Raw genomic sequence first — 56,444 nt, forward strand, 5'->3', positions numbered from 1 at the left:
TCTACATACCAAAGACCTTCTTCATGTTGCATTTCAGGTAATAAACTTAATACAGCCGGTGCATCGTATGAAGATGATCCTACATATTTAATAAAGTAACCTAGCATTTCCCTCAAATATGGATTATCTACCCGCTTATCGATTGCTTGTTGCATCGTATGAAAATAATCAAACTGCTTTAAAGCTGACAAAGGTCCATGAAACCGGATAATATCCGACAAATGATCTATACCTTTATCGAAATAACTGCGTTCAGCTTGATGGTGAATTTTATTAGCATACTCAAAAAAAGTTTTTAGTTGTGTCATATCGTTAGATGAAACATGTTTGTTCTGAATCAAAGTGTCTTCTATCGATTCATATAAATCTATAACAGTTCCATCTGGATAGACATTTCTAATTTGTAATGGTAATTTGCGAATGCTCACATAATCTTCAAGCCTTCTTCCACACTGTTCAAAAAGACGTTGAAATATTTTAGGCATCGTTAAGATAGATGGCCCTAAATCAAACCCGTAATCTCCCGTCTCTATGCGGTTTACCTTTCCCCCGATGTGGTTATTTTTTTCATATAAATCTACGTGATAACCTGCTTGAGCCATGCGGATAGCACTTGTTATACCACCTAATCCTCCGCCAATGACGACAACTTGTTTGTTAACCATTTAATCACCTTTTCTTATTAGCTTTTTCAAATATATACGTTGTAACTTAGGTCGGTTATAACGTTGCACAATGATGCAAGGAACATTAGCAATGACCACATAAACAATATTTATTACTTTTATACTTTTCTTCGACTTGATAAATACAACAATTGGCAAGATAGATAATAAATGAACCAATTCTGCTCGTTTCGTTTCTATCACAAACTTCTCTATATTCGTTATATCACTTGACTGATTATAGTGCGATTTGCTGACAATATCCGATTGTATCATTTGACCATCTGGCAAATGATCTTTCCAACATTTCACCTTTACAAGTTTTTGCCATAATTGACCATTTTGTTCCAAAGAACCACTCTTAAAATATCGAAAATCTCGTACTAACCACTTATCATGTATACGCAGTCCAATTTGTACAATAAACATTTGAGTGATAAACCAATAAAGTGCTATATAGATGAAAGTTCTTATAAGCTTAAACATTTGACTTATCTGTATATCTTGGATTGTCTTTATTTAATAACCAGTTACCAGCTGTTAAATAAGTCGCAAAAGCACTCCAAAGTGTATACGGAACCAATATCAAACCCGCTAACTTCTTCACATTAAAGAATGTTATCGTTGTCATCAAGACAGCACCTAACAATACAGCACTTTCAATCAATGCGCTGAATCTTAATTTATACTTAAAATACAATATTGACCACCCATAATTTAAACCCAATTGTGTATAATAAGCACCCTTAATCCGCTTCTTCCCTGGTTTGTGAGATACGAGTGCATAAGCAATACCCATTGACATATACAATATTGGCCACACAATAGGAAATATATAACCAGGTGGTGAAAATGGTGGTTTCACATTTTTACTATAATCCTTTCTTGCATTCTTCACTGCAAATTTCCCTATTAACCGTCCACCAACAATAGGTGTCGTAACTTTTACAATTGGTAAAATAACATTCTTCATCGGTGCTCCTCCTTCAAACATCCTTTGTTCCATAAAAGTATATTACCCTTTATTCATAATTTTATACATTTGTAATTAAATTTTCCAGTATATAATTTTCTTATTTTTCCCATTAGTCTAATTATATATATATAATGAAATAGTTTAACTTTTAATTCTTCTAACATTTTTTAGCAAAGCTAAAACAGTCTGTTAATATATAAAACTAATAATTACACAAAAAAATAGTGTGCTACGAAATAATATATACTCATCCTACCATGATTAAATCATCTAACGAATTATTTAATATACAAGAATAAACACATCACTTACCTGATTAATATCAGATTGAAGTGATGTGTTTTATATGTGCTTATTCAGTTTAATTTTATACTTCTATTCCATTTTGTTGGATAACTTTTTTATACCAATCAAAAGACTTTTTCTTTCGACGTTCGAGTGTCCCGCTTCCTACATCGTCTTTATCTACATAAATCATGCCATATCGTTTACTCATTTCTCCTGTTGATGCAGACACTAAATCGATAATACCCCAACTTATATATCCCAACAATGGAACGCCATCTTGAATACCATCGTACATAGCTTCTATATGCTGTTTCATATAATCTATTCTATAATCATCTTGAATTGTACCATCTTCTTCTATCTCATCTTTGGCACCTAATCCATTTTCAACGACAAATAGTGGCTTTTCAAATCTTTCATATATTTGATTCATCGTTATCCTTAAACCAAGCGGATCGATAACCCATCCCCAATCGCTCATTTTAAGATAAGGATTTTTGGCTGATACAATTACATTTCCTTCATTTTTTTCAACTCTTGATATATCCGCAATAGACGTTCGAGACGCATAATAACTAAATGCTACAAAATCCACCGTTTCTTTCAGAATTTCTTTATCTGACTCATCTATTTCAATGTTAATCCCTTTATTCTTAAAAAATGAATCCATATAGTATGGATATCTACCTTTCGCTTGCACATCTACAAAGAAAGTATTTGCTCTTTCATCATTCATAGACTGCCATACATCTTCTGGATTACAACTGTATGGATAGAAACTACCACCGGCAATCATACATCCAATTTTTGCTTGTGGTGTAATACGATGACAACTTCGAACAGCTTTCGCACTTGCTACTAACATATAATGTGAGGCTTGATATAATATTTCTTCCCTATTTTCACTATCATCAAAGTATAATCCTCCACCTGAAAATGGACTGTGTAACACTACATTAATTTCATTGAATGGAATCCAATAATTCACGTATTCTCCAAAATTATTAAAGCATGTATCTGCAAATTTAATATATAAATCTATCGTTTCTCTATTTTTCCACCCATTATATTTTTCAACTATACCCATTGGAATATCAAAATGCGCAAGTGTAACGAGTAATTCCATACCATGTTGTTTACATGTCTTGAATAAATCTTTGTAATAATTTATACCTGCCTGATTCGGCATTTCTTCATCACCATTTGGATAAATTCTACTCCAAGATATAGATGTTCTAAATACTTTCAAACCCATTTCAGCAAGTAAGGCAATATCCTCTTTATAATGATGATAAAAATCTATACCAGTATGACTTGGATAATATTCATTCTGATCAAGTTCGCCCTTTTTATAACCTAACTTTATATCTTGTCTCTTTGTACCATGAGGAATTAAATCAATATTACTGATTCCTCTACCATCTTTATCCCAAGCACCTTCTGTTTGATTTGCTGCTATTGCGCCACCCCAAAGAAAATTTTCCGGGAAATATTTTATTGTCATGATTTAACCACTCCTAATATAGATGTTTGTGCTTGAACCTCTGCGTGATCAAAGGATGTTATAGATTCATATTCATCTGTATTTGTAATGACAATAATCGTTGTCGGATCATAACCTGATTCAATAATTTGTGTTAAATCAAATGTTCCAAGAATATCGCCAACAGTTACATGATCACCTTGTTCAATTGTTGATGTAAATGGTTCTCCATTTAATTTCACCGTGTCAATGCCAACATGTACTAATACTTCAACACCATTATCTCCTGTTATACCTATAGCATGTTTTGTTGGAAATACAGAAGTTACCGTACCTGTTACTGGTGCATAAATTTTATTACCTGTTGGTTCAATTGCCATACTTTTTCCGATTACTTCTCTACTAAATACGTCATCTTCAACACTTTCAATTGGTTTAATATGCCCTTCAACAGGTGCTGCAACTGTTAGATGATCTTGAGTACCTAAATCTAATAATTCATCTTCAGATTCTGGAATATCTTCAAATCCAAGCACTAACGTTAAGATAAATGAAAGAACAACCGATAGAACCATTACAACAATAATCCACACTATACTCATTGGATTATCTTTTTCAATAAATTGTACACTCGTAAACAAACCTGGTGCTGCCATAGAATGACTTGCTAAACCTGCAAGCCCTGCTACAGCACCTGCAATAAATCCTGTAATAACAGATGCAATCATTGGACGTTTTAATCGAATAGCAACCCCATATAGTGCTGGCTCAGTTATACCTGCAATAATGGCTGATGATGCAGCTGCCAATGACGTTTGACGTAATTCTCTATTTTTCGTTTTAAATGCTACTGCTAATGAAACGCCCCCTAATGATAAGTTAGCGCCAATCTCAGATGGCATAACCATACCTTCCTTACCTGTTTCAGCAATTGTTTGAACAATCGTTGGTGTGAATACACGGTGCATACCTGTCATAACTAATAATGGCCATAAAGCACCTACGATAGCTACTGCTAAAAATCCTAATTTATCATGTACAAAGAAGACAATCTGAGATAGTCCTGTACCAATCAAAATGCCTGTTGGACCTACGATAATAATCGCTATTGGTGCAGCAATTAATAAGATTAACATTGGTTTCAAGAAGTTTTTCATTACAATTGGTGTAATACGATCTGCAAAATCTTCAATATATTTCAGTAACCAAGTCATGACGATTGCTGGAATAATCGTATAAGTATATTTCACTGACATAACTGGAATAAATGCGAAAGTTGCTTCTTTACCTTCTGCTGCTTTTTCCATAATTTCCATAAATACTGGATGTACCATAACACCAGCAATTGCCAGTGCTAAAAATACGTTACTGTTAAATTTCCTCGCTGCAGATACTGCAACAAGCATTGGTAAGAAGAAGAAAGGTGCATCTCCTATAGTATTTAAAATATTATACGTTGAACTGCTTTCTGACAGTACGCCCGTCATACTTAATAACATGGCCAATAATTTAATCATCGAACCACCAATAATAGCAGGAATTAATGGTGACATCGTTCCGATAATCGCATCAAGAATATTGATACCCACCTGTTTAAAAGTTAACTTTTTCTTTTCAACTGGTTCATTACTTTTAGCGCCACCACTGACACCACTTTTCATCAATGCTGTATAAGTGTGTGATACATTGTTTCCTACAATAACTTGATATTGTCCACCTTGCTTACGTAACCCCATAACGCCATCAATATTTTTTATGGCATCATCATCAGCCTTACTGTCATCTTTCAACACAAATCTTAAACGTGTCATACAATGTGTTAAGTTTTTAACATTGTTACTACCGCCAATGTGTTTAAGTATTTCATCAGCCATCCTTTGTTCATTTGTCATCTTTATATCTCTCCCGTCTTGTTTAGAACAATAAAAAAAGACCCAAATCATAAATAGATAGACTTATCCCTAGATAAATTCACCTATTAATGATTTAGGTCTCGCCTGCCGAACAGTAACAATCCTAAACAATTAATTGTTTATTTTGTTTTCGTAACATCAATATATCATATAATTATTTATTGTCAACGCTTTCATTTCTGGAAATTAATCTCTGTATATGAATCGTTAAGTACAAAGCTTCATCATGCGTCATTTCATACTGGTACTTTTTCAATAAAAATACTTCAATTTTCTCCACACATTTAAATGCATGTTTATATTTCTCTTTTACTATCTCGTAAAGTTCGATTTCATTTGTATCAAGTGGGTTACTTGAGAAAATACGTTGTGCAAGAAATTTTAAATGTGTCACAAATCTATAGTAAGTTAGACTTTCTTCATCAAAATCTAATCTAAAATGGTATTTCACTAAGCTTAAAATATTTTGCACCATTTCTGTTACTTGATTATAGTCTGCTAAATTATTATGTTCTGCATTTAACAAATGAATTGCAATAAATCCCGCTTCATCTTCAGGTAAACGAACACCAACAATTTCAGTAATCCAATCTAACGCTTGCACACCAATTTCATACTCATTTGGATAAAAACGTTTCGTTTCCCATAGCAATCCATTCTTTATAGCCATTCCCTCTTTTTGTCGCTCAATAGCAAAGTTTATATGATCCGTCAGTGCAACATAAATAGTATCGCTGAGATCTTTTTGATATTTATCTTTCGATACTTCGATTATTTTCTCAACAGCTTGAACCACTTCAATCGGCACTTCGATTAATAACGTTTTAAAGCGATCAGAAATTTCCTGGCTACTTAAATCAAATATTTTTTCAATCTTTGATTCTTCCACAATATCGCCTTCTTGCTTTTGAAAACCTATCCCTTTCCCCATCACAACACGTTCCTGGTTGTTGTGGGTGACACTAATCACATTATGATTGATGACTCTATTTATCTTCATATGACACCCCTTTAATTAATAAATACATTGTGCCACACCGTTATAATAATTATCAATCTATAAATAAAAGAGACCCAAGTTATCAAACTTGAATCTCCTTCTACAACTTATTAATTTTCTCCCTACGACCAACCGATTAACTGCGCAAAGATTAATGAAATGATTGAAATGACACCCCATACGATAAAGAGTGGGAAGAAGAATCGGATCCATTTTGTATATGATACGCCTCCGATTGCCAATGCTGCCATAAAGTACCCGCTTGTTGGATAGAAGACATGTGTAAATCCGTCTCCTAATTGGAAGGCTAAGACTGCGGTCTGTCTTGTAATACCTAGCATATCTGCTAATGGTGCCATAATTGGCATTGTCACTAACGCTTGTCCGCTTCCTGAAGAAATAATAAAATTAATCAACACTTGTACGATATACATACCGACTACTGCTACTGTTGGTGTTGCACCATCGATAACAGAACCTAATCCGTGAACGATACTGTCCATAATTTTACCGTCTTCAAGTACAACGGCTATTGAACGTGCAAGTCCTACAATAATGGCACCCATTAATACATCTTTGAAACCATCATTAAATGACTCACAAATTTCACGCGTATTCAATCCAGTGACTAAACCTACTACAATACCCATAACTATGAAAAGACCTGACATTTCTACCATAAACCAGCCTTGTGTAATAACGCCGTATACAAGAATGATAAAGAATAAGAGCACTACGGCAATACCGATTTTTTGTCGTTTAGTCGCAACGAGTGGTTCTTGATTCGTAATATCTTTGTACATATGTCGCTTCTCAGTATCATCATGATAAACTAAACTGATTGAAGGATCTTTTTTAATTTTTTTAGCGTATTTCATAATAAATAATATCGTTACAAATAGTACAATCACAAAAATAGCTAAACGTAATCCAAGTCCTGAAAATGTTGGAATACCTGATAATTTTTGTGCTAATCCTGTATTGATTGGATTTAATACACCGACCGTGAAGCCGACTACAGTACCACACAATGCAATAGATGTAGCGGTTATAGAGTCATAACCTAACGCAATAATAAGCGGAATAATAACCGGAATATAAACGAGTGACAACTCTGCTGTACCGATTAATGTTGCAATAATCGCAAATACTGTTGTTAATACTGGAATAATCAAAATACTTTTATTTATAAACTGGCGTGCAAGTTTATCCACACCAATTTCAATAATACCTGTACGTCTTAACACCATAAACATCCCACCGATGATAAGTGTAAAGAAGACAATTTCTCCTGCTTCAATTAAACCTCTTGGTATAATCGAAATAAAATCAACCAAACCAACTGGTGCTGAATCTATGTAATGAAATGAATCTGCGTCTACCATTTCTCTACCCTCAGGCCCTTTAACCCTATCAAACTCACCCGATGGAATTAAATATGTAGAAATAGTTGCAATCACACCGAAAACAAATAAAATCACATATATATGTGGCATACTAAACTTTTTCTTTGACCTATCTTCGTTCTTTGCCTTATCATTTTCCTTTACCAATGTGCACGACCCCTTTGCTTATTTTGATAAACAATTTCATGCTATCACGTTTAGAAAAATTTATAATTATACAAATCAGAAAATTTAAAAAATATTTTTGTCAGTTATTACAAAAAATCATATGCATGATTTATTTTTTCACGTTAATATATAGGGAATTCCCTATTTTTCTTCTTTTTGAGAAAAAATTCACAAACTTTCGTTATATTGTTTTAGAATAAAGATGTAGGAGGGATTGTCATGCGAAAGACGATTTTAGTTGTTCATGGTATGAGAAAGGGAAAGTTAAATGAAACGTTATTAAATTTTATTCATCAAACTTTTAATAGTGATGAGATTGATTATGAGGTAGCCTTTTTAGAAAGTGAAGAAATCTTACTGGATGAAGTGATTCAACAAACGATTGATGCTGGATATTCACGAATTCACCTTGTGCCGTTATTATTGTTTACCGCTTCTCATTATTATGAAGATATCGAAGCGTTATATGAAACATTTCAAGATAAGAACCAGAACGTACAGTTTATATTAAGTAAACCATTGGGCACACACCCGATTATGACAAACTGGGTTGCTTCTCAACTTGAAGCTTACAAAGATGACATTGATGATGAAACTGGAATTGTCGTACTTGCTCACGGTAATGCACGCTTTGATGAACCGGATGTTGCACTTACACGAATTTGTCACGAACTATCAACGGATCAAAATCCATGTTACCCGAGTATGGTCTATGGTGAACTGCGCTTTAAAGAAACGTTACCGAAAATCGCTAAAAAGCATCGTAAATTATTAATTATTCCATTTTTCTTCTATGATGGTTTCCTTGTAAACAAGTCAAAACGTCAAATAGAGTCTCTAGGTTTACCGAATCCTATCACATATACGACGGCTATTAATTTTCATCCGTTATTAAAAGACATCGTACATTTAAGAATTGCTGAATGTGAGGCGGTACCAGATGTATCCAGTACAACTTAACCTTAAAGGTAAACATGTCGTAATCATTGGTGGTGGCAAAATTGCATGGAGAAAGTTCTCTAAATTGAAATCAGAGCCTTGCTCAATTGATGTTATCGCACGCGAATTTCATGAGCACTTTGATACGATTCAACCAACGAAACATATTCGCCTTATACAAGCAGACTATCAACGAGAACATATTGCCCATGCAGATTTAATTATTATCGCAACTAACCAGCCCGAAACGAATGACCGAGTAGCCAAAGACGCCCTACCCTCTCAATGGCTCAATCATACCGGGGATCGCAAACAATCCGACTTTTATAACACCTTAGATATTGAACACAATGGCCTAACAATTAGTATTAGCTCACATGGCCAAGATATTCAACGAACACAACACTATGCAATCAAAATTAAAGCATGGTTAGATTCAACGAAGGAGGATATGCATGAGTAAAACAAAACTTTTAATGATCGGTAATGGTATGGCTGGTGTCCGTACAATTGAAGAAATTCTAGAACGTGATCCAGACAGCTTTGAAATCACAATCATCGGTAAAGAACCTTATCCAAACTATAACCGAATCATGTTATCAAACATTCTTCAAAATAAAATGACAAAAGAAGAAACGATTATGAACCCTTATGAATGGTATGAAGAACATAACATTCAATTAATAACAGGTGATAAAGTTGTAAAAATTGATCGCGAACTAAAACAAGTCGAAACAGAACATGGCGTGAAAGTATCATATGACCAAATGATTATTGCGACTGGTTCTGATTCATTCATACTACCAATTGATGGTTCTCGTCTAGAAGGTGTTGTCGGTTTCAGAACCATCGATGACACTGAAAAGATGTTAGAAACAGCTAAGACTAAAAAACGTGCCATCGTTATAGGTGGCGGTTTACTCGGTCTAGAATGCGCACGAGGTCTTGTAGATCAAGGTATGGACGTGACAGTCGTACATTTAGCAGAATGGCTGATGGAAGTACAACTGGATCGTAAAGCAGGAGAACTTTTAAAAGCAGACCTTGAAAAGCAAGGTATTAAATTTGAATTACAAGCGAATACACAAGAAATTATTGGTGAAGACTATGTTGAAGGTATACGTTTATCAGATGGACGTGTTATCGCAACAGACATGGTCGTGATGGCAGTTGGTATTCGCCCAGTAACGAAAGAAGCACGTGCCGCTGGATTAGAAATTGGACGCGGTATCGTAGTAGACGATTTCATGCGTACAAGTGACCCAGAAATTTACGCAGTTGGAGAATGTGCAGAACACCGTTCAAAAGTTTACGGACTTGTTGCCCCACTATACGACCAAGGTAAAGTCCTGGCAGATCATATTACAGGCATTCCAACTGAAGGTTACAAAGGTTCAACGACCTTTACTTCTTTAAAAGTATCAGGCTGTGATTTATTTAGTGCAGGTTGGATTACTGAAAGTGAAGGTGTCCGTGGTATTGAAACTTTTAACGGTGTCGATAACATTTATAAGAAAATATTCGTCAAAGATAAGACGATTGTCGGTGCAGTACTTTATGGTGATACAGAAGAAGGCAATCGCTTTTATAATATGATGAAAAAAGGCGATACAATCGATGAATATACACTCGTTTCAATTCTTCATAAAGCAGGAGAAGTTGATGCGATTAGCGTTGCTGAAATGGATAACGATGAAACAATCTGCGGGTGTAACGGCATTTCTAAAGGTGTCATCGTAGAAGCGATTAAAGATCAAGGTTTAACGTCCGTAGCTGATGTCACACGTGTGACGAAAGCTGGTAACTCATGTGGTAAGTGTAAAGGTCAAATCGCAGAGCTCTTAGAATATACACTTGGTGACGACTTTGTTGCTGCAGCGCCAACAGGTATTTGTGCATGTACAAGTCTTACAAGAGACCAAATCGTTACTCAAATTCGAGCTAAAGGTTTAAAAACATCTAAAGAAGTTCGACACGTATTAGACTTTAAAGATAAAGGTGGATGTCCAAAATGTCGCCCTGCTATTAACTACTATTTAAACATGGTATACCCTCATGACCATGAAGATGAAAAAGCTTCACGCTTTGCGAACGAACGTTACCATGCCAATATTCAAAAAGACGGCACATTCTCTGTTATTCCACAAATGCGTGGCGGTGTAACAGATGCAGATCAACTTATTCGTCTTGGTGAAGTAGCGAAGAAATACCATATCCCATTAGTCAAAATTACGGGTGCACAGCGCATCGGTTTATACGGTGTTAAAAAAGAAGAATTACCACAAATTTGGAAAGATTTAGATATGCGTTCAGCATCTGCATACGGTAAGAAGACACGTTCAGTTAAAAGTTGTGTTGGTAAAGAATTCTGCCGATTCGGTACACAATTCACAACAAAATTAGGTATTCGTTTAGAGAAAACATTTGAATATATCGACACACCACATAAATTCAAAATGGGTGTTTCAGGTTGTCCACGTAGCTGTGTAGAATCAGGTGTAAAAGACCTCGGTGTCATTGGTGTAGAAAATGGTTTCCAAATTTACATTGGTGGTAATGGTGGTACAGATGTCGTCGCAGGTGAGTTACTGACAACTGTTGAAACTGAAGATGAAGTTGTCAAACTATGTGGTGCATACATGCAATACTATCGTGAAACAGGCATTTATGCAGAACGTACAGCACCATGGCTCAAAAGACTTGGCTTAGACCAAGTGAAATCAGTTGTACTTGACCCTGAAAAACAAGATGAACTTTACGCGCGCATAATGGATGCGAAACGTGCATACGATACAGAGCCATGGCATGAAGTCTTGCTCAATAAAGATAAACGTCACATTTTTGAAGTGGAGAAGGTGTAAATATGACATTAACAAATGAGAAGGTAAGAGTCGCACACATTTCAGAACTCGAACCGTTAATCGGTAAGAAAGTCATCGTCGGAGATACGCAACTTGGTTTATTTTTAACTGAAGAAGGTATCATTCGTGCGATTAATAATATTTGTCCTCATAAACAAGGTCCATTATCAGAAGGTACAGTGAGTGGAGATTATGTATACTGTCCACTTCATGATCAAAAAATTGACTTATCGACTGGTCAAGTCCAAGAACCAGATGAAGGATGTGTCGCAACTTATCCTGTAGAAGTGGTCGATGGAGACATATACGTATGTCTATAATCGCACAACCTCAAGTATATTTAGTCGGTGCAGGTCCAGGAAATCCTTTATTATTATCTAAAAAAGCAGAGCGATGTATTAAGCGGGCAGATGTTATTTTATACGACCAACTAGTGAATCCATTTATATTACAATTTTCATCACCAGAATCGGAATGGATTCATGTTGGTAAACGACCTTATCACAAATCTATGAAACAAGAAGACATTAACCAATTACTTATTGAAAAATCACGCATAAATAAGACGGTCGTCCGTCTAAAAGGCGGCGATGCAGCAATATTTGGACGCCTTGCGGAAGAAGTTTCTACATTAAAATCACACAACATTACATTTGAAGTCGTACCTGGTATAACAGCCGCTTCAGCTGCCATGAGTGAACTTAATCGTGGGTTAACAGAACGTAATGTTTCAACTAATATTACATTTACAACTGGCCACTTTAAAGATAATAAAGAACAATCCATTGATATTACAACACTCAAACACTGTGGCACCCTCGCCATATATATGGGTGTTAAGAGATTACCAACTTTACTTAAAGAAATTAAAGCAGAAATCACAGACGACATACCAGTAGCCGTTATCTTTAGCGCCACACGACCAGAACAAACGGTCATATCAGGCAATGTATCTAATATCGTCGAAAAAGTGCAGTCACTCTCACATATACCAGGACCTGGTATCACAATTGTAGGTCATGTTGTTAGAGATTTAGTTGAAGATATATCAAGTAAAGAAGAAGTCGAGTACGTAAAGTTTATAGGCAATCGACAGAATATAATAGACGATGCATTAGAGGTGTATGAAGCAGGCGGATGGGCAATCATAGATGATCGCGACCATCCCAACCTACACCCAACACAACATAACATCCTCACCGAGCTCATTAATCAAACAACATTTACAAAAGTTGTAGATACAGAAGTAGTGAATATTTAGGATGATAGAGTTTGGTGAGTGAACACGGTGAGTTGAAGGCCGCGCACGAAGAATCTGAGATATCGTGCGTTATACCCTGAAATAGTGCCCTGGCGCACGAAGACTGCGAGATATCGTGCACTTTCAAATAATCTAATCAAAAAAACAGCTGTCTCTTTGAAGTTTCTAAGTGAGTTAGGCCCATTTTATAAAAAACACTTTTGTTAAATTCACATAATGTGAATTTCTACAAAAGTGTTTTTTGTGAGTACTCTCTTCCTCAATATAAACTAAAAAAGATATTTTCTTCGTCTATCTTTTCTCCAATTAAAATTAGATAATCATCTATGTCTATATCATACTTTTCAATAAGCACATTACTATTAGAAATTTGAACTAAATATTTATTAGGACTATTCTCGAATGTTATAAACCCTTTTACACGATATACCTTTTGGGGTAAATTCTGTAACCATAATTTGAATTTTTCAATTTGAACTGGCTTATCAATTGAGTAGTATTTATGGTAAATATGATTATGAAAATTTTGATTTTGATTCTTAAATGGGATGTTTTTAACTTTTTTAGATAAGTGATGATAACTTACTTTTCCATAAGTTGTTGAAAATGTTTCTGCTCTTGGATATTGTTCTTGTATAGATTTAATAACATTGATTGCCTCACACGAATCGATTAAATCAAGCTTATTTACTATAATATCCTGACAATACTTTAGTTGAACATCGATAAGTTGTTGTGTTTGTTTTGAATAGGTTGATAATTTTTGATATTCCGGTATATCTATGATGCCGATGATACTTCTTATTGTTATAAATGGCGAAAGCACAGGTGTCAAACATGCATCAAGCACTTCTAATGGGTGTGCAATACCACTACATTCAATTAAAACTATTTCTGGTTGTTGTTCAATATATAACATATGCAATTGATGTGCAACATCATCTTTCATTTCACAACATATACAGCCATTAATGATTTCATTTACTGTTACATCAGACTGAATTAATTCAGAGTCAACTGTCCTCTTACCAAACTCATTCATAATGACAGCGATACGTTTACCTTCTTCATTGACATCTTTAATTAAATGATTCAGTAAAGAAGTCTTCCCGCTCCCTAAAAATCCAGTGATGATAAAAATTTCCATACCAAATCCACCTTTAATATTTCTCAAAATCCATAAACACTTTACTACCTGTTGCGTTGAGTTGTCCTTGGTACTTTCCATTGTACCCAGAAATAGCAGGTGAATGCGTACGCGCTATTACGAGTTGACAAATTCGTTGGTTTTCTTCAATTTTTAATGAGAAATCATTCGCATTAAATAATTCTAAAGTAATATGACCTTCAAACCCCGGATCTACCCAACCAGCATTCTGTATAAATAAACCCGCTCTGCCAATTGAACTCCTCCCTTCTACAAAACCCGTCATCATATTTGAAAGTTTCACACATTCCTGTGTAGTCGCTAATACAAATGATTTACCTGGTATTGTAAAAGTTTTGGCAACAACTTCATCATACTGAATAGGATCTTTCAACGATTGCACATTATCTTTTGGTGAAATGGGTAGTAGAAAATGATTGCCTAATGTTAAATCAATAGAAGCGGGTTCTATAAGTTGTTCTCGATAAGGTGTGACACTTACTTGACCTTCACTAATAAACCGCTTAATATCTTGATCTGATAATATCAATTAAATCCCTCCAAATAAATTCATAATCAATACAGTTCCACATAAGCAAATCGTCGCTGTAATCATTTGTTTTACGACAATTCCTAGACCTTGCTTCCACCCTAAATTTTTAATTATCATAGTGATTGTTACAGAACATGCAGAAAATGTTGAACTAAATAATACTAATAAGAACACACTTTTTAACGACATCGTTTGCAATAATGAGCCCTGATTCACATTGAACAACAACATACCATCTTTTCTAATCATTGAGAATAGAATACCCGTTGACATCTCTTGAGGTGCATTCATCAACTGTAAAATTGGATTAAAGACATTTGCAGCCCGCAGTAAAATAGGTGTCATAGAAAGGATACTCGCACATACACAAATCATCATAAATATTGGTAAAGCTTGAGCTAAGAATGACAGAATAGTCTGTTTGGATTCTTTCCATACAGCTATAATTGAAGGCTTTCTAACTTTATCTAACACAAAATAATGAGTTGGTATCATGCTTTTTGAGGACCATAGTTTAATATGTATTAAACCACCGATAAATACGATTATTAAATAAGGAATAAATAACCATGGGGCTTTGATTACACTGAATAGTGAAAGTGTCGCGCCAATTTGATAACTACATGATGATCCAAAGCTAACCATACTCATACAGTTATTTTTAGTGCAAGCACTACAATCATGATTGGCACGCAATACTGCTGCGGAATTACAACCAAATCCTTCAATAACTGGTACAATATCGTAACCAGTTAATCCTACTTTTGTCATAACTGGATCGATTGACCAAACGATATAAGATTTTAAATGACTTTCACTGATAATATTCGTAGAAATACTAATGAAAACGACAACGGGTAATGCCCAAATGATTGAATATATGCCGAGTGACAATAACCCATAATCTCCAAATAGTAAGTCATTCAAAGCCTTTTCGTCGAATTGAACAGTATGTATTACATAGTCTAAAAACTGCTCTACCCAATGATTTTGAATATATTGAGATAAATAATAAGAAATATATATTGGCAACATAAACATTAATATGATTAAAGCAAAAGCTAAAAACATGTCTTTTACTTTAGGAACATGTTTCGCTTGTTCTTGTCTTAAGATATTCAATTCAGAGATAATATATTTTGATTCGTCAGGGTCATCTATCTTTTGCTTACAGTTTTCATCTAGTGTGAGCTTTAATTGCTTTTGAATGATATACCTTTTAAACTGTAATTTCTGCTCTGTTGATAGTTTTTTTAGCTGCTTAATCACAATATAATGTTCACCGTTTGGTATCGGCGAACAAGTTCCATTTTTAATATTATATTCAACTTTTAACATGAACAGTTCACATCACAACAATCATAATCATCTAAAAACATTTGATTTGATTGATAGAACTCTATAGCATCTTCATTTGCTTCAAAGCTTTCTCGGTCACATATTAATTTTGCTAGAACAGCTAAACGCGTTCTAAATTTGTAAATATAACAAAGAATAACATCTTGATGTTTAACCGTATCTCCTATCATAAAGACATTAGGATTAATTGTTGATTCATCATCGTCAGTTAGCATAAAATTTGTACCATCATTTTCAAATAATATTCGAGTTAGTCGATTATGTTGAACAGGATTAAATCCAGTAGCAAGTATCGGTTCTTCGGAAATTATTACATCGTCATGTACGCCGTTAAATTGAATAACATATTGACCATTTTTATACTCAATTTCTTTCACCACATGTTCGGTATGAATACGTATGGGATAACCAAGTTCCTTTAATTCTTCATATCGTTGGTGTGTATAAGGAGAAAGTCGAATACTTGGATCAGCATCTTCTTGTTTATAACTTGTAGAATTAGTATAAATATCGACAATTTTACCGGATAATGCTAAATTGAGCGCTGCATCAAATCCGCTTTCGTTACCACCAATTACGACAGCCAGTTCACCATTTATATCTGAAAATTTTTCAACCTCACTATAATGTCTACCATGTTTAAACGGTTTATAAGGATATGAAAAATTCCCTGTCGCAACAAAGATATATTCAGCATCAATAGTCCCATGATCTGTATACACTTTATATGTTTCATTGTCTCTATTATTGGATACATCTAATACATTTGTATGTTGGTCAACTTTCAAGTTATAAATCTGTACAAGCGCTTCTAAATATTGAACATACTCTTTGCCTGAAATATGTTCTTTCTTAAAAGTAAAAGCAGGGGAACTATGAGGTGTGATTGCGTTAATATCTGGTGTTCCAAACCCATTTGTTGTAAACGAAGGTGTGATAAAGCGAGTTGATAATGGCCAATTTTTAAAAGATTCACCAACTTGTCCTTTATCTAATATAAGAATATCATCTAATCCCATTTCAATTAATGCAATAGCCATACCTATACCAGCAGGACCCGCACCAATAATCACTACTTTATTTGTTTTTTCCATTTTAACACTTCCTAAATCGTAATCATTACTATTTAACGATATAAATAAAGTAACATTTTTAAAATGAATACGCAAGTTTAGAAAATTTATATTATTAATCCAATATAATAATGATGGTAAATAATATTTAAATTAAAATTAGGCGACTTATCCTTTATAGATCATATAGAATAAGCCGCCTAGAAAATATTGTTTATTAAGTTTTCATTATTCGTGTTTAGATGCTACTGGTTTTCTTATTACTATTCTGTTTCGTGTTTGATTGATGGCAAAATTTTAGTATTCAACAATTCTTGATATACTTCTTTTGATTCTTGATTGTAAGTATTGTTTTCTTCAAATTTTTCATTCCAAATAAATGATTGTTTATCAATTTTGGCATCTTGATTTATGATATCCATGTATTCACTTTTTGGGTCAATTATTTGCTGTTGAATTAAATTCGACCTCAAATTAATGTATAAAGTTTGCACCAAATTGTTTATCTCATCGATACTACGAAAGTAATTGATTAAATCAAAAGTTGTTACATGCATCTCAGCTAACCACATCATTCGATAACTGTCCCTTAATGCAAACTCAATTTCTTTACCCGAGAATTTAGATTGTGTATAAGCATATAAAATAATTTTGAGCATTGTTTTAGAGTGATAGACACTCATACCAAATCGTTCTTCACAAACCTCAAACTTTGTTTCTGGTACACTATCAACAATAAGTTTCACTATACGTACTACATCATTTTTCGGAATACGTTCTTCTAGATCATTTAAATTCTTTATAGGCTTCATGTTTTCATTATTCACCTCTGTTACTATAATATTTCATTACTACAATAAATATATTTATCTTTTTAATGTTATTATTAATTTTTTATAGAAACTTACAATAATATAATAAGCTAGTTGATAATCATTATCAATGAGATTATGTAAAAAATTTACAATGGAATAAGCCTTTCTAACCATAAAAAACAGAAGACTCTTATGGAGTCTTCTGTTTTTTTCATTCTATATATTCAACTTCATTTAGTGTGCTATTTGTCCGCCGTCTGCGAGATAAACTTGTGCTGTCCTGAATTTAGCTACGTCTGAAGATAGGAATAATACCATTTCTGTGGATTGCCTTTCCGAGATTTCGTCATTTCTGTTTCTGTTAGTCCTGGTGCAATCGCATTAATTCTACCCCCATTTTCACCGTAATCGAATCTTGCTGATTTTGCCATCCCTACTACAGCATGTTTAGCTGCAATATATGGATCCATTTCTGGGTCTGCTATTAAACCTGCTACAAAAACTGTGTTTACAATCGTTCCACCGTTTTCAAGCATGGTTGAATTTCATATTTCATAGATAAGAAGACGCCTTAAATGTCTACATCTAATACTTTATCAAAAGTATCTACGTCAATATCAGCAAATTTATTTAGTTTATTTAGAATACCTGCGTTATTATATACATGATCTAAGCTGCCAAGTGTTTCAACTGTTTTATCGACTAAATTTTTCACTTGGTCAGGTTGTGAAACATCTGTTCTTACAAAAATGGTATTACTATATTTGTCTTTGATTTCTTGAACCGTTTGTTCAGAACGTTCATCAATATCATCAAACACAATATTTCACCATTTTCATCAAATTTTAAAGCAGTAGCCTTACCAATACCCGAAAACGCAGCCGTAATCAGAACCGTTTTGCCTTCAAATTCACTATACTTAATCATCCGAATCACGCCTATAATATTTAATACTTATATCACATTAAGTAAATTTACATTATTGTTACAAAGTAACTCAGGTAAAATATAAATTTTTCAAAATTATTTATTTTAAATCATTATCTTTTTATTAATGAAAAAATATTGCCTGTGAAATGAATTGAAGTTGTATTATTATTAATGATTGAAACCTAACAAATAGCTATAATAAAACATATAATGAAGATTATGGGGGTAGCTATAATGATTTATATTATTAGACATGGTCAAGCTGAACATAATATAGATGAGCCTTATAGTTTTAATATAAGGAATCCAAAGTTAACTTTACAAGGAAAAGAAGCTTATAAAAAGTTAAGAAAAGAAATTAGAAGTGATTCAAGATTTTGGGTTAGTCCTACTGTCAGAGCTATAGAAAGCGCACAATTATTAAGTGATGAAAATGATATTACAGTTGTTGATATATTAGCACCTAGAATTTATCCTTATAAAAAAGTTTCTTTAAATCCATGTGATCAAATGATACCAAGTGATTATAATATAAGTTTGAATTTTATAAGTGTAACCGACGTAGCGCATCCAAATGATTTAAATGAAGAAGCATTTATTTCACATTTTAAAGAATTCATTGATGAATATATAGATGATGATAAAAATAATGTAATCATAACTCATGATGGCGTTATAGCAACTTTATTGGCGTATTATAAAAACATCAACCTTGAGCGAGATTCGAATCATGATTTGATGTTACATGATGATATATTTAAATTTAACAAGCAAGACTTTTTAAAAGGCTTTAATGAATAAAATAGTTAGTTTTAACAAATTCAAAACTTTTATTTAGGTGATACAAGATGGTCGAGTTATTGGTTGTATTGGGGATTATTTTTATCAATGTTATTTATGATGTAATTGTCTATATGACGCATAATGATATTTCATTTATGATATGTTTATTTGCCTACAGTATTGGTATATATTTAAGATATCAATTTCACGAGAGTCAAATACATGTAACACGAAGACAAAGGATTAAAGCGTTATTTATAAATCTCACGATATTTATGAGTATGAGCTTAGGTTTTATACTGCTAAAAGCAGCTGGGTGGGCAAATATTTATACAATGTTAATCTATTACTTTGTTATAGTTGGCGTTATCATTCTTTATATAAATAGAAGAAACACTCAAGTACGCGATAGCCGTGACAAATAACGTCATGGCTTTTTGTTATCTTGTTATTCAGGTATTTTCACTAATAATTGGGCAAAATGATTGGGTTCATATATAATGAGTACTAATATTATTTCAAATAAATTAATCTAACATAATCTTGATTAAGCCCAAAGCAAAGGAGTTCTTTTATGATTATTCGAGAGATGACACAAGAAGATAACGCAAAAGTAAAAGAAATTATACAAAGCTCATTAGAATCACTTGGACTTGCGATTCCTGGGTCAGCTTATTATGATCCTCAACTTAACGATCTTCACAAATATTATGCTAATTTAAACCATGCGAACTATTGGGTAGTTGAAATTGAAGAAGAAATTGTGGGTGGCGTTGGAATAGCCCCGTTTAACGAACATGGTAAAGTTTGCGAATTACAAAAATTATATTTAATTCCAAAAGCACAAGGACTAGGACTTTCCAAGAAACTCATGGAAACCGCTCTGTCCTTTGCCTTTGAACATTATGAACAATGTTATTTAGAAACAATGCATGAATTAAAAGCAGCATGTATCCTGTATGAGAAATTTGGATTTACACTGTTAAACGAACCACTCCCAGGTTCTGACCACTCCGCAATGGATGCGTGGTATATAAAGTCTAAAGAAGATTAATAAAAGCCATGACAAATTACGTCGTGGCTTTTATTTCATTTCTCAGCAACAATACTTTCTATACACCCTTGTAAATACCTTCAAAAATATGTAAATTAAATATAAGTATCATTTTACACTAGCAGTAATACATATTATCTTTAGAAAGTAGGTAAATGCCTTATGAGAAAATTATACAATTTCATCATGGCGATTATTGCATTCTTATTATTAGCATGTTTGCCTGCTTTATTCGATGATCAACATTTTAGTTTCTTGAATTATCTTAATGCCTTGAAGTCGACATTTTTATACACATTTCATCCTCAAGAGATTATATTTACAAATAAAATATCACATGTTGAACGCAGTTTATTTCCATTCTTTATTGAACCTTGGATAAATACTATTGTGATTTTGTTTGCTGCGCTATTGTTAGCTTTTATCGTATCTTTATTATTTACATACCTTCTATATGTTAATGACCATATTAAAAAATGGTATTTAAAAATTAATACAGTTCTATCTATTATTCCCGATATTTTTTACATACCTTTTTCTATTTCATTGGTGATATTATTTTATCGATATACAGATATTCTATTGTTTAATGTAGCGAATAGTTCCGAGGATAAAGCTTTAATATTCCCTATTTTGGTGCTATCCATTATACCTTTAGTGAGTAGTGTGACATTTTTAAGTAGTATTCTAGATGATGTATCTCGTGCAGATTATATTGAATTTTCTAGAGCGAAGGGTTTATCTAGTAAAGAGTTATACTTTAAGCACATATTAAGGAATTTGTTTGCATCATATTTAATCAATTTCAAACATATTATCTGGATAACTCTTTCAAGCTTATTACTTTTGGAAAGAATCTTTAACATGCACGGTTTGTCATCATTTATATTTGATTATGGATCTCCAGAAGTATTATTTGTCACGTTTATATTGATTTATGTACCTATATCTCTCGCCATATTTATGAGTCATAAAGTATTATTTACCATCACTGGCGTACGGGGAGGGTTATCATGAAGAAATTTTATATACTATTAACGTTACTTATCTTACCCGCCCTAGTTGGTGTGATTTATTTTGATTTACTAAACATCACGCCTAAATCTATGAATTTTCTATACAATTCTAATGGGGATATTATGAAAAGCTCGCCATTTGCACCTAGCTTTAAAGCATTGTTTGGTGTGGATACCGCTTCTAAAAACATGTTATTTGAAGTGTTATCAGGATATCGTATCACTATACTGATTATCATCGTCATATCAAGTTTATCTGTTCTTTGTTCAGTAGTAATTGGAACTTATTTAGCATTTAATCGCAAGACAACAAGTATTTACAGTATCTTCTCTAATGCTTTATTTTATATTCCTCAATCTATATTGGCGTATATCTTATTACAACCTTTACTATATGAAACAATAGATGGATTTACGACTAATATGCAATTTAGAATGATTTATAATATCATTATTCTGACAATTTTAATGACACCAACGACAACAATGCTGATAAAAGAATCAACTCAGCATATATTAAATCAAGACTATATCGAAGCTGCTTATACCATTAGTCCTCATGATAAACATATTTTTATCAAACATGTATTACCTAACATACAAACTCAATATTTAATCATATTTTTGAGAATATGTTTTCAAACTTTGCTCGTCATGACACACCTAGCCTTCTTCAAAATATTCTTAGGAGGTACAAAGGTTTGCTATGGACCCGCATGTGAAATTATAGAACGACCAAGTATCAATGACTTAAGCAGTTTATTAGGCTTTCACTCTAACGAGCTAACAACAAACTGGTGGACATTCTACGCACCATTAGTTGGCATATTATATATATTTATCATTATTAATTTGATGTCTCAGGAATTGAAAATAGAACAAAAGTAAAGTGACAACCAAGAAATATATTAAAGTAAATATCATTCATAAGAATTTAGTATTTCTCGACTTTTTTCTAGTAACATTTCTGAAACAATAAATGATTTTAAAATAGAAATTATGTTTCTTCTTATAAAAATAGGATTAATTCTTAAAGCTTTTTGTTCAAAAGCAAGATTATTACCATTATAGTTCTTTACTAATGCAGAGAATTCTCTTAAGTCTTTTTTAGATAAATCAAACAAAACTACAGTCTCCTGAATTGTAGGTTCTTTCATATCTTCAGTGTGTAGTAGTCCGATAAGTGTTAATAAGCTAGTGTTGTGAAATTTTAACTTTTCAATTTCATCTAATAATAATTTGTATTCGTTACTTTCCAATAAAATCCCTCCTTTAAAGTAAATAAGGGTCATAACTCAAGCTATAATTTTATCATAAGGTTGCGTCACTAAGATTGTATCTCAGCTTCAACTATTCTTATACAAACCGAAAAGGAAAAAGATAAATAAAAAGACTCTAAAATAAACTAGAGTCTTTTTTAATAATGATATCTACATCCTATAATGATAATGTGATTTTCTTTAACCATATAAACTAGTCTGTGTTCATGATTAATACGTCTACTACAGTAGCCTTGTAAATTGCCTTTTAGTGGTTCAGGTTTACCTTCTCCTTCTAATTGGCCATCGCGCTGAATACTTTTTATTAGACTGTTAATCTTCTTTAATAACTTTTTATCTTGTGCTAGCCAATACTCATAATCTTCAAAAGCGGTAGGCGTAAATGTAATGTTTCGTTTACTCATAGGAATCTATATCTACCTCAACTGTATTATTTCTTTCCGCTTCTTCAATAGATTTTGCTAAGTGTTTAGCATTAGCAGGTGATTGTTGTAAATAAAGCGTCTCCATAATTGAATTATAATCATCTTCACCCATTAAAACAGCATTACTTTCATTAGTAGTAATCGTTACAGTATCACTATCATTATTTACTTTATCAATCAATTTCCTAAAATTTTTACGAGCGTTTGAATAACTTATTACAGTCATACCAAAACCTCCTTTAACACATTAATTGTACCACATGCTGTACAATTATCCAAGCTAGAAAACTAATTCTCAGTCTTCGTGCGATACAGCCTGATTTTACCCCATAACGCACGATATCTTTCAGTCTTCGTGCGCTCAAGCCTCATTAGACCCCTAACTGCACGATATCCCTCAGTCTTCGTGCGATACGGCCCTATTTTAGCCCCAACTGCACGATATCTTTCAGTCTTCGTGCGCGCAACACGTCTCGGCTTTTATCTATATCCCAACAACCTATCTTATACGTTAAGTTTTCTTGCTGAAATTTCTTTAATTCTTTCTGGATCTTGATGTGAGAAGAATTGGCTATCTTTCTCGTCTAATGTTGCGATTTTCTGTTTGTCTTCTTCTGTCAGTTCAAAGTCAAAGATATTTAAGTTTTCTGCCATTCTTTCAGCACTAACTGTCTTAGCTAATACAACAATATCACGTTCTACTAACCAGCGTAGTATAACTTGTGCGATTGATTTTTGATATTTATCTCCAATTTCTTGTAACACTTCATTTTGGAACAAACCATTTTTACCTTCAGCAAATGGAGCCCATGCTTCTACTACGACATTTTCTTTCTGCATGGCTGTTACTTGTTCTTCTCGTTGGTGGAATGGATTGATTTCTATTTGATTAACTTGTGGTTGAACTTTACTGTTTACACCTAAATCAACAATGCGATCAATACCGAAGTTTGATACACCTATTGATTTAATTTTACCGCTTTCTTTCAGTTCTTCTAGTGCTCTCCATGAACCAAAGATATCGTTATATGGTTGGTGAATCAGTACTAAATCGATATACTCCAGATCTAATCGTTCTAATGAGCGTTCGATTGATTGAAGTGTTCCTTCATAATGAACATTCTCCACCCAAACTTTTGTTGTGATAAACAATTCGCTTCTATCAACACCTGAAGCTTTAATACCTTCTCCTACTTCTGTTTCATTCATATATGCTTGAGCAGTATCAATATGTCTATAACCTGCTTTAATCGCATTTACCACTGCTTCTTTTGTTTCTTCTTTAGGTATTTGATAAACACCAAATCCTAGAACCGGAATGTTAACATCTTTACTTAATTCAATATGAGTCATTATGATTCCTCCTTAGTAAGTATGTTTACACTATAAACTATGGAGTTCACTCTAGAGCAACTTATTTGTTTAATGTTTTTTCCCATAATCGTTCAACATTTTCATTATCTACTTCACCAGCATCAATTTTAGCAATATGGTTATCGTAGTTATCGATTTTATATTGAAGTAAGTTTCGAGCATTTAGGATTAAATCGAGCTGTTCATTCAATTCTTCTAATTGATTTTGTAATATTTCTTTTTGTTGATTTTTAATATATTCGTCTTTCGGTAATTGCGCTAATCTGCAAAATTCAATAAGCGACTCGATACCAACGCCTGCTCTTCTCAAATTCTTCACTAAGTAAATCCAGTTTAGATCATTATTTTGATATTCTCGGTAACCATTCGAATCCCGCTTTACAGGTGGTATCACGCCAACCTTCTCATAATATCTAAGTGTATCTTGTGATACTTCCAATAAATCCACAACTTCTTTAGTCTTCAAAATATCGACCCTTTCTCGTGTAATTTTATTTAAACTATAGAGTTATCTTTATTTTATGTCAAAGTAAAACTTTCAAAAAATTTTATAAAAATTTCTTGCACTGGAGTTAACTCTATACATTACAATACCTCTATTAATTAAAAGGAGCTGTGTTATGTCGAAGCACACATTTGGTATTGTATTACCAATTATTCTATTCAGTTATTTCTTAATATTAATGGATAATTCTATTATTTTCACAAGTACAGTTAAAATCGCAAACGACCTTCAGATGGATGATGCTTCACTCTCTTGGGTGTCGAATGCTTATACAATTACATTTGGCGGATTTTTATTACTAGCAGGTAGACTTGGTGATTTACTCGGTAGGAAAAAGATCTTTCTTATAGGTTTAATGATATTTGGTATATCAAGTTTATTAATCGGTATCTCTCAAACTGACTATCAAATTATTACTTTTAGAGCTATTCAAGGCATTGGTTCAGCTATCATTGCACCTACTTCCCTTGCACTGCTTATGGATACGTATGAAGGTAAACAACGTATGAGAGCTATTAGTTATTACGGGGCAACAGCAGGCATCGGTTCAAGTATAGGTTTACTACTTGGAGGATGGTTAACAAGTGTTATCAGTTGGAGATCAGGTTTTTTAATTAATGTACCATTTACTATAGTACTCATCATTTTAACAATCTTATATGTTAAACAAACACAAATAAAGCGTACAAAAATAGACTACTTCGGTGCAATTCTTTCTGTTATAGCAGCCATGAGTTTAGTTTATGGTATAACATCTAACGCTTTACCATTCCTTATACTAGGATTCGTCCTTATCATTGCTTTTGTGTTGTTAGAGAGAAGACTTGATTATGCATTAATGCCAATATCGCTTTTCAATAATTCTGTACGTTCCGGTGCATATATCGGCAGATTTATATTCATGATGGCAATGTTGTCATATTGGTTTATACTCCCTCAAATTATGCAAGAAATTTATCACTATACACCATTACAAGCTGGTATAGGATTCTTACCTCTAACAATCGTTAACTTTATAGCAGCAATGTACTTACCTACTATTACTGAAAAATTCGGTAACACAAAAGTATTACTAACAGGACAAGTGATATTAATCATTGGCTTAGTCATATCTGCTATAGTAAACCCAACAAATGGCTACTGGTTAGCAATCGGACTTCCGATGATACTTGTGGGATTAGGGCAAGGATGGATCCTTGCACCACTCACAAATGCAGGCATATATAAAGTGGATAACAACATAGCTGGCGCAGCAAGTGGCATGACAAATAGTATGCATCAATTAGGCGGACCAGTTGGATTGTCCATCATCGTGTTATTTACCGCTCAAATTACAAATATCACCACATATTACCATGCCGTTATGTGGATAATAACAGCATATATGGTTCTAGCATTAATCATTTTAATTTTCACGCAGAAAGAGAAAATAAACGCATAATAAAAGCTGAGACACGTTGAATGTCTCAGCTAATTTTTGTATTACTCTTACACTAACCTCAGTCTTCCTGCGCTACTTTCCTTCTCCACTCAATATGCGTGCAACGGCTTGTGCGACTTGCTTTGGTGATTGTGGATTCTGTCCTGTAACGAGTCTGTTGTCTACTTGAACAAATGGTCTGAATGGTACTTTTGCTTTGTTGTATTTGGCATCTCGGATTTTAAGTTCACTTTCTAACATAAATGGTACAAGGCGCTTACGGTTAGCTAATATTTCTTCTGCATTTGAAAATCCTGTGATTTGTTTACGATCGATAAAGTATCTGCCGTTTTCATCTTTCACATTCAATAATGCTGCGATGCCGTGGCACACTGCTGCGACAACGCCACCGTGACGATATACTTCATTAACAGCATCTTGAATATACATATTATCTGGAAAATCAAACATCACACCATGTCCGCCGGTAAAGTAAATGGCATCGTATGTTTCAGGATTCGCTTCACGAATAGATGGACTATTTTTAAGCTTCTCCATAAAAGTACGATTGTTATAATAAGCCTTTGATAGTTTATCTAGCATTAGTGGATTAAGACTTACCGGATCAATAGGTGTTTCACCACCTTTTATGTTAAATAAATCGATTTGATAATCTTCTGAATTAAAATAATCATAAAAATGAACGAGTTCACCTAGCCACAGTCCTGTTGGTTTACGTGTTCCTTCATAATAATCTGCGCTTGTATTAACAATCATGATTTTCTTCATATTACGATTCTCCTTTTAAAATATTTTTAATGCCTTCTTCATAAGTTGTCACTTTAAAATTAGGAAATCTTTCTTTAAATTTATCGGACTTAAAGACGTTATCATATTTATATCTTGGTAATAATTCAGTAAGTTCTTTAACTTGTTGGTTAAATAGACTACCTAATTTAAATACCCACATTGGTACAGTCATATACTTAATTTTCTTATTTAAGATTTTCTCTGCTTTTTTCAAAATATCTTTATAAGACACACTATTGTCTGTTGGTAAATGCCAAGTTTCGCCGTATGCATCTGGTGTATTACCGAGCAATGCTAAGGCACGACTCGCATCAGGTGTCCATATAAGTGTACGTAACACAGAAGCATTAACCGGTACTAATGCACGTTTACCTGCTCTCACACGGTTAAAAACTAATGAATTGGTAAAGCTTTGTGTCAATCCTGGTCCGTAGAATTCAGGGGCGCGACCAATAACAGCATTAATAGATTGATCTTTCATAGCTGATAACAACATTTCAGCTATATCCGCACGTACTTGTGATTTACGACCTTCTGGTACAAATGGACTGTCTTCAACCTGTACGTTATCGTTTTTCTCATACATATACGTATTATCAAAGAATGCGAGTTTCGTATTTGTTTCTTGGCATGCTTTAATGACATTCTCCATAATCACTGGGAAGCGTTCTTCCCACATTTCTGAATTTGCAGGTAAACCAACAGCAAAATAGACTATTTCACTACCTTCCACTGCTTTAAGTGTATCTTCGTATTTCATTAAATCAGCAGCTACTAACTCGTCTGTATCATGAATTTTCTTTGGCTTTCTACCTACTAAACGTATATCTCTCGTATAATTTCTGTAAATTTCTTTAGCAATTTCTTGCCCAATTTGTCCGTTACTTCCTAAGATTGTTTGCATATCCAATGCTCCTTATAATTAATTTACTGAAAAACAGGCTGGGACATAGTGTATGTCTCAGCCACATTAAGTATTTTGGCAGTAAATGTCTTTATTGAAATTACGCTCTTTCCAACTTAATTCATTCCTACCGGGGCGAGCTTACCAATTCATTTGTTCAAATCAGGTTTCTGCCCCAACCTCTAATATATACTTTATTTATTCTTTTTATTTATCCAGTTGGTTGATATATCCATAGCTGCACGTGTTGCATTAGTTTGATCCATTGAATTAACCATTACAAAATCATGAATAATACCTTGGAATCTCATGTGTGTAACCTCAACGCCTGCCTCTCTTAATTTATTTGCATATGCTTCACCTTCATCTCTTAATACATCAGCTTCAGCATTTAATATCATTGCACTAGGCAAACCTTTTAGTTCTTCAACAGATGCTTTCAATGGAGAAGCGGTAATTTCATCCCTCTCGTTTGCATCTGTCGTATATTGGTCCCAAAACCATTGCATGCCTTCTTTAGCTAAAAAATAATTTTCTGCAAATTGATGATATGATTCCGTATCAAACTCCGCATTAGTCACTGGATAATATAATAATTGTTGATTGATGGGTAGTCCGTTTCGTTGTTTCGTCATAATTGTCATGACTGTAGCCATATTACCACCAACTGAATCTCCTGCAACGGTTAGTTTATGAATGTCTAAGTTTTTCTCATGTGAAATATCTTTTAATTGTTGCAATACATCATAATTTTGTTCAATTGCTGTCGGGTATTTTGCTTCTGGTGAAAGTGTGTATTCAGGAAATACCACTACTGAATGCGTTCTTACTGCTAGTTCTCTCACGAGCTTATCATGTGTCTTAGCACTACCAAATACCCATCCTGCGCCATGTATATAGAATATCACTGGTAGTTTCTCACTACTTCCTTCAGGGCGTATAAAACGCACAGGTACATCACCAAATTTTTCAGATGTGAATGTTGTGTCTTCTATATCTACATTATACTTATCTACTGGAGACGATTGAACTTCTTCTAATAAAGCTCTACCATCTTTAGGTTCTAATTCATAAATACGAGGATGTGACTTGTTTGCTTCACTAAATTCTTGAGCTGCTTCTTCCAGAACTACTTTATTAACCATGATATATCTTCTCCTTTAAAATCAAAATTTAAATAAATGTGTTACTATTGTTTATCCATAAGTTTAAACCTATAAACATAACGACTAAAATTTTTTACGCTTTTTCTTTATTTTTAATATTTTCTTCTAAAGAAGCTGTCAGTTCTTTCAACCAAAGTAACGCATCGTCTAAATCAGAACGGTAATATCTTTCCAATCCAACTTGCTCAACAGTTAACAAGCCCACTTCATACATTAATTTCAAATGATGAGATACAGCAGGACGTGAAATCGTCAGTAGTTCAGTAATTTGATTCACAGTTAATTGTTCTTCTCTACATAATAGAACAAGAATTTGTTGGCGCTTCTCATCTTGAAGAATATTCAATAACTTCGAACCCCTCTTAAATACCTCCATCGTCTTGTCTTTCATGTCGTCTCTCCTTAACAAATCGTTTCAATGATTATTATATACCACGTATAGCACGTGAAAGTCAAAAGGGAAGATTGTTCACACTATCATATTATTAATATGATAGTATATATACCAAGTCTAAGGAGGTATGCTTAATGAAGAAATTGATATTAATGATTGCATCTATTTTATTACTCAGCGCCTGCAGTACTGCTGATGCGACAACGCAAGATTTGAAGAAGGTTGAAGATAAATATGATGCTAATATAGGTGTTTATGCTTTAAATACTGCAACTGATAAAGAAATTACCTTTAATGAAGATAAGAGATTTGCCTATGCTTCAACTTTCAAAGCCATAAGTAGTGCGATGTTACTTGAAAAGACACCCCACGATGAACTAAATAAGAAAGTTTATGTTAGTAAAGAAGACATTGTGCCGTACTCACCTGTACTAGAAAAATTTATCAATAAAGATATCTCAATTAAAAAGTTAATAGAAGCAACAATGTTATACAGTGATAATACTGCTAATAATATGATTATTGAAGAATTAGATGGCTATAAAGAAGTTAATAAAAGGTTAAAATCATTAGATGATAAGACTACTAAACCTTCTAGAATGGAACCTGAATTAAACAATTATAATCCAAAGAGTAATAGAGATACTTCGACACCACAAGCTTTCGGAAAAACACTCAATAAACTCATTAAAGATGGTCGTTTATCAAAAGAAAACAAAACATTCTTAATTGACTTAATGGTCCATAACAAAAGCGGAGATACATTAATCAAAAAAGGTGCGCCAAAGAATTTTAAAGTAGCAGATAAGAGTGGACAAGCCATCACTTACGCATCAAGAAATGATGTTGCTTTTGTATACCCTAAAGGTGAATCAAAACCAATTGTTCTCGTTATATTCACAAACAAAGAAGGCAAGACAGATAAACCAAACGACAAAGTAGTCAGTGAAACAGCTAAAGTCGTATTAGAAAAATTTAATGATAAGTAGGAATAAAACCTAGTGAAATAAGTCATAAAATATAAAAAGCAGAAGAACATCAGGTTTTACTGAAATTCTTCTGCTTTGTTCTATTAATCTAACTACGTTCGACGTTAACATTTTTCAGGTTAACTTTACTTTCAGGACCAGATAACTTCTCGATTTCTTCTAATGTTTTTCCTCGTGATTCTGGAACACATTTTTTAACGAATACTACACCTAATATACAGATTATGCCGAATATCGCAAATACGATTTCTTGTGGAAAAAATGCAGTCATAATCGGGAATAATAAGCCAACTAAAAATGAGCCTATCCAATTTAGTGAAGAAGCAGCTCCTGAAGCTAAACCTCTAATTGATAATGGGAATATCTCACCAACAATTACCCAAGTTAAGGGTGCCCATGTGAATGAATAGAATGCTACATAAATACTTAGGAATATTACAATGATGATTGGATTAGCATTTGGCATGATAACATTAATAATAGTCGGTAATATGAATGACAATCCCATCACTGTTCCACCTAACATTAATAATGTTCGACGATTAAATTTATCTGCTATCCAAATAAATAATAATGATCCTAGTACTAATATCACACCTTGAATGATTGGCCATAATAATGCAGAACTTGCTGAATTACCTGTCGCTTGCTCTACGATTAATGGAATGTAATAGAAAATAGCATTTGCACCTTGAAATTGTTGAAATGCTGCGACACCTAGACCAGCGACAACCAAATATTTATATTTACTATTGAATAAAGTGCTTAATGTATTATTTGTCGTTACTTTACTTTCTGTTATAATCGTACTTCTAATTTCTTCAAGTTCAACATCAACTTGCTTTGTTTTACGTAAATTCATCAATACATACTTGGCTTCTTCAAACTTGCCATTTTTAATTAGAAATCTTGGTGATTCTGGCAATTTTAATACACCTAAAAATAGAATGATTGCTGGAACTGCAGCTATACTTAACATCAATCTCCAACCTAACTCAATAGGTAAATCTCTTAATAAAAAATCGACGATATAAGATAAGAGCATACCTGAAACGATCATCGTTTGATTCAAACCAGATAACTGACCTCTTAATTTTGCTGGTGCCATTTCAGACATATATGCAGGTACTAAAGCAGAAGCTGCCCCTACAGCTAAACCTAAGATGACCCTAGAAATAATTAAGAAATAGTTACCATTATGTGGTGCAATACCAGATAATATTGATCCAACAACGAATATTATTGCCGAAATTAAGATCATTTTTCTACGACCTAATTTATCAGATAGTCTCCCTGCTAAGATACCACCAAATATGGCACCTAGCATAACTGAAGATGTTATTAGTCCTATAATAAAGCCACTATTTATACCCCAATCTTCTCTAAGAAAAGGCAACGCACCTGTCATAACACCAATATCATAACCAAATAGAATACCGCCAAATGCTCCAAAGAAATAAATAAAGCTATTAGACACCTTACTTTTCGTTTTCATAATCCCATCCACCCCTTTTTACTTTCAAATTCATCTATGTTATTTCAGTTAGTCTTTATTTAATCACAACATACTCTGCATCAAACATCTTAATTAACGTCTCAACTTCTTCTGAATTTAAAGTTAGTGATAGTACTGTATGATGCCCGCCTCCTTCTTCAATCCAACGTCTAACGCCCGTTTCTAAAGAAGGTTTCGTCTTCCATAATACTCTCGCAACTGGTAAGTGAGGTGCTGGTTCTGTTAATGATTCAGCTACTATTTCATTAACGATAAATTTATAATGCGTACCTAAATCTAACATTGTCACAACAATACCCTCTCCAGCTTTACCGTCAAATACTAAACGTGCCGGATCATTTTTATCTCCAATACCTAAGAAATCTACAACAATTTTTGGTTTAGTAGCAGCCAATGTAGGATCAACTTCTAACATATGTGAACCAAGTATATTTTGTTTATCGCTTCTCATGTCATACGTATAATCTTCCATAAATCCAGTCGCTTGATTTTGAGTAGCAATCTTCAATAATCTATCAAGTGCAGCCGTCTTCCAATCGCCTTCTCCAGCGAATCCGTATCCTTGTTCATTTAAGCGTTGAACTGCTAAACCTGGTAATTGTTTCATACCATGTAAGTCTTCAAAATTAGTAGTAAAGGCAGTGTAACCTCCATCATCTAAGAAACGTTTAATTGCAATTTCATATTTGATTTGTTCTTCTACTGATTGATTAAAATCCACTTCATTATAATCTCTGTAATCAAAGTCATATTTCTTCTGATATTCTGCAAATAAATCTTGAACTTCTTCTTCTTTCACATCTTCAATATAAGCAACTAAATCACCAATACCAAAGTAATCTACAGTCCATCCAAATTGAATTTGTGCTTCTATTTTATCGCCTTCAGTAACAGCAACGTTTCTCATATTATCTCCAAAGCGTGCTACTTTAAGGTTGAAGCTTTCATTATAGGCATTTGCTATAAGCATCCAAGATTTAATATCATCTTGTGTCGCTTTATCTTTCCAATGACCGAAAATAATCTTATTCTGTTTATCTAGTCTTTTATTAATAAAACCATACTCTCTATCTCCATGTGCTGATTGATGTAAATTCATATAGTCCATATCAATTTTTTCCCAGGAAATATTGTCATAAAATTGAGTCGCTAAATGTAGCAATGGCTTTTGAAGTAACTTCGTACCTCTAATCCACATTTTTGCTGGAGAAAATGTATGCATCCATGTAATAACACCCGCAATATCATCTCTGTAATTTGCTTCTTTCATAATATTCGTAATCACATCAGCAGTCGTTGCCAACTGTGTTTGTAACTCAATTTCAAAAGGTAAATCCGCATGTTCATTTAAATAAGTTGTCATTTCTTGTGCGTCTGCTTTTACCTTCTCTAAAGCTTCATCACCATATAGCGCTTGTGATCCAACTACAAACCAAAATTTCTTTTCTGTACTCATCTAGAATTCCTCCTTATTTCTGTCCATAATATGCATTTACGCCATGTTTTCTTTCATAATGCTTATTCAAAATTTCTTGCGGTAACACTGAAGCATTTTCATTTAATTGTTGTGTAAATAAGTTCATCTTACATACTTCTTCTAAGACAACTGCATTCATAACAGCATGTTCACAGTCTTTAGCCCAAACAAATGGGGCATGTCCTTGCAGTAATACTGCAGGCACTTCATTTGGATCAATGCCTCTATTCTTAAATGTTTCAATAATTACGTTACCTGTTTCATACTCATAATTCTCATTGATTTCATTAGCCGTTAAAAATCTCGCACATGGTACAGAACCATAAAATGTATCTGCATGTGTTGTTCCCATGGCTGGTACATCCATACCTGCTTGCGCCCAAATTGTTGCCCAAGGAGAATGTGTATGGACAACGCTACCTATATTCGGAAATGATTTATATAGTACTGCGTGAGTTGGCATATCTGATGATGGATTTAAATCACCTTCAACAATTTCGCAATCTAAATTACAAACAACCATATCTTCCGGACGCATTTCGTCATAATCAACGCCACTAGGTTTGATAACAAACAAACCTGTTTCTTCATCAAATCCACTAACATTTCCCCATGTGTATTTGATTAATCCCCTTTGAGGTAACTCTAAATTAGCTTTATATACTTCTTGTTTTAATTTTTCTAGCATCTTCTCCACCCTCCATGTAATCTGATATTTGTCGTTCAATCGGTAAACCTTTTGTAGTCTTTTCGATATATGCATCAAAGTTCTCAACTGCTTGTAATGTAGGTTCAAGTGTTGTTTCATCTACATTCGCAAAGACAAATTCGTCGAGATATTGCGATAACGTTATATCATCATGAGCTGCTACATATTTCGCTAATACACTAATGCCCCATGCACCACCTTCACTCGCATGATTCATCACTGTTATTGGCGCATTCATAGCTGCACTCAATACTTCTTGTGCAATTTTTTCTGTTTTAAAAATGCCACCGTGTGCGATTAATTTATTAATTGCTATATCTTCATTATCTTTTAATAAATCCATTCCTATTTTCAAAGTACTAAATGCACTAAATAACTGTGTTTTCATAAAGTTTGCAAGTGTAAACTGGTTATTCGGTTCTCTAATAAACATTGGATAACCCACTTCGACTTTTGTAATATTCTCACCAGAAACATATCCGTATGAAAGTAAACCACCTAAATCATCATCACTATTCTCTGAAGTTTTTAATATTTGTCCGTACAACTCATCAGATGAAAAAGTAACGCCCATAGAGTTTAATACCTCTTCGAATAAATTCATCCAAGCGTTTATTTCTGACGTACAATTATTTGTATGAATCATGGCTACTTCATTACTCGAAGGTGTTGCAACGATATCTACTTCTGGGTATACATGATTTAAAGATTTTTCTAATACAATCATGGCAAATGCACTCGTACCGGCTGAAATATTACCAGATCGAGGCGTTATCGCATTGGTCGAAACCATGCCTGTCCCTGCATCCCCTTCAGGTGGACATAATACGCATCCACTTTCCAAGTTACCATCAGGATCCAACAAACGAGCGCCTTCATCTGTTAAATAACCAGCATTCTCACCAGCAACTTTAATTTGTGGTAATACATCAATAACCGATTTATGAAATCCTTCCTTATTCAGTAACAGATCTGCTTCTTCCAATAAATCTGTTCTATACATTTTTCGATCAACATCTACCGGAAACATACCTGAAGCATCACCAATTCCTAATACTTTCTCACCTGTTAAGTACCAATGAATATATCCTGCTAATGTTGTAATATAATTCACTTCATTTACATGAGATTCTTTGTCTATTACTGCTTGATATAAATGTGCAATACTCCATCTTTCAGGAATATTATAATTAAACTGAGTCCTTAATCTTTTTGCCGCTTCAACTGTATGATTATTACGCCAAGTTCTAAACGGAACTAACAAGTCTTCATGTTTATCAAAAGCCAAATATCCATGCATCATTGCACTTATCCCGAGACTATTGATTTTACGGACAGTCACATTAAAATCTTGTTTTAAATTATTCGCCATATCTTGATAGCTTTTTTGTAAACCTACCCATATATCATTAACTGAATAGGTCCAATAACCGTCTATATTCTGGTTCTCCCATTCAAAACTACCTGTTGCCAACGTGTTAAACTGTGCATCGATAGCTACCGTCTTAATGCGAGTAGATCCTAACTCTATTCCTATAGATAACTCTGAACTATCTGTTAATGTATTAGGATTTTGCATTGTAAACACCTCTTCTGTAATCGTTTTCAAATACATCTTAATTTATTTGTCCGTACATGTCAAATAAATATAATTTTTGTCCGTATATATTAAACTGCATTAATCCATTAATATCAGTTGTTCAGAAGTAAAATAATGATATAAAAAATAGAACTAATCCTTTTACAGATTAGCTCTACTTGCTTGTTAGTTATATAATTTTATTATTTTACGGAACTTCTTTCTATAATATAAGTATCCAGTAATTCTGAAGGTTGTTCCTTACCTGTTTCTATCGTACTCAATACCCAATTCGCAGCTTTCTCTCCTAATAACTCTTGTGGATGAGATGTTGTCGTTAAATCGACGTCTTCCAATTTACTCAATACGGAGTTATCTTCTCCTACAATCGAAATATCTCCAGGAACGGACACACCCATTTTAGTTAATTTCTTCATTATGTAATAAGCTATTTGGTCGTTATAACACACTACGGCAGAAACTTGAATTTGCTTCGATACGACATGCTCAACAAATTGATCTAACACAGTTACTTTACTTTCTGTATCATACGTATAAATATATTCACTCTTAAAGACTTTATTATTATTTTCAAAAGCATTAAAGTAACCTTTCATTCTCAACTTACCTTGGTTATCATCTATCTTAGTGATTAAAGCAATATCTTCATGTCCTTTATCTATAAGATATTTCGTCGCGAGATGACCTGATTTAACATCATCAATCGCAATATATGGTAAGTTCAATTCTTCATATTGAGCATTAATCGTTAAAATCGGTATATCGCGCTGCTTAAATAAAGAGTAATAAGATAAATTCGGATTATATACATTACTTTTCGTTGGTTCAACAATTAATCCTTTAATACCTTGGTCTAACATCATTTCTAAACACTGACGTTCGTCAGCATGATTGTTATTCGTACTTGCTAAGATGAGTGAATATCCATTTTCTCTTAAGACAGTCTCAAGACCACGAATAATACTCGGGAATATATAATCTGATAAGTACGTTACAATTACACCAATTTTTTTAGAGTTATTACTCTTTTTAGAATTTAAAAATTCGTAACTTACATACGACCCCGAACCTTTTCTTTTCTTAATATATCCATCTACAACAAGCAATTCCATAGCTTGTCGTATCGTATATCTACTCACACCATATCGAGTTTGAAAGTCTTTTTCAGTAGGTAATAAAGATCCCACCTGTAATTCCTTGTTAATAATTTTATTTTTAATCTCATCTGCGATTACTTGATATTTAGGCTTATTCATAAAATACAATCTCCTAGTTCTAACGATATATGCTTAATTACTGCTAGTATATCATATAAACATAACATTCAATTTAACTAAAAAACAATATGTGTATGTGACCTATACATTTAAAGATACTGAGGCAATTCTACTTTTATAACGCATTTACGAGTCTTTCAAATTCATCTTTATTAATGTTAATACCTTCAAGATTAACATCTGCTAAATTAGGGTGCTGTCCACTTGTTAAGACATATACTTCAATGTGCGGACACGTTTCATTAACGATAGGCATGATTTCTTCATTGAACCGCTTTGGTCCATTGTTTTCACTGTAAATCACGACATGAAATTTAATATCATCAGCTATATTCATAGGAATTCTGTCTTCTCTCTTTCTAGACAATACACACTGTTTTCCTACGATATTTGAAATCCATTCTTCTTTCTTTTGGCAATAATTTATAAAATCTTTCCTTTGATATCCTAAGTCCATTTTAACTTCGAGTATATTCTTAATTTCATTACCTTCACAAATCAATAAATCGGGATATCTTGTACTTAAAGATTTATCAATCATAGATAAAGGCTGATCAATAAAGATTTGAACACCTTCCAACCTACTAATCAAATAAGCACCCAGCAAGTCTTCTCCAATACCTGAAATACTATGATTACGTCCTCTATATAAATTTTCATGAGGGTAAGTAGGCTTCCCTGCTTCTTTATATGCCTTTACAAGATGTTCGATAACTTCTACTTCTGTGAAATGCTTATTCATCATTGTAACCACCTTATAATATTCATTTCCTAGGGAATATATTATAGTTCAATATTCAAATTTTCATTGATTGTACTATAAAAAGGAATGAAATTTATTTCATTATATTAGAAAATAAAATTAACACGTAAATTTAGATGTAAAAAACTAAAGAACTTATCACATCTGGAAGTACTCTAGTCTTTATTAATTAATTGAGTGGTCATTAATTTTACTAGCTTATAATAATGCTTTTCACATCTTCTAAATAGTCATCTTCAATCATTGGTTTTAAGTTCTCACCATCTATAGCATTTAACATAACTTCTTCTTTTTCTTTTAATCTATTATATATAGCTTTATCTATAAATCCTTTATGGGCTCTATCCCCATCTGATAATAAATAATAATACCTAGTATATTGATTATCACTTAGTCCTAAGCGATGTATTCTATCACGTGATTGCAACATAAAAGTGAGATTGAAATTGTATTCAAAATATATAGCATCATGAACTGTTTGGTGTAAAGAAATAGATTCCCCTAATGTATTTGGATTTGAGATTAATACTTGCACATCACCATTTCTAAAATTATTTATCATATTTACTCTATCTTCTTTTGGTGTTTCTCCATAAATCAAAATTGAGTTAATTCCATTTTCCAATAATCTTTTATTGATTTTATTCATAGTTCCTACAAACAAGCCCCAGACTAGTACCTTTTTACCTTGGTTAACCAATTGTAGTATCAATTCGATTCCTTTTTCAAATTTAGGAGATTTCATGTTTTTTAAATCAAAGGTATGATAAATTTCTTGTCTAATTCGTTTTTCCTCTGATTTATTTAATGCTTTATTGATATCAAAATTCAACTCATCATTTAATAATCCTAATTCACTATAGTTAATTGTTTTTAATAATAATTCTGGATTTGTTGACGCTTGTAAAAGTCTTATATATATAGCTAGTATCCCTGGTTCATTATCATAAATTGCTTCTGCTAATGATTGCTGTAAATTACTAGGATTAACGATTAATATGTTATCTTGATCAGCTTCAGGCACTTCTAAATCTTTCTTATTAGTACGCCAGAAAAATGGTTGTAGTTTTTCATTCACTTCATATACATTTGGATTTAGCAAATCAGCAATACTCCATCCAAAATAACTATCATATTCATCTTTATATAAAATATTCAAAAAATTATATATATCTTGATAACTATTAGGGATGGGGGTCCCAGTTAGAACATATCGATAATACGATTTTAGACCTAGATTAAGAGCATGACCTGCTCTACTACTCTGAGTTCCTTTAATTCTATGCACTTCATCATAAACTATCATTGTTTTTTCATTAATCAGTTCATTCAAAACACTTTTATATTTTTTTAAAGCTTCATAGTTTAAAACAACAACATTTGCACTACCCCATTCAGTTCTAATTTTACCAAGATCATTAAATTTTTTATCTCTTAAATTCATAAATTCTAAATTTCTTTTATTTTGAAAAACCTCAATAAATTCTGAACGCCATGCTTCAAATGCATTTATTGGAGATATAACTAATAATTTGTCAATTTTATTTTGACTAGTACTTGATAAATAAGCAAATGTACCATACATCATTGCTGTCTTGCCTGCACCCGGAACAGAGAAGTTAGCAGCTCTTTTCATAATCGATAAATAAAAGCTTGCTCTTAATTGAATTGGTTTTAATGGTCTTGTAATTTCATTGTCTAAGATTTTTTTGAATTCTAAAAGTTCATTTTGCCATCTCTTATCATCTTCTTTTATAGTTAAACCTGCTACTATTTGTTCATTAATCGCATAAGTCTTTCTTCGAATTAAATCTGTGATTTTTGGATCTACTAAAACTTCAGGTCTTGAAATTTTTGTTAAAGCTTTGTTTAAATCATTAACTATTTTTTCTAATTGAATATGAGATAAATTATCTTCCAGAATATAGTCATCAAAATCAGAAAAATAACTATTAAACTTATTTAATACTCTTTGAACTTTTTTGTTCAAAAGATCCTTCTCAATACTATCTATGAATATGATTTGATTATTGATTTCTAATAATTGTACCTTAGATTTCATTTTCATAAATATCTATTAACTCTCTACTATTATTATTTATTTTAATTAACATTTCTCTGATTTCTTTTAGTTGCTTTTGGTTGAATTGTTCAAACGTGAGATTACTAGGTAATCCATTACCCCTCTCCATATCATTCAAACTATCTGATATAGATTCGATATTTTCTATAAATGTTTCAACATTAGCATTTCTTTTACTTTTATCGACAACTTTTTTATATGCGGAATTCACTTCCCTTAACTGTGGGACTGAATTGCTTAAGGTACTCTTTAAATCCGAAGTTGACGTAATTTTACTTTCTTCTAAATTATCTCTTAAACCATCTATGGCAGTCTCAACTTCTTCACTAAATTGATCATGACCTTGATTTGAAAAAACTATATTTTCGAAATAGTCTCTTCCTGCATAGGCACGAGTACTTGTTCCAGATTGGATTTGTAATAAGACAAAGCTAAAAAACTTTTCGATAGCATCTTCCAATGAAGGACCACCTTTTGGATAAGCTTTTTTAAGTTTAGGTACCGCTTCTTCAAATAAAGAATATATTCCTGTATCTTTTACAATATAGTATGAGTTTTCTTGAGCATTAATAAAATCCAAAAATTTTCTTATTAATTTCGCAGAACCTAATTGTTTTTCAATTGTTTTCTTACTTTTATTTGATTCTTTTGCATAATCTGCTATCGTCATTAATTTTTCAACTTCAATTGTCTGATATATATCAACTGCTTCATCTACTTTATCATAATCTTGTTTTCCCTCTATACCCATTTGAATAGCTAATTCTAATTGTTTTATCTTAGCACGATCAGTTTTCTTATCATATGTAAAAGGAAGAATAACGGCTTCAAAATAGAATGTGTTCCCAGTTTCTTGTTCTAACTGTCGAAGTGCAGTAAATCGCCTGTTTCCATCTATTACTCTACCATCATCTAATACATAACCAAACACTTGCTGACCCTTATCTTTAATAGATTTTTTAGTGTTTTTTAATGCCGTACTGTTTGTTTCAAATATCATATTTTCAATACTTTTATTATAATTACTATCTTCAAACTCATAAGCAACTTTTATGTCATCGCTAACTCGAGAAATTACAGAAGCTATCCTCCCATTTCGATCATTATAATATAAGTATTTTAGTGGTATTCTATAAACTTCTAAAGTGTCTTGATTTAAATCAGTTATCGTTGTTGGTAATTTAGGTTTTGCTCCTGTCTTATCAACTAATCCCGCTTCTACTTTTTCTAACAATGAAATTTTCTTTGTTTTTTCCATTTGTATTCCCCTTATTCTAAATCAACTAGTTTTTTAATTTCACTATATACATCTTGAGCACTGGTAGCTAGTTGATATTTAATATTCAAATTATCAAGCGTACTAAAGAATTTATTTTGAATTTCTCCAATAGATTTATCACCTATACGCATATTCTCTGCTTTTGTTTCAACAATAAGATACATTGCATCTTGCTCATTACCTTCTATTAAATAGACAAAATCAGGTGTTGTGGTCCCACCAGTGTATTTTGGAACTTGTATTGCTTTTTTTGGAAGATTACCAAAAACAGTTACATTATTACCATAGTTTCTTTTTAGTAACTCTAACTCTGGAGTAACACTATCATATCTTATTGGTGGTCTTTCATATAAAAATCGATTGTCATCTTGAATATTATTTTCAACATTAGTTCCTAAATAGTTGGCATCTACCCAATCTTTGAATTCTGAAATATCAGAATCATAAATAGTTGTAGTAGCAGAAAAATCTAATTTTTTATATTCATAACTTTGACTATATCTTTCTTCAAAACGTTTGTTAAATTCTCTTATTATATTGTTTAAGCTTAATTCACTTAAGTAACGTTCATCACTATTATATTTTTCTTTTAATACTGATAGTAAACATTTATGCATTATAGAAATTGGTATATTGGTTTTAAGTACAAGATGTTTTAAAAATTTGCCGTAATTCATATAAATATATTCATTTTTAAAATTATATTCAGTAGTTGATTCCTTAATAACTTGCTTACCATCACTATCGCTTTGTACAGATTGATGCACTCTTTCTGGTTGTTGTTTAACAAATAAGCGATTATCATCAAGCAAGCTTTCTATAAAGAAATAAAGTTCATCTTCATCCATTTTTTTGAATTCTAACATATATCTTTTAGATAAATTTTCCCATAAGAACCTTAATTTATTCCAATTTTCTTTATTTAATTTAATCTTTAAAGAAGGTTGTTTTTTATTCATATCCCTAACTTTATCTGCTTTTAATTTAGATTCATTAATTTCAGGGTAAAATTCTAATAACCATTCAAACCCAGATTTTTGCACGCCATCAATTTCTACATCATTTTTAAATTCATTTTTTCTATTTATTAATTTTAAATCATCTAAGTGTTCTAATAGTTTTTCGTCACTAAAATTTGGTTGAGTTTGTCTTCTATATTCAACAACTTTATTAATCATCTCATCTGTTAATTTTTCTTCATTTAAACTAACATCTACATCTGAATTAATCTCTCCAATTAGTTTTTCTGCAAATTCTCTTTCATCATAACCAATTAAAAATGATAGCCTACTTGGAAATTCATCTTGTGTTAATCTATGACCAGTCTCATCAACAGGCAGGCGTAAACCTCTACCTACTTCTTGTATTTTACTGTTTTCAGATCCAGATGTTCTTAGTTTAGAAATAACAAATACATTTGGATTATCCCATCCTTCTCTCAAAGTCCACTTTGAAAATAAGAATCTTCTAGTAATCCAATCTCCATTTGAGTCCTTGAAACTCAACATCTTTTCTTTGTTTTTAAGTATATCGTTCACTTCAGCTTGTATTGCTTCTTCTCCTGAACCTCTATCCTCACCAAAGTATCCGGCATGGACCATTTGATTGTCACTAATTAGGCTATCTAATGTTTTTCTTAAAAAATCCAAATACTCTATTTCTCTTGGTAATTTTTTTACTTCAAATTCTTTTATCAAACTTTTGAGTTTAATTTTCAAAAGTCTTTCGAATGTCTGTTTTAGCCAACCATCCTTATTTCTATATGAAGAAATAGAATCTATAAAGAATAAAGAAAGAGTTTTAACTTTTGGTTGAAAATTTGATTTTATATTATCTCTCATAAAATTATTAATTTCATGAACAAAGTGTTGATTAATAGCATCTCTAATAATATATTCTTGATAACTAGCAGTAAATGTCCCAGGTAATAATTCCATACCCTTACTGATTTCTAAATCATTAGATAACATTTTAGATCCAGAATAACTCAAATCACCTTCAAATAAGGGATCAACATTTGCTAAATTCTCTCCTATTCCCAAAGTCCAACGATTACTTCCTTTTTTCAAAACCAATTCTTTTGACTTAACGCTATCTATAGTATATTTATTTTTCGCCTGTTCGGGTGTTAAATTTGGGTAGTAAATATCAATGCCTTTCACTAAACCAAGATTAAAACTATCTACAGCATTTAATTCAAATTGGGGTTTACCTCGAAAATAATCTTTAACATATACAGCTTTCTTTCCGGTTCCCTGTTTTACATCAGGAAAAGTAGCACCAAATCTAACTATCATTTGTGGTTCAAGCTTTTCTATAGCTTGAAAATTCTTTTTATCTCTTGGAAACCTATGTGGTTCGTCTATTATCAAAATCGGTTTAGTTGCTTTTAAAGCATCTATAGGACTTGAATAATCACTTAATAAAGTTTGATCATAATCGTTTCTTGTCATATTTTTTGAATTTAACATACCAGCATTTATAATTAACACTTGGATTTGGTTAGTATTTAAACTACTACTTTCTACGAAATTACTTAATTGAGGAGGAAAGTTTTTTCTACCTGATTTTGTATTAAAATCTCCAGCATTTATCATATTTAATTCAATTGATACATTATCATATGGCCCTTGAAAATGCTCCTTTGCATATGAACTTTCTAAAAAGCTTTTTGTTCCTTCTTTTATAGCTGGACTAGGTACTACTATTACAAATTTAAATATCCCAAATTTTTTATGCCATTCATACATCATTCTAGAATATACATAAGTTTTACCAGTACCTGTTTCCATTTTAACGTCAATATTTGTATTTTTTTGATACCTAGATTTTATAAGCGGATTAGAAAATTCACTAGAACTTGCTAAATCTACTCCTAAGAAGTTTTCATTTATTTTTTCTAGTGCTTTTTCTTGATGAGTCAATTCTTCTAAAATAATTTTCATAATTAATACCTCTTAATTAAATTAACTTTATGGTCTAATTGATTTAAAGCAATTTCCAATTCTCTAATTTCTTCAAAACCAAATGAATAAGGATAAATTACAATAGTTTGAACTTTCAATTTATTATTTCCTATCAAATTAATTAGTTCTTTGGTACCTTGACTACTCCATCCTTCGTTAATCATATAAATTTTATTATTATTTATAATATTTAATTTATAATTATTTAAATGTAACTCTTTTCTATGCACATCAAACTTATATCCGTCTTTCATCATCCATGTAGCCAATATAGTTTCATATCCATTTGCTTTTGTGTCTATTCCTAAGCTTGAACCAGAAAATTTACTAATCATATCATCGAATAAATTAGTACTTATATTTTCTATATCGTCTATTTCTTCGAGCAGTACATTAGAAGGTGTAGTAACATAAAAATGTCTAAATGCAGCTCCATTTTGACCATTATATTTTTTATAGGAACGTTCAATTCTTTTTCTAGCAATTTGGTCAATGTAGAGATAACCATTTTTAAATGCCTCTTCACTGCCTTTACGAGGTTTTTTCATACCATCATTATCTACAGAATAAGTTTCTTCATCAATTTGTACCATTATAAATCGTCTATTTGATTTATGCTCTTTATTTATTTTTTGTATAGCTTCAGCAGTTGTTCCTGATCCTGCAAAAAAGTCTAATATTATAGAATTTTCGTTGGTTGTTGCAATTATTAATTTTTCAATAAGGTCAACAGGTTTTGGAAATGAAAAAATGCCTTGTTCCATCACTTCCTCAAAGTTTTTTCTTCCAGTTGTAGTCCCTCCATAATTTAATATTGATTGCAAGTATATCTTTCTACGATCATCCATTGGTATAATTAATCTCGGTTGCTTTTGACCATCACTTCCCCAATATATTAGATCTTGTGATATTAGTTCTTCAATTTTCTCCTTATCCCATTTCCATTGCTTTGTAAATTCTATTCCTGATGGATTAGTAATAGTAAAATAATTCTTATGATTTTTATTTTCTTTTTCTGCGTTTACTGCTAAATTTGCGGTATGTAATTCATTTTCTCTGCCAATATACGCTTCATTAATCTTATTAAACTCTGTTTTGTCTTTGTTCTTATACCCAATAATTACATATTCATGTACATTCCTAAATCTTGAAACTTGCTTTAAAGTTCCACTTTTACCTTCTGATTCTTTATTCCATACTAATTGGTCTACTTGACCTTCTCCAAAAATATCATTCATTAGCAATCTTAAATTTGCCTGTTCGTTATCATCAATAGACACAAGAATTGTACCATTTTCACTCAACAACTTTTTTGCTAATACTAACCTTGGGTACATAAATGTTAACCATGAAGAATGAGTAGAACGTCCCTCAATATTTTTAAGTTTTTTCAAATCATCCTCAGAAAGACCAAACATTTCCTGTAATTTTTCATCAGAGTATTTAAATGTATCTGAATATATAAATCCATCACTTCCAGTATTATAAGGTGGGTCTATATATATTAAATCAATAGATTTACTATAAGAATCTTGAAGATGTTTTAAAACTTCTAAGTTATCTCCTGTATAGAAAAGATTTTCTGAATTATTATTACTATTATATTCTATGTTTGGTACAATAACTGAGTTTGGTTTTTCAGTCGCAATCTTCTTAGCATAATTTTTACCTATGAAATTTAAAGAATAACCCATAGACAATTCTTCAAAGTTCGATGAATTCAATTCATTTATAAATTTATTCAAGTCAAAAGTTCTATCCTCATTAAAAAATTCTGGAAAATTATCATTTAATTTTTGTTCAAATTCATTTTTATCATTTTCATTATTATACTTTCTGTTTTGATATAACATTTCCCCACTCCTTATAAATAACTTATTAATATTATAATATAAATAACTATAAATTTTTGTACCTTTCTTTTAAAGTCGCTTCTAATTCAAACTTTTCTTTACTTAAGAATTACTTATTTACATTCTTAGATAATGACTTTATTAGATACATATACACAAATTGTCTATAGTTATATTTTAATTCACTCATGGAACTATCTCCTTATCAAATTTATATAATTAATCTTGCACTTTTTTCTAGAAAATCCAATATGTCCCTATAAATAAACATCACTTCTCATCTATAATATATCTATTATATTACATACTATAAATTATATACTAATAATATAAAAGTAAAAATTCAATTAACCTTATTCGCACTATTCATTTCTTATATCAATAATTTATGACTTGTTAATTAGTACCATATTCTTATACTCTAATCTTTTTAAATTGTTAAACTGATAATATATTAACAACTACAATAATCTGCAAGCTTAATTTTTTGTATAGCAAAACAAAAAAAGCCAAGCATCTATTTCTTTAGTTTGCTTCACTTTCTAGTATAACCTCTCATAATAATTACTTATCTAATTTTGTACTTAATAAAACTTTAATTCTTCTTTCTCTATATACCTTTTTTGATCTTCTAAATTCCTTATATTAATATGTGTTCTTTCATTAATAAGCGTTGAGTGCAACACAATTAAAACAACTACATTAGCTAAATTCAAAATAGTAAATAGCCATTCATTACCCTCACTTTTGACCAAAGTAGTAATTATGATGCTTAATATAATAAACATAAAAATAGCTGTTAAATACATTAATAATGAAACACTGGAATATTTTTTGTCTTCTCTTTTTGCAGAAATATTTTTCCATCTTTTCCACAGACTTTTATTATAAACAAATATCTTTTCAATCAACCGATTTTCATTATCTTTCATAGTATATGACTTAACACTATATGCATCCATATGGTTAGTTTTCAATCTATATATGTCTGTTGCAATATCACTTTTGTTTTCTACATGTATCATATTTTTTAAATATGATTTTCCAGTCGTTTTATTTTTAAAGACTTCGTTATCCTGTATAATAATTTTGAAATTATTTTTTAGCATTACAATAACTTGTATAGTTATAATCAAAGTAAATAGACTAAACATTATATTTATAATGGTTGTTAAACCATTAACAGATAATATCATTTCTAAATACTTGTTTTTATTATATTGATTACCTTTTGAGAAAATAAAAATGTAATACACCAAAGCTGAGAGCCATACAATTAATGATATTAGTATTAAAAATAATAAATCAATATAAAATATCGTTTTTCTGGTATCTATCTTTGATGGTATAATTCTATTAATAAGTACTTTCAGCAAAAAAAGTATAAAACCGATTATTGAAGCACCTTTTATAAACACTTCTAATACCTCCTCTATCTAATTTCTATTGAAGACCCTGTTTTCTCATATGTAATATTCTTTACCTTTTAATTATCTATCTTGGCCAATTTCTTAATAGATTGCTTAAATACTAAAATGTTTTACTAAGTCTATAGCGTATTAAAAATGCGACAATATTAAATTGTGATTATATCAACATTAATTAATAAACCATTATCAATTTTCTATATTCTTACTTAGATTTCTTATTATAAATATTCTTCACAAAATCCTCTTTGAAATCAGTATATTCATTGATACCTGAAGATGTATTTTTTAAGTAAGACGTTTTTATATCCAAGTATTCTTTTCTTGCTTCTTCATTCGAATTCAAATAGTCTCTAAAAAAGATAAGATTATTCCATATATCTTGTTGATACTCAACTAAATGAATGAAGTGTGTCTTTACTTGGTATGTTTCATCTGTAAACTTCGCAAGTACGATCTCATTTGGCTTTTCGACTCTTAGTCTTAAAAATTCAGCCTTTCTAAAGCTATTAAATAGTTCTTCGTCTACTGTCTTAAGATTAGCAACTCCTACGACAATGTCTAATATCGGTTTAGCTGACATCCCCTGTATTGATGTACTTCCGATATGTTCAATTCGATATTCTTCAAGCTGTGTATGTTTTAATAATTCATTTTTGACTTTAATAAATTCATCATGCCATTTATCTGTATATTTTTCTAACCTAATTTCATCATTCTTTAATCCTAAAATCATAGTCATTTCTTCCCCCTTTTTAATCAATTTTACACAATAATTACACGCAGGTCTTCAAAATCTATATAATCTCCCTACCTCCCCCACAAGAACTCTACAATCTCTTTCGCGACTTGTTTGTTTTCGTGTAGTTCGCTGTGCTGGGCTGTTTTGCCTTCGTATTTGGATTCTTTATAGCTTTTTGGGCTATTTCCTAGTAAATATTTTAATGACTTTGATGAGCTGTTGGATACGCGGCCGTCTGAGTTGGTGCCGTCTTGTAAGTCACCATATATGTTTAATACTTCTATTTCTTGTCCTTTATAGATGTCTTTCAATTGTTGCAGTTCTGGATATGGTGGATTCATGCGACTTGGTTTACCGCTTCTATCCACACTAATCTCATTTACTTGTTCATTCATATTTAATACACCGTTAAATGTACCGGCAATATTCACTTCTTTATTCAACTGAGGTAATGATTCATCATTCCCGTATTTCAACATATATTTAGCAAATGATAAATTTCCCATTGAATGTCCGACAAAGTTAAATTTCTTAATGCCGTATTCACTTTGTAATTTCGTTAATACGTTTTTAAACCATTCTGCATTGAGATCCAGATTCCCTTGTTTATTATTTTCTAATTCTATTTGAACAATAGGATTCGTCGCATCTTTTTTAAGTTTGCCTTTTAATTCAACTTCTCCATCTTCAGATACATATGCTGTGATGACTTCTTTTGTGACACCTTTTTTCTTTGCTTGTTGAACCATATATTTCTCAGAGTTGGCACTTCCTGCATAACCGTGTAGAAATAATGTCGGTATTTGGCTATTTATATAAGTTGAGTCTGTTGATTTAACTGTTGTTGAATGATGTTCGTTAGATGGTTTCGTCATAATCATGATTCCAACAATCATCACAATAATGATACCCATCCCCAAAATCCATAACTTCTTCACTACGATAACCTCTATTCTGTTATTTTGATTTAAGTATAAAGTAAGTTTACATAAATTTCCTTATGAAACAAATGATTTCTTTATGTATTGCTTTAAACCCCGCAAGGGTCAGTCTGAGGGTTGTCTGATATCACACTGCTTTCCTTATAAAAACAAGCAAAAGACTGGGACATAATGTATGTCTCAGTCTTATTTAGTATATTGGCAGTAGATGTCTGACTTGAAAATGCGCTTTTAACAAGCTTTTTCAAGTCTAGTCATCCTTGCCGGGGCGAGACTACGAAATTTTTTTACAAATTAGATTTCTGTCCCGCTCCCATGCTTCGTTTCGTTATGCTTCTTTATAGCCTTTTTTAGATGTTGGATTGATAATTGCTAATATTAATCCGAGTATTGCTACGATACATATAACACCGTATGCGACGCGTACGCCGTGCACTAATCCTTCTATTCCATATTCATGTGGATTTAAAATTGCTGTGTTCATAACTGTTACTAATATTGCTGAACCCATTGCTGCGCCGACTTGTCTCATTGTATTATTCATCGATGTTCCATGTGGTACTAATTCACGTGATAAATTATTTAATGCAGCTGTTGTTAATGGATTGAAGACCATCGCATTTGCTGCGAGTGAAATGGCAAAGAATATTGTGACATAAGCGAATGATGTGTGTGCATCGAGTTGTGTGAAAGCTAAGGATGTAATCACGACAATTGAAACGCCTATGATGGATAATAACTTACCGCCGTATTTATCGAATATTTTACCTGTGAATGGTGAAAGTAGACCTGTTATAATTCCACCTGGCATCAGTGCTAATCCTGACATTAATGGTGAATATCCGTGTAGATTTTGTAAGTAGAATGACAATACTGTTTGACTTCCTATAAATGAAACAAAGACGATACAGACGATAATCATATTGATCGTAAAGGATTTATAGGTGAAGACGCGTACGTTAAGAAATGGCTCAGTCATGCTTAATTGTTTCACGATAAACATTGTTAAGATGACAATACCTGCAATGATCATTGAATAAACTAAAGGATGATGCCAGCCTAAATTACCCGCTTCGCTAAAGCCAAATAACAATGCCGCAAAGCCCAATGTAGACAGTGTGACAGATAGTTTATTAAGCTTCGGTTTCGTAACATCTGTTACATTCTTCACGAATTTCAACGCAAATAATAAGTCTATAATGACTACGATTAATAAAATATAAAATATCACTTTCCAACTGTAGTGAGAAACAACCCAACCTGACAATGTTGGACCAATTGCTGGTGCGAAGCTGACAACTAATCCAAACATCCCCATAGCTTGCCCTCTTTTATCAGCTGGATAAACAAGAAATAGGACTGTCTGCATTAAAGGCATCATAATCCCAGCACCCATTGCTTGAACTGCACGTCCTACGAGTATGACACTGAATTGATCCGTTATAACACAAATAATAGAACCTACTATAAAGAATGTTAAAGCTGCAAAGTATAACGTTCTTGTCGTAAATCGCTGTGTTAAATATGCGGTAATGGGAATCATGATTCCATTCACTAACATAAATATAGACGTCAGCCATTGTACTGTACTGCTCGTTAAATGCATTTCTTTCATAATACTTGGTAAGGCTGTAGTCATGAGTGTCTGGTTCAAGATGGCCACAAATGACCCTACCATCAAAATCGTAATGAGCAAGGTTTTTTCCCTTTGTTTCAACTCTTCCACGACGACATCTCCTCAAAATCTTTCTCTAATATTATCATGTTATACAAAGGCATATGATAAAGTCAAAATGCATGCTTTACGTATCAAAATGTTTAGATGTTACGATAGATAATTTGCATTAAAATGAGTAAATATCCTTTTGTATAAGTTGCACTTTTATGGTAATATCATCATGGATAAATATTTAATAAATTAATAAATAAGAAGGTTAAAATATATTATGAAAGAAAATTTTTGGAGTGAATTGCCACGTCCATTTTTTATTTTGGCACCTATGGAAGATGTTACGGATATCGTCTTTCGTCACGTAGTCAGTGAAGCAGCGAGACCGGATGTCTTTTTCACTGAGTTTACAAATACGGAAAGTTTTTGTCACCCTGAAGGTATACACAGTGTTCGCGGACGCTTAACGTTCAGTGAAGATGAACAACCTATCGTCGCACATATATGGGGCGACAAGCCAGATCATTTCCGAGAAATGAGTATCGGAATGGCAGAAATGGGCTTTAAAGGTATTGATTTGAATATGGGCTGTCCTGTGGCAAATGTTGCAGGCAAAGGTAAAGGTTCTGGCTTAATTCTAAGACCTGAACGTGCCGCTGAAATTATTCAAGCAGCTAAAGCTGGTGGTCTACCGGTAAGTGTTAAGACACGCCTCGGTTATTATGATATAGAAGAATGGAGAGATTGGTTAAAGCACGTCTTCGAACAAGACATCGCAAACTTATCTATTCACCTTCGTACGCGTAAAGAAATGAGTAAAGTAGATGCACATTGGGAATTAATCGAAGCGATTAAGAATTTGCGTGACGAAATCGCACCAAATACATTGTTAACAATTAACGGTGATATACCTGATAGAAAGACAGGTCTTGAACTTGCTGAAAAATACGGCATCGATGGTGTTATGATCGGTAGAGGTATCTTCAATAATCCATTTGCATTTGAGAAAGAGCCTCGTGAGCATACAAGTAAAGAACTATTAGACCTACTCAGATTACATCTCACATTATTCGATAAATACGCGACAAGTGAAACAAGACAATTCAAAAGCTTACGTAGATTCTTCAAAATATACGTACGTAGCATGAGAGGCGCTAGCGAATTAAGACATCAATTAATGAGTACAGAAACAACAGATGAAGTACGCGCATTACTAGATGAATTCGAAGCTCAAATGGAAGACGTCGTTGAATCTTAAAGTGAATCAATAAAGAGTCCCCTGTTAACGTTGGAGTTAGCAGGGGATTTTTTGTTGGGTATTATGGGATTGTTGGGAGAGTTAATTACAAAAGTTAGGGAATCTGTAATTAACGGGCGTCTTAGTTACAAAACTCGGCACAAGTGTTACTAACAGCCTCCTTAGTTACAAAACTCGACCGAAGTGTTACTAACGACACCCTTAGTTACAAAACTCGACCGAAGTGTTACTAACGGGCGCCTTAGTTACAAAACTCGCCGAAAGTGTTACTAACAGCACCCTTAATTACAAAACTCAGCGAAAGTGTTACTAACAGCACCCTTAGTTACAAAACTCGGCACAAGTGTTACTAACAGCCTCCTTAGTTACAAAACTCGACCGAAGTGTTACTAACAGCACCCTTAGTTACAAAACTCGCCCGAAGTGTTACTAACGGGCGCCTTAATTACAAAACTCGGCACAAGTGTTACTAACAACCCTCTTAAATCAAAAAAGTGCCCATCATATGGACACTTTTTTCGTTATTACATTGTGCTTGTATCTATTACGAAACGATATTTAACGTCCGATGATAAGACTCTTTCATATGCTTCGTCTATTTGATCAGCTGAAATAAGTTCGATTTGTGGTCTAATGTTATGTTCTGAACAGAAGTCTAACATTTCTTGTGTTTCTCTTATACCACCAATTGCTGAACCTGCAAATGATCTACGGTGACCTATTAAGTTTGCTACACGTAATGATACGGGTTCTGCTGGTGCACCTACGTTAACAATCGTACCGTCTAATCTTAATAGTTTAAGATAATCATCTATTGGTAAATTAGCACTTACAGTATTAATAATTAAATCAAATGAGTTAGCAAGTTCTTCAAATGTTGACTCATCAGTTGTTGCATAATAATGAGAAGCGCCTAATTTTAAGCCGTCTTCTTTTTTATTTAATGTACGTGATAATACTGTTACGTCAGCGCCCATTGCATGTGCAATTTGAACGGCCATATGACCAAGTCCACCCATACCGATAACAGCTACATTTTTACCTTCGTATGCTTTCCAGTGATTTAAAGGTGAATACGTTGTAATACCTGCACAAAGTAAAGGTGCCGCTTCATCTAAAGGAATATTATCCGGAATACGTAGTACGAAATCTTCATGTACGACGATATGTGTTGAATAACCACCTTGAGTAGGTTCACCATATCTGTCAGTACCTGCATATGTACCAACCATTCCTTTTAAGCAATATTGTTCTTCGCCATTTTGACAATGTTCACATTCACCGCATGAGTCAACCATACAACCAACACCAACACGGTCATCTATTTGATATTTACTCACATCAGAACCAACTTCTTTAACAATACCCGCAATCTCATGACCCGGTACTAAAGGATAGTTCACTGGTCCCCATTCTCCATGTGCAGTGTGAATATCCGAATGGCATATTCCTGCATATTTAATTTCTATCAAAATATCATGTTTATCAAGATCTCTTCTTGTAATTTCTGTTGCAAAAAAATTAGAATCCGGACTACTTACAGCTCTCGCTTTAGCATTTAGCATCATAAATTCCTCCGTTACTTACTTAATAGAATACAGTAATACGTATTCTTCTTTGCTAATATTAGACCCGTGTGTAAGCAAGGTCAATTCAAAAGTCTTGAAGGCTACTTTATACTATTTATACTCTATTTTCCGAATTAGTGACCATCTTTATAATCGTTACTCTTTTAATTCTAAGCTAATATTAAAGGATAGCTTTCTGTTTACGATAGCTTGATCGGCTCCTTTTTTAGTATCTCTTTTTTGATGTGTGTTTTTATATTCTTGAGAATCTTGCCATTGTTTATATGATTCTTCGTTTTTCCAAATAGTTATGATTACATAATGTTCATTCGTACTGCATGGTTTTAAAAACAATAAACTTTCAAACCCTTGAGTATTTGTTAGGTTTATATCTCGATTTAGAAAAACACGCTCAAAATCTTCTTCAAAACCAGGATTTGCATATAAATGGTTAAACACGACATATCCATTTTGAGGTAAATTATTAATCTGTTCTAAAATAACATACTGATAACTTGCATTAAATTTATTGATTGTAACCTCATTGTTATTTTGAGTTAGATAAATACCATGCATTTCATTTTTCAACAAATAAATCACTCCTTTTTAATGAATAACATATCAAAATTGTTTGAACTTATCCATCACATAATCTCTGCTTTTTTTATGATTCACGATAGCCTCTGGATATTCTTTTCCAATTTCGATATGATAAATTTCTTGCAAATTGTCTTTATATTTAGTTGGATCATGAATATATTTACTTGCCACATCATTAAATATTTCTAGCTCTGTTTTAATAAAATACCCTTGGGCATCGAAGCGCTCACTTTGACGTATAGGATTAAACATTCTAAAATAAGGCACTGCATCTGTCCCAGTTGATGCCGACCATTGCCAACCATGTACATTAGATGCATTATCATAATCTATCAAATACTGTCTAAAATAGTCCTCCCCCCAAGTCCAATCGATAAATAAATTTTTAGTCAAAAATTGTGATACAACCATTCTTAAACGATTGTGCATATATCCTGTACGATTTAATTTTATCATTGCAGCATCAACAATTGGATAGCCAGTTTGTCCTTTTTTCCATGCTTCAAAATGTGCTTTATTATAAGACCATTTCATGTTGCGATATTTCTCAGAAAAAGATTTAGTGGAAGCTTCTGGATATTGTGTCATTAATACATAATAAAATTCCCGGAATATAACCTCTCTAATAAAAGATTCATAACTAATTTCATTGCTGTCGTATCCTTCAATTAAGTCATTTATAATTTCATTAATATCAAGCAACCCATATGCTAAATATTTACCTAAACCACTTACAAAATCCAGTGATACATCATCAGTCAATTTATCATAATGAGCTATATCACCATTTAAAAATTCACCCCATGCTTTGCGCGCTAACTGTTCTATATCTTTATTATTTTTAAAATTTAAGTCACTTTGATTTGAACCCTTTTCAGCAATTTGGGCCAAATGCTTAAATTGATAATTTTTTTTAGGTGTATGTACTAAATCTTGACGATTTGCTTTATAGAAACTCGTAAATATTTTATAAGGCTGATTTTGTTTATTAAATGTCTTTGTTGGCTCAAAATAATGATTCACGCGCTGCCCAATTACTGTAATTTGATGATTTTCAAAAGCTTTTTTAACATGAGGATAATCGTATATGTCTTTGTGATAACTCATAATATCTTTTGGTACTAATACGTGAGATAACCCCAATGTATCAGCTAAGTCACCTAGCTTGTCATACGTAACAATATGGGGATGTATATCATACTTTTCTAAAGCATTTAGAAACCCTTTTACTACTTTATAATAATACTCACGCTTTACTGCTGATGCATCATTTAAATCTTCTAATGGTAAGATAAAATATAATTTATTTAGCTCGTTTTGATGCTTCTCTATATAATGAAAAAGTGGATTATCTTGTGTTCTAAAAACTCTGTTGAGTATGACTCCTAAATGCATTTGAACGCCTCCTGGATTATTTTTACATAGTCACTTTATAATTTCGCTAAAAAGAGCGCTAAAATCACTTTCTTATGAGCAGTTTTAAGCGCGGTTTATATCTGTCTATTAATATTTTTCATTTGTGTGACTAATAACTTTATCAGATCGATCCTTATCGCCTGCCTCCTAAAAGATAACCTGTTAAAAATATTTAAATACCTGTATATAATCTTTTTACTAGATTTTAAAAAGCTTGATACAAGTATTTTGGGTTCACTTATCTACTAACAATATAAAAAATGAGTCTGGGAAATCATATTATGTCCCAGACTCTCGAAAAAATGTATCGCTATGAAATTAATTATTAAATATGAGTCACATT

At 32.4% G+C, this 56,444-nt stretch carries 53 protein-coding genes; 13 read left to right on the forward strand and 40 right to left on the reverse strand.

All coding sequences use genetic code 11. The features are described 5' to 3' along the window. From CD035_RS00575 to CD035_RS00605, 7 genes are all read right to left on the reverse strand, one after another. The coding region (locus CD035_RS00575) for a phytoene desaturase family protein (protein WP_142383028.1) at positions 1–665 on the reverse strand (665 nt) is incomplete at its 3' end. Continuing rightward, the gene (locus tag CD035_RS00580) at positions 666–1,016 is read right to left on the reverse strand and encodes a glycosyl-4,4'-diaponeurosporenoate acyltransferase CrtO family protein (protein ID WP_229412490.1); all 351 of its coding nucleotides are present in this window, start codon (positions 1,014–1,016) and stop codon (positions 666–668) included. 127 nt (positions 1,017–1,143) lie between these two features. Next, a complete protein-coding gene (locus CD035_RS00585) occupies positions 1,144–1,638 on the reverse strand; it encodes a TspO/MBR family protein (protein WP_048540394.1) in 495 nt (164 codons plus the stop codon). A 370-nt stretch (positions 1,639–2,008) separates the two neighbouring features. Further along, positions 2,009–3,433 (reverse strand): 6-phospho-beta-glucosidase, encoded by a 1,425-nt coding sequence (gene ascB, locus CD035_RS00590; protein WP_048540393.1) that lies wholly within the window; start codon positions 3,431–3,433, stop codon positions 2,009–2,011. Then, entirely contained in the window at positions 3,430–5,304 is a 1,875-nt protein-coding gene (gene ascF / locus CD035_RS00595) for a PTS cellobiose/arbutin/salicin transporter subunit IIBC (protein WP_048540392.1), read from the reverse strand. Before ascF ends, ascB begins: the two co-directional genes overlap by 4 nt. Before the next feature lie 175 nt (positions 5,305–5,479). Further along, complete coding sequence (gene licT, locus CD035_RS00600; protein ID WP_048540391.1) at positions 5,480–6,325, reverse strand: BglG family transcription antiterminator LicT; 846 nt, start codon at positions 6,323–6,325, stop codon at positions 5,480–5,482. 122 nt (positions 6,326–6,447) lie between these two features. Beyond that, positions 6,448–7,821, reverse strand: a complete 1,374-nt coding sequence (locus tag CD035_RS00605) for a YfcC family protein (protein WP_058590999.1) — start codon at positions 7,819–7,821, stop codon at positions 6,448–6,450. A gap of 297 nt (positions 7,822–8,118) precedes the next feature. Between CD035_RS00605 and CD035_RS00610 the strand changes: the two genes are divergently transcribed. Genes CD035_RS00610 through cobA form a run of 5 tightly spaced genes read left to right on the forward strand, consistent with a single transcriptional unit; the run spans position 8,119 to position 12,960 of the window. After that, a complete protein-coding gene (locus CD035_RS00610; protein WP_048540389.1) occupies positions 8,119–8,859 on the forward strand; it encodes a sirohydrochlorin chelatase in 741 nt (246 codons plus the stop codon). Next, complete coding sequence (locus tag CD035_RS00615; RefSeq protein WP_048540388.1) at positions 8,840–9,301, forward strand: precorrin-2 dehydrogenase/sirohydrochlorin ferrochelatase family protein; 462 nt, start codon at positions 8,840–8,842, stop codon at positions 9,299–9,301. Before CD035_RS00610 ends, CD035_RS00615 begins: the two co-directional genes overlap by 20 nt. Then, complete coding sequence (gene nirB / locus CD035_RS00620) at positions 9,294–11,699, forward strand: nitrite reductase large subunit NirB (RefSeq protein WP_048540387.1); 2,406 nt, start codon at positions 9,294–9,296, stop codon at positions 11,697–11,699. Before CD035_RS00615 ends, nirB begins: the two co-directional genes overlap by 8 nt. A 2-nt stretch (positions 11,700–11,701) precedes the next feature. Then, positions 11,702–12,019 carry a nitrite reductase small subunit NirD gene (gene nirD / locus CD035_RS00625; protein ID WP_048540386.1) on the forward strand — a complete coding sequence of 106 codons (318 nt, stop codon included), beginning with the start codon at positions 11,702–11,704 and terminating at the stop codon, positions 12,017–12,019. Next, a complete protein-coding gene (cobA, locus tag CD035_RS00630; protein WP_048540385.1) occupies positions 12,010–12,960 on the forward strand; it encodes a uroporphyrinogen-III C-methyltransferase in 951 nt (316 codons plus the stop codon). Before nirD ends, cobA begins: the two co-directional genes overlap by 10 nt. A gap of 259 nt (positions 12,961–13,219) precedes the next feature. Here cobA and CD035_RS00635 read toward each other — a convergent pair whose 3' ends face one another. The 7 genes from CD035_RS00635 to CD035_RS14200 form a co-directional block, all read right to left on the reverse strand. Further along, complete coding sequence (locus CD035_RS00635) at positions 13,220–14,107, reverse strand: CobW family GTP-binding protein (protein WP_048540567.1); 888 nt, start codon at positions 14,105–14,107, stop codon at positions 13,220–13,222. A 13-nt stretch (positions 14,108–14,120) separates the two neighbouring features. Further along, the gene (dcd, locus tag CD035_RS00640; protein ID WP_048540384.1) at positions 14,121–14,657 is read right to left on the reverse strand and encodes a dCTP deaminase; all 537 of its coding nucleotides are present in this window, start codon (positions 14,655–14,657) and stop codon (positions 14,121–14,123) included. Beyond that, positions 14,658–15,998: a nucleoside recognition domain-containing protein gene (locus tag CD035_RS00645; protein ID WP_048540383.1), complete on the reverse strand. Its 1,341-nt coding sequence runs from the start codon at positions 15,996–15,998 to the stop codon at positions 14,658–14,660. Beyond that, complete coding sequence (locus CD035_RS00650; protein ID WP_048540382.1) at positions 15,992–17,113, reverse strand: NAD(P)/FAD-dependent oxidoreductase; 1,122 nt, start codon at positions 17,111–17,113, stop codon at positions 15,992–15,994. Before CD035_RS00650 ends, CD035_RS00645 begins: the two co-directional genes overlap by 7 nt. Before the next feature lie 242 nt (positions 17,114–17,355). Then, the gene (locus CD035_RS00655; protein WP_048540381.1) at positions 17,356–17,904 is read right to left on the reverse strand and encodes a transposase; all 549 of its coding nucleotides are present in this window, start codon (positions 17,902–17,904) and stop codon (positions 17,356–17,358) included. 293 nt (positions 17,905–18,197) lie between these two features. Next, positions 18,198–18,443: an SDR family NAD(P)-dependent oxidoreductase gene (locus CD035_RS14195; RefSeq protein WP_048540380.1), complete on the reverse strand. Its 246-nt coding sequence runs from the start codon at positions 18,441–18,443 to the stop codon at positions 18,198–18,200. A 35-nt stretch (positions 18,444–18,478) separates the two neighbouring features. Continuing rightward, the gene (locus tag CD035_RS14200; protein ID WP_048540379.1) at positions 18,479–18,727 is read right to left on the reverse strand and encodes an SDR family oxidoreductase; all 249 of its coding nucleotides are present in this window, start codon (positions 18,725–18,727) and stop codon (positions 18,479–18,481) included. Positions 18,728–19,071: 344 nt separating this feature from the next. Here CD035_RS14200 and CD035_RS00665 point away from each other — a divergent pair, with 344 nt between their 5' ends. The 5 genes from CD035_RS00665 (at position 19,072) to CD035_RS00685 (ending at position 22,578) form a co-directional block, all read left to right on the forward strand. Beyond that, positions 19,072–19,638: a histidine phosphatase family protein gene (locus tag CD035_RS00665; RefSeq protein ID WP_048540378.1), complete on the forward strand. Its 567-nt coding sequence runs from the start codon at positions 19,072–19,074 to the stop codon at positions 19,636–19,638. A gap of 47 nt (positions 19,639–19,685) precedes the next feature. Further along, a complete protein-coding gene (locus tag CD035_RS00670) occupies positions 19,686–20,045 on the forward strand; it encodes a hypothetical protein (protein ID WP_048540377.1) in 360 nt (119 codons plus the stop codon). Between the two features lie 149 nt (positions 20,046–20,194). Continuing rightward, positions 20,195–20,674, forward strand: coding sequence for a GNAT family N-acetyltransferase (locus CD035_RS00675; RefSeq protein WP_048540376.1), 480 nt, complete (start codon positions 20,195–20,197; stop codon positions 20,672–20,674). A 162-nt stretch (positions 20,675–20,836) separates the two neighbouring features. Beyond that, on the forward strand, positions 20,837–21,691 hold the full coding sequence (locus CD035_RS00680; RefSeq protein WP_048540375.1) for an ABC transporter permease subunit: 855 nt from the start codon (positions 20,837–20,839) through the stop codon (positions 21,689–21,691). Continuing rightward, positions 21,688–22,578 (forward strand): ABC transporter permease subunit, encoded by an 891-nt coding sequence (locus CD035_RS00685; protein WP_048540374.1) that lies wholly within the window; start codon positions 21,688–21,690, stop codon positions 22,576–22,578. The genes CD035_RS00680 and CD035_RS00685 overlap by 4 nt, the downstream gene beginning before the upstream one ends. A 32-nt stretch (positions 22,579–22,610) precedes the next feature. Here CD035_RS00685 and CD035_RS00690 read toward each other — a convergent pair whose 3' ends face one another. The 5 genes from CD035_RS00690 to CD035_RS00710 all read right to left on the reverse strand — a co-directional run bounded on the left by CD035_RS00690 (position 22,611) and on the right by CD035_RS00710 (position 25,235). Beyond that, a complete protein-coding gene (locus CD035_RS00690; protein WP_048540373.1) occupies positions 22,611–22,949 on the reverse strand; it encodes a hypothetical protein in 339 nt (112 codons plus the stop codon). Between the two features lie 158 nt (positions 22,950–23,107). Then, on the reverse strand, positions 23,108–23,374 hold the full coding sequence (locus CD035_RS00695) for a Txe/YoeB family addiction module toxin (RefSeq protein ID WP_048540372.1): 267 nt from the start codon (positions 23,372–23,374) through the stop codon (positions 23,108–23,110). Continuing rightward, positions 23,367–23,621 (reverse strand): type II toxin-antitoxin system Phd/YefM family antitoxin, encoded by a 255-nt coding sequence (locus CD035_RS00700; RefSeq protein WP_048540371.1) that lies wholly within the window; start codon positions 23,619–23,621, stop codon positions 23,367–23,369. Before CD035_RS00700 ends, CD035_RS00695 begins: the two co-directional genes overlap by 8 nt. Positions 23,622–23,899: 278 nt before the next feature. Beyond that, a complete protein-coding gene (locus CD035_RS00705; protein WP_048540370.1) occupies positions 23,900–24,748 on the reverse strand; it encodes an aldo/keto reductase in 849 nt (282 codons plus the stop codon). Between the two features lie 61 nt (positions 24,749–24,809). After that, positions 24,810–25,235, reverse strand: a complete 426-nt coding sequence (locus CD035_RS00710) for a MerR family transcriptional regulator (protein ID WP_048540369.1) — start codon at positions 25,233–25,235, stop codon at positions 24,810–24,812. Between the two features lie 154 nt (positions 25,236–25,389). Between CD035_RS00710 and CD035_RS00715 the strand changes: the two genes are divergently transcribed. Continuing rightward, entirely contained in the window at positions 25,390–26,715 is a 1,326-nt protein-coding gene (locus CD035_RS00715; RefSeq protein WP_048540368.1) for an MFS transporter, read from the forward strand. A 72-nt stretch (positions 26,716–26,787) separates the two neighbouring features. Here the strand turns inward: CD035_RS00715 and CD035_RS00720 are convergent, their stop codons facing one another. The 4 genes from CD035_RS00720 to CD035_RS00735 all read right to left on the reverse strand — a co-directional run bounded on the left by CD035_RS00720 (position 26,788) and on the right by CD035_RS00735 (position 29,965). Next, on the reverse strand, positions 26,788–27,483 hold the full coding sequence (locus tag CD035_RS00720; protein WP_048540367.1) for a type 1 glutamine amidotransferase domain-containing protein: 696 nt from the start codon (positions 27,481–27,483) through the stop codon (positions 26,788–26,790). A gap of 1 nt (position 27,484) precedes the next feature. Further along, positions 27,485–28,408: an NAD-dependent epimerase/dehydratase family protein gene (locus tag CD035_RS00725; RefSeq protein WP_048540366.1), complete on the reverse strand. Its 924-nt coding sequence runs from the start codon at positions 28,406–28,408 to the stop codon at positions 27,485–27,487. 194 nt (positions 28,409–28,602) lie between these two features. Beyond that, positions 28,603–29,553, reverse strand: coding sequence for an alpha/beta hydrolase fold domain-containing protein (locus CD035_RS00730; protein ID WP_048540365.1), 951 nt, complete (start codon positions 29,551–29,553; stop codon positions 28,603–28,605). Between the two features lie 94 nt (positions 29,554–29,647). Further along, a complete protein-coding gene (locus tag CD035_RS00735; protein WP_048540364.1) occupies positions 29,648–29,965 on the reverse strand; it encodes an ArsR/SmtB family transcription factor in 318 nt (105 codons plus the stop codon). A 137-nt stretch (positions 29,966–30,102) separates the two neighbouring features. On the opposite strand from CD035_RS00735, the gene bla reads away from it, so the two are divergent. Beyond that, on the forward strand, positions 30,103–30,957 hold the full coding sequence (gene bla, locus CD035_RS00740) for a BlaZ-like penicillin-hydrolyzing class A beta-lactamase (RefSeq protein WP_048540363.1): 855 nt from the start codon (positions 30,103–30,105) through the stop codon (positions 30,955–30,957). A gap of 88 nt (positions 30,958–31,045) precedes the next feature. Here bla and CD035_RS00745 read toward each other — a convergent pair whose 3' ends face one another. From CD035_RS00745 to CD035_RS00810, 14 genes are all read right to left on the reverse strand, one after another. Next, positions 31,046–32,452: a sugar porter family MFS transporter gene (locus tag CD035_RS00745; protein WP_048540362.1), complete on the reverse strand. Its 1,407-nt coding sequence runs from the start codon at positions 32,450–32,452 to the stop codon at positions 31,046–31,048. 55 nt (positions 32,453–32,507) lie between these two features. Beyond that, the gene (gene araA / locus CD035_RS00750; protein ID WP_048540361.1) at positions 32,508–33,929 is read right to left on the reverse strand and encodes an L-arabinose isomerase; all 1,422 of its coding nucleotides are present in this window, start codon (positions 33,927–33,929) and stop codon (positions 32,508–32,510) included. A 13-nt stretch (positions 33,930–33,942) separates the two neighbouring features. Further along, on the reverse strand, positions 33,943–34,638 hold the full coding sequence (locus tag CD035_RS00755; protein ID WP_048540360.1) for an L-ribulose-5-phosphate 4-epimerase: 696 nt from the start codon (positions 34,636–34,638) through the stop codon (positions 33,943–33,945). Continuing rightward, a complete protein-coding gene (locus tag CD035_RS00760) occupies positions 34,607–36,238 on the reverse strand; it encodes a xylulokinase (RefSeq protein ID WP_048540359.1) in 1,632 nt (543 codons plus the stop codon). Before CD035_RS00760 ends, CD035_RS00755 begins: the two co-directional genes overlap by 32 nt. A 203-nt stretch (positions 36,239–36,441) precedes the next feature. Next, positions 36,442–37,515, reverse strand: coding sequence for a GntR family transcriptional regulator (locus CD035_RS00765; RefSeq protein WP_048540358.1), 1,074 nt, complete (start codon positions 37,513–37,515; stop codon positions 36,442–36,444). A gap of 136 nt (positions 37,516–37,651) precedes the next feature. Further along, on the reverse strand, positions 37,652–38,278 hold the full coding sequence (locus tag CD035_RS00770) for a hypothetical protein (protein WP_048540357.1): 627 nt from the start codon (positions 38,276–38,278) through the stop codon (positions 37,652–37,654). Between the two features lie 214 nt (positions 38,279–38,492). Continuing rightward, positions 38,493–40,289 (reverse strand): DEAD/DEAH box helicase, encoded by a 1,797-nt coding sequence (locus tag CD035_RS00775; RefSeq protein ID WP_229412491.1) that lies wholly within the window; start codon positions 40,287–40,289, stop codon positions 38,493–38,495. 61 nt (positions 40,290–40,350) lie between these two features. Then, complete coding sequence (locus CD035_RS00780) at positions 40,351–41,640, reverse strand: hypothetical protein (protein ID WP_048540356.1); 1,290 nt, start codon at positions 41,638–41,640, stop codon at positions 40,351–40,353. Positions 41,641–41,651: 11 nt separating this feature from the next. Continuing rightward, complete coding sequence (locus tag CD035_RS00785) at positions 41,652–44,606, reverse strand: type III restriction-modification system endonuclease (RefSeq protein WP_048540355.1); 2,955 nt, start codon at positions 44,604–44,606, stop codon at positions 41,652–41,654. Between the two features lie 2 nt (positions 44,607–44,608). Then, on the reverse strand, positions 44,609–46,480 hold the full coding sequence (locus CD035_RS00790; RefSeq protein ID WP_048540354.1) for a site-specific DNA-methyltransferase: 1,872 nt from the start codon (positions 46,478–46,480) through the stop codon (positions 44,609–44,611). A gap of 584 nt (positions 46,481–47,064) precedes the next feature. Next, positions 47,065–47,898, reverse strand: coding sequence for a hypothetical protein (locus tag CD035_RS00795; protein WP_048540353.1), 834 nt, complete (start codon positions 47,896–47,898; stop codon positions 47,065–47,067). Between the two features lie 214 nt (positions 47,899–48,112). Further along, positions 48,113–48,643 carry a GrpB family protein gene (locus tag CD035_RS00800; RefSeq protein ID WP_048540565.1) on the reverse strand — a complete coding sequence of 177 codons (531 nt, stop codon included), beginning with the start codon at positions 48,641–48,643 and terminating at the stop codon, positions 48,113–48,115. A gap of 74 nt (positions 48,644–48,717) precedes the next feature. Beyond that, complete coding sequence (locus CD035_RS00805; protein WP_048540352.1) at positions 48,718–49,587, reverse strand: alpha/beta hydrolase; 870 nt, start codon at positions 49,585–49,587, stop codon at positions 48,718–48,720. Positions 49,588–49,918: 331 nt separating this feature from the next. Then, a complete protein-coding gene (locus CD035_RS00810) occupies positions 49,919–51,316 on the reverse strand; it encodes an MDR family MFS transporter (RefSeq protein WP_080964649.1) in 1,398 nt (465 codons plus the stop codon). Between the two features lie 220 nt (positions 51,317–51,536). Here CD035_RS00810 and CD035_RS00815 point away from each other — a divergent pair, with 220 nt between their 5' ends. Then, a complete protein-coding gene (locus CD035_RS00815; RefSeq protein ID WP_025904672.1) occupies positions 51,537–52,517 on the forward strand; it encodes a tRNA dihydrouridine synthase in 981 nt (326 codons plus the stop codon). A 524-nt stretch (positions 52,518–53,041) separates the two neighbouring features. Here CD035_RS00815 and CD035_RS00820 read toward each other — a convergent pair. The 3 genes from CD035_RS00820 to CD035_RS00830 all read right to left on the reverse strand — a co-directional run bounded on the left by CD035_RS00820 (position 53,042) and on the right by CD035_RS00830 (position 56,080). Further along, a complete protein-coding gene (locus CD035_RS00820; protein WP_048540351.1) occupies positions 53,042–54,082 on the reverse strand; it encodes an NAD(P)-dependent alcohol dehydrogenase in 1,041 nt (346 codons plus the stop codon). Between the two features lie 159 nt (positions 54,083–54,241). After that, entirely contained in the window at positions 54,242–54,685 is a 444-nt protein-coding gene (locus tag CD035_RS00825) for an antibiotic biosynthesis monooxygenase family protein (protein WP_229412492.1), read from the reverse strand. A gap of 21 nt (positions 54,686–54,706) precedes the next feature. Continuing rightward, positions 54,707–56,080: a cryptochrome/photolyase family protein gene (locus CD035_RS00830; RefSeq protein ID WP_048540349.1), complete on the reverse strand. Its 1,374-nt coding sequence runs from the start codon at positions 56,078–56,080 to the stop codon at positions 54,707–54,709. Between the last annotated feature and the right edge of the window lie 364 nt (positions 56,081–56,444).

This window comes from Mammaliicoccus sciuri (assembly GCF_002901825.1).
GTDB lineage: Bacteria > Bacillota > Bacilli > Staphylococcales > Staphylococcaceae > Mammaliicoccus > Mammaliicoccus sciuri.

Excerpts from the sequence above, each read along its gene's own strand:
- ascF (WP_048540392.1), bottom strand. The coding sequence starts at position 5,304 with ATGACAAATGAACAAAGGATGGCTGATGAAATACTTAAACACATTGGC.
- CD035_RS00790 (WP_048540354.1), bottom strand. The coding sequence starts at position 46,480 with ATGTTATATCAAAACAGAAAGTATAATAATGAAAATGATAAAAATGAA.
- CD035_RS00745 (WP_048540362.1), bottom strand. The coding sequence starts at position 32,452 with ATGAAAACGAAAAGTAAGGTGTCTAATAGCTTTATTTATTTCTTTGGA.
- CD035_RS00715 (WP_048540368.1), top strand. The coding sequence starts at position 25,390 with ATGTCGAAGCACACATTTGGTATTGTATTACCAATTATTCTATTCAGT.
- CD035_RS00820 (WP_048540351.1), bottom strand. The coding sequence starts at position 54,082 with ATGCTAAATGCTAAAGCGAGAGCTGTAAGTAGTCCGGATTCTAATTTT.
- CD035_RS00610 (WP_048540389.1), top strand. The coding sequence starts at position 8,119 with ATGCGAAAGACGATTTTAGTTGTTCATGGTATGAGAAAGGGAAAGTTA.
- licT (WP_048540391.1), bottom strand. The coding sequence starts at position 6,325 with ATGAAGATAAATAGAGTCATCAATCATAATGTGATTAGTGTCACCCAC.
- CD035_RS00725 (WP_048540366.1), bottom strand. The coding sequence starts at position 28,408 with ATGCAAACAATCTTAGGAAGTAACGGACAAATTGGGCAAGAAATTGCT.
- CD035_RS00780 (WP_048540356.1), bottom strand. The coding sequence starts at position 41,640 with ATGGAAAAAACAAAGAAAATTTCATTGTTAGAAAAAGTAGAAGCGGGA.
- CD035_RS00605 (WP_058590999.1), bottom strand. The coding sequence starts at position 7,821 with ATGCCACATATATATGTGATTTTATTTGTTTTCGGTGTGATTGCAACT.
- bla (WP_048540363.1), top strand. The coding sequence starts at position 30,103 with ATGAAGAAATTGATATTAATGATTGCATCTATTTTATTACTCAGCGCC.
- CD035_RS00815 (WP_025904672.1), top strand. The coding sequence starts at position 51,537 with ATGAAAGAAAATTTTTGGAGTGAATTGCCACGTCCATTTTTTATTTTG.
- CD035_RS00735 (WP_048540364.1), bottom strand. The coding sequence starts at position 29,965 with ATGAAAGACAAGACGATGGAGGTATTTAAGAGGGGTTCGAAGTTATTG.
- CD035_RS00655 (WP_048540381.1), bottom strand. The coding sequence starts at position 17,904 with ATGAAGCCTATAAAGAATTTAAATGATCTAGAAGAACGTATTCCGAAA.
- CD035_RS14195 (WP_048540380.1), bottom strand. The coding sequence starts at position 18,443 with ATGCTTGAAAACGGTGGAACGATTGTAAACACAGTTTTTGTAGCAGGT.
- CD035_RS00755 (WP_048540360.1), bottom strand. The coding sequence starts at position 34,638 with ATGCTAGAAAAATTAAAACAAGAAGTATATAAAGCTAATTTAGAGTTA.
- CD035_RS00585 (WP_048540394.1), bottom strand. The coding sequence starts at position 1,638 with ATGAAGAATGTTATTTTACCAATTGTAAAAGTTACGACACCTATTGTT.
- CD035_RS00730 (WP_048540365.1), bottom strand. The coding sequence starts at position 29,553 with ATGGTTAATAAAGTAGTTCTGGAAGAAGCAGCTCAAGAATTTAGTGAA.
- ascB (WP_048540393.1), bottom strand. The coding sequence starts at position 3,433 with ATGACAATAAAATATTTCCCGGAAAATTTTCTTTGGGGTGGCGCAATA.
- CD035_RS00670 (WP_048540377.1), top strand. The coding sequence starts at position 19,686 with ATGGTCGAGTTATTGGTTGTATTGGGGATTATTTTTATCAATGTTATT.
- araA (WP_048540361.1), bottom strand. The coding sequence starts at position 33,929 with ATGAGTACAGAAAAGAAATTTTGGTTTGTAGTTGGATCACAAGCGCTA.
- CD035_RS00650 (WP_048540382.1), bottom strand. The coding sequence starts at position 17,113 with ATGGAAAAAACAAATAAAGTAGTGATTATTGGTGCGGGTCCTGCTGGT.
- CD035_RS00635 (WP_048540567.1), bottom strand. The coding sequence starts at position 14,107 with ATGGAAATTTTTATCATCACTGGATTTTTAGGGAGCGGGAAGACTTCT.
- CD035_RS00705 (WP_048540370.1), bottom strand. The coding sequence starts at position 24,748 with ATGACTCATATTGAATTAAGTAAAGATGTTAACATTCCGGTTCTAGGA.
- CD035_RS00765 (WP_048540358.1), bottom strand. The coding sequence starts at position 37,515 with ATGAATAAGCCTAAATATCAAGTAATCGCAGATGAGATTAAAAATAAA.
- CD035_RS00645 (WP_048540383.1), bottom strand. The coding sequence starts at position 15,998 with ATGTTAAAAGTTGAATATAATATTAAAAATGGAACTTGTTCGCCGATA.
- CD035_RS00800 (WP_048540565.1), bottom strand. The coding sequence starts at position 48,643 with ATGATTTTAGGATTAAAGAATGATGAAATTAGGTTAGAAAAATATACA.
- CD035_RS00770 (WP_048540357.1), bottom strand. The coding sequence starts at position 38,278 with ATGAATAAGCATTTCACAGAAGTAGAAGTTATCGAACATCTTGTAAAG.
- CD035_RS00685 (WP_048540374.1), top strand. The coding sequence starts at position 21,688 with ATGAAGAAATTTTATATACTATTAACGTTACTTATCTTACCCGCCCTA.
- CD035_RS00720 (WP_048540367.1), bottom strand. The coding sequence starts at position 27,483 with ATGAAGAAAATCATGATTGTTAATACAAGCGCAGATTATTATGAAGGA.
- CD035_RS00830 (WP_048540349.1), bottom strand. The coding sequence starts at position 56,080 with ATGCATTTAGGAGTCATACTCAACAGAGTTTTTAGAACACAAGATAAT.
- CD035_RS00680 (WP_048540375.1), top strand. The coding sequence starts at position 20,837 with ATGAGAAAATTATACAATTTCATCATGGCGATTATTGCATTCTTATTA.
- CD035_RS00675 (WP_048540376.1), top strand. The coding sequence starts at position 20,195 with ATGATTATTCGAGAGATGACACAAGAAGATAACGCAAAAGTAAAAGAA.
- CD035_RS00615 (WP_048540388.1), top strand. The coding sequence starts at position 8,840 with ATGTATCCAGTACAACTTAACCTTAAAGGTAAACATGTCGTAATCATT.
- CD035_RS00665 (WP_048540378.1), top strand. The coding sequence starts at position 19,072 with ATGATTTATATTATTAGACATGGTCAAGCTGAACATAATATAGATGAG.
- nirD (WP_048540386.1), top strand. The coding sequence starts at position 11,702 with ATGACATTAACAAATGAGAAGGTAAGAGTCGCACACATTTCAGAACTC.
- nirB (WP_048540387.1), top strand. The coding sequence starts at position 9,294 with ATGAGTAAAACAAAACTTTTAATGATCGGTAATGGTATGGCTGGTGTC.
- CD035_RS00695 (WP_048540372.1), bottom strand. The coding sequence starts at position 23,374 with ATGAGTAAACGAAACATTACATTTACGCCTACCGCTTTTGAAGATTAT.
- cobA (WP_048540385.1), top strand. The coding sequence starts at position 12,010 with ATGTCTATAATCGCACAACCTCAAGTATATTTAGTCGGTGCAGGTCCA.
- CD035_RS00760 (WP_048540359.1), bottom strand. The coding sequence starts at position 36,238 with ATGCAAAATCCTAATACATTAACAGATAGTTCAGAGTTATCTATAGGA.
- CD035_RS00785 (WP_048540355.1), bottom strand. The coding sequence starts at position 44,606 with ATGAAAATTATTTTAGAAGAATTGACTCATCAAGAAAAAGCACTAGAA.
- CD035_RS00700 (WP_048540371.1), bottom strand. The coding sequence starts at position 23,621 with ATGACTGTAATAAGTTATTCAAACGCTCGTAAAAATTTTAGGAAATTG.